Source organism: Isoptericola sp. GX10416, assembly GCF_056590155.1.
Map to the genome: position 1 here is coordinate 288,475 of NZ_JBWPVO010000001.1, position 55,584 is coordinate 344,058.

The following is a 55,584-nucleotide window of genomic DNA, read 5'->3' on the forward strand; positions in this document are numbered from 1 at the left end:
AGCCGCGTGACGACCTTCGCCGCGTGCGCCGCCGAGACGTGGAGCTCCTCGGCCAGCCCGCGGGTGGTGGCCGAGCTCTCGTCGTCGAGGACGGCAAGCCGCATGACGATGCGGAGTCCCAGGTCGGTGTACGCGGTGAGCTGCACACGGCAACGCTATCTAAAGTCGCACCCGATATGCGTCTTTAACGGGTGTGAAGGAGAGCACACCTGCGCAGCCGACGATCAGTCGTCGTCGTGCTCGGTGCCCAGGTGGCGCACCACGCCGTCCCACCCCGCGCGGAGGGCCTCGACGACGTCGGGCAACACCGTCGGGAAGATCTCGACCCGCTGGTCGCGCAGCTCAGCCACGCTCATCCAGCGCATCTCGTCGAGCACGTGACGCTCCTGAGCGGTCCAGCCGGCGTCCGTGGGCTCGTGGTCCGTGACGCGGGCGACGAAGAACACCTCGTCCTGGTGGCACGTCTCGGCGAAGAAGTGGAAGATCCCCGCGCGCGTCAGGACCGGGCCCTCCAGATCGTCCTCGGTCAGCCGCAGGCCGGCCTCCTCGCGCGCCTCGCGCACCGCCGCCGCGGCCTCGGACTCACCCGGTTCGATGCCGCCGCCGACGGTGAACCACCAGCTGCGCTCCGGCTCGTCGGCGTCGTGCCCGCGGACGAGGAGCGCGCGCCCCGCGGCGTCCAGGATGATGACACGAGCCGCACGGCGGTGCCGCCGTCCATCGTCACCGAGGACCCAGTCGGGTCCCAGCGAGGACGACGCGTTCGATCGGACCGGCATGGCGTCCAGCATAGGTGCCCAGCATCGCCAAGGTCGGGACCACCTGCAACAATCCGTGGTCGTGAACGACGTCGTGAGCACCGTTGTCCTGAGCACCGTGCGGGGGCTCGGGTGATCCACACCTTTCACCTCGCCGAGATGCCGGCCACCGTGACGGCACGCGCGCTGCTGCGCCCGCCGTCGGGCACGACCGCCCCCGGGCTCGACCACGCCGAGTGCCTGGCCCTCATGCGCCTGGGCGCGCCCGCCGTCTCCCTGGACCGGCTGCAGCTACGACGGATCGCGGTCTTCGCGCAGTGGCGCGACGCGGGTGCCGTGGACCGCTTCCTGTCCGACGACGTCCTCGGCCGCCACCTGGCGAGCGGCTGGCACGTGCGCCTGGAGTACCTGCGCCGCTGGTCCCGGCTGGCGGCCTTGCCCGGTCTGCCGGCCCGGGCGGGCGACTGGGACCAGGAGGAAACCGTGGTCGCGGTGACCGTCGCCCGGATGCGCCTGCTCGAGGTGCCGCGGTTCCTGCGGTGGGGCAGGCCCGTCGAACGCCAAGTGCGGGACCACCCCGCCACCACGCTCGCCCTGGCCGCGTTCCGACCGCCGAGCACGATCTCCACCTTCTCCGTGTGGCGTACCGTCCGCGAGATGGAGGAGATGGTGCACGGCCGCACCACCCTGCCCGGCGCGGAGCGGCACGCGGACGCCATGGTCGAACGCCGGCGTCGCGACTTCCACCACGAGTTCGCGACGTTCCGCTTCCGCCCGCTCTCGGAGCACGGCACGTGGGAAGGGCGCACGGGGATCGTCCCGCCGGGCTGACCCTTCTTCCCCGCGGATCCGCGGCCATGCCCCCCCGTCCGAGCTACGGAGACTGTCCACATCAGGGGGATTCGCGTCCCCACGGTCTTCCATAGGTTCTCCGGTAGCGGCGCCGACGCGTCGTGACACGCAGAGAGCTGGAGGGCATGACGTTGAGGACGACACGACGCACAGCGAGCACCGGAATCCCCCGGAGGATCACGAAGGCGGTGGTCGCGGCGGCGCTCACCGTCGCGGCGGCGGCAGCCTGTGCCGCCGCTCCGGACGCGGACGCGGGGGGCGGGACCGCACCGTCGGTCGCCACCGAGACGGCCGACGCACCGTCCATCACCTGGGGCCCGTGCCCTGCGCCGGCCGAGGGCGCCGGTCGCGACCCCCGGCTCACCTGCGGCACCGTGACGGTCCCGCTGGACTACCAGGACCCGGATGGCGAGACGATCGAGGTGGCTGTCTCCAAGCTGCCGGCGACGACGTCCAGCGACCGCCGCGGCGCCCTGCTCCTGAACCCGGGCGGCCCGGCGTTGCCCGGCCTGGACACCCCGGGCGTCGTGGCGCCGACCCTGCCGTCGTCGGTCCTGGAGGCCTACGACCTGATCGGCTTCGACCCCCGCGGGGTCGGGCACAGCACCCCGCAGAGCTGCGGCCTCGACGACCCGTCCCTCGCCGGCCTCTTCCCCTACCCGGCCGCGGACGGCTCGATCGACGCGAACGTCGACCACGCCCGCGCCGTCGCCGAACGGTGCGCGACGAACGCCGGGGAGCAGCTCCGATACTTCACCACCGCCAACACGGCCCGCGACATGGACCGCATCCGCGCGGCCCTCGGCGAGGAGAAGATCTCCTACTGGGGCCAGTCCTACGGCACGTACCTCGGCACCGTCTACCAGTCGCTGTTCCCGGACCGCGCCGACAAGATGGTCCTCGAGGGCAACGTCGACCCCACGAAGGTCTGGGCGCACGCGAAGGACAACTGGGGCAAGGCCATGTCGGAACGCTTTCCCGACGCGGCACGGGTCGCCGCGGCGCAGCACGCCACGCTCGGACTGGGCGGCACGGTCGACGAGGTGACCGAGAACTACCTCGCGCTCGCCGACCACCTCGATCGGAGCCCGGCACCGGTCCCCGACACCCCGCTGGTCCTGACGGGCCCGATGCTGCGCACGGTCACCTACAGCCTCCTGCTGCACGACGAGAACCTCCCGGTGCTCGTGCAGTTCTGGAAGGCCGCCGCCGGGCTGGCGGACGGCACGCTCACCGAGGCGGACGGTCAGCTGCTGCAGCAGGTGTTCAGCGCGCCACCGCCGACCCCGGGCGTGCCGGCCGACAACCAGGCCACCATGTTCCTGGCGCTGACCTGTGGCGACGCGCAGTGGTCGGACGACGTCGACGAGTACGCCCGCCGCACCTCCGAGGACCGGGCGGCCTGGCCGCTCACCGCGGGCATGCCCGCCAACGTCTGGGCATGCGCGTTCTGGCCGGAGCCGATCGAGGAGCCCGTCCGCGTCACCGACGAAGGACCGCGCAACACGCTGATCCTGCAGAACCGCCGGGACAACGCCACACCGTGGGAGGACGGTCGCGGGCTGTCCGTGGCCCTCGGCGAGCGAGCGGCCTTCGTCGGCGCGGACCACGGCGGGCACTACGTCTACGGCCAGGGCTCCACGTGCGTGGACGAGGCGACGGTGGCGTTCCTGACCACCGGCAGGCTGCCGGAGGAGGAGATCTACTGCACGGACGTCGACCCGTCGCAGTCACCGCAGCCAGGTAACTGACGACCGTGCCATCGCGGCCGGTGGCGAGCAGGTGGTGCGGGCACTCTGCCCGACCTGCTCGCTACCAGCCGCGCTCGGCGAGCCGCACCGGCTCGGGCTGCTCCTCGACGTTGATGCCGACCATGGCCTCGCCCAGACCGCGAGACACCTTGGCGATCACGTCCGGGTCGTCGTGGAACGTGGTGGCCTGCACGATCGCCTTGGCACGCGCGGCCGGGTCGCCCGACTTGAAGATGCCGGAGCCGACGAAGACGCCCTCGGCTCCGAGCTGCATCATCATCGCGGCGTCGGCCGGCGTGGCGATACCGCCCGCGGTGAAGAGCACGACAGGGAGCTTGCCCGTACGGGCGACCTCGGCCACGAGCTCGTACGGCGCCTGCAGCTCCTTGGCCGCGACGAACAGCTCGTCCTCGGGCAGCGAGGAGAGGCGCCGGAGCTGCTGACGGATCTGGCGCATGTGCGTGGTGGCGTTCGAGACGTCGCCGGTGCCGGCCTCACCCTTGGAACGGATCATCGCCGCGCCCTCGGTGATGCGGCGCAACGCCTCGCCGAGGTTCGTCGCACCGCAGACGAAGGGGACGGTGAACTCCCACTTGTCGATGTGGTGGGTGTAGTCGGCCGGTGACAGCACCTCGGACTCGTCGACGTAGTCCACACCGAGGGACTGCAGGACCTGCGCCTCGACGAAGTGTCCGATGCGGGCCTTCGCCATGACGGGGACCGACACCGCGTCCACGATGCCCTCGATCATGTCCGGGTCGCTCATCCGGGCGAGCCCGCCCTGGGCGCGGATGTCGGCCGGCACCCGCTCGAGCGCCATGACCGCGACCGCTCCGGCGTCCTCGGCGACCTTGGCCTGCTCCGGGGTGACGACGTCCATGATGACGCCGCCCTTGAGCATCTCGGCCATGCCTCGCTTGACGCGGGCGGTGCCCACCTCGCCGACGCCCGTCGTGCCGGCCGGGGTTCCGGTGGTCTCGGTCAACGCAACCTCACAGTGTTCTTGCGAGCACGCCCCTGGCGCGGTGCCGGGCATGCCGACGTGGTCCACGCCGTGCCACCCATCCTACGGGCGTGTCAGGAGAGGTCGATCCCGTCCGGCATCTGGTCGTCGAGCTCCACGGTCTGCGGCAACGGTGCCCGCCCGGCCAGCCGCAGCCACCGCACGCGACGCGGTCTGCGCGCCCGCTGCGCCTGGGCCACGGCCTCGTTGTGGAAGCGCCGGGCGAGCTGGGCGCGGTACCACGCCGCCCCGAGGTCGCCCACCAGCTCGGCGCCCGGCTCGGAGTCCCGCAGGCCCGCGACCGTCTCGGAGTCGTCGAGCACCGAGCGCAGCGTCACGGACAGCTCGGACTCGGCTCCCTCGCGATCGGCGGGCAGGCCCGTCAGGGCGAACGCCTCGGACGACGACGGCTCGCCCGCCGCGGTGGGGGCCGACCGTTCGGACGTCTCGGTCACCGCGAAGGCTGCGTCAGCGACGAGCACCGAGCTCGCCGGGTCCAGCAGGCCGGACGACGCCAGGTCCAGGGACGTGCGTACGCGACGGTCGAGCTGCGCCTGCAGGGCGAGGCGTGAGGCCACGACCTTGTGGTGCAGACGGTCCAGGCGCGAGGCGGAGACCCAGACGAACCACAGCGCCAGGCCGACGACGACCACGGCCAGCAGGGCTACCTCGGACCAGCTCATCGCTCACCCGCCACGTCCGCGCGGGGCCGCCGGCCCAGCAGCCAGGACGACCGCCCGGCCAGGAGGTCCTGGCGCACCGTCCCGTCGCCGAGCGCCTCGGTGGCGGCGACGGCCATCTCGTAGACGGCCAGCACCTGGTCGGTGACCGTCGTCCAGTCGAAGCGGCGGACGAACGTCGTGGCGCGCTCCCGGCGCGCCCGGGTGTCCGCACGGTCGGCCAGCGCCCCGACGACCGCCTCCGCGAGGGCGCCCGCGTCACCCGTGCGGAACAACCGGCCCGCGGTGCCGTCGTCGAGCACCCGGCGGAACGCCCCGAGGTCGCTGGCCACGACGCCGGTGCCCGCGCTCATCGCCTCGACCAGGACGATCCCGAAGCTCTCGCCGCCGGTCTGCGGAGCGACGTACAGGTCGGCGGACCGCAGCAGCGCCGCCTTGTCCGCGTCGCTGACACCGCCGAGCCACTCGAAGGCCGCTCCGTGCTCGCCGAGCACGGCCTGCGCCGCCGCCCTCCCGGCGTCCCCCTTGCCCGCGACGAGGAAGCGAGTCCCGGGTTCTCGGGCGAGGATCGCCGGCGCGGCCTCCGCGAGCACCTGCAGGCCCTTGCGAGGCTCGTCGAGGCGGCCCAGGAACGCCACGGTGGGCGCCTCCGGGGTCCCCCGCCACCGCTGCGCGTCGGGCGCGTCGGCGAAGCGGTCGACGTACACGCCGTTGGGGATGACGACGGCGTCCCCGCCCAGGTGCTCGACCAGCGTGCGCCGCGCGTCCTCCGACACCGCGATGCGGGCCGAGATCTTCTCCAGGGACTGGCGCAGCAGGGGGTGCGCCACCTGCAGCGCCCGCGAGCGCACCTGCGAGGTGTGGAACGTCGCCACGACGGGTCCTTCGGCGACCCAGAGCGCGAGCATCGACAGGGACGGCGTCATCGGTTCGTGCAGGTGCAGCACGTCGAACCGGCCGGCGTCGATCCAGCGGCGGACCCGGGCCGCGGCGCGCGGGCCGAACGCCAGCCGCGCGACGGAGCCGTTGTAACGGACCGGGACCGCACGCCCCGCCGGGGTGACGACGTCGGGCACCTCGGTGTCGTCGTCGGCCGGGGCCAGGACGGAGACCTCGTGACCCGCGTCGCGCAACGCCTCGGCGAGGTCGCGCACGTGGAACTGCACCCCGCCCGGGGCGTCGAACGAGTAGGGGCACACGATGCCCACCCGCAACGGCCGCATCACGCCTCCCCCGCCAGGGCTCGCGTGCGGGCGTACCGCTGCGGGTCGAGATCCTCGACGAACACCTTCTGCAGCATGTGCCAGTCAGCCGTGTGCTCGCCGATGAACCCGCCGAGCACGTCGACCCAGGCCTGGGTGAGCTGCTGGACCTGCTCACGCCGGTTCCCGGCGTCGGGCGGCCCGACGGGGGCGTGGAAGCGGATGACGATGCCCCACGCGGTCCCCGCACGACGGCGGCGCTCGCCGTCCAGCCGCTCGTGCCGGATGCCGACGGGGATCAACGGCACACGGGCGGCCACCGCGAGGGCGGCAGGCCCGGCGGCGACCCGTGCCCGGTGGCCGCACAGGTCGACCTCGATCCCGCGGGCGGTGAGGTCGCGGTCCGCCAGGAGCGGCACGAGCCGGGGACCGTCCTCGGCGCCGCGCACCAGGTCGCGGAAGACGCCGTCGTCGCCGAGCGGCAGCACGTCGATGCCGATGGAGCTCCGGAACCTCACGAACTCGTCGAACAACGCCTCCGGCCGTAGCCGTTCGGCCACCGTCAGCACGGGTGCGACGTTCAGCGACGCCCAGGCACCGGCGAGGTCCCAGTTGCCCAGGTGCCCCAGCGCCAGCGAGACCGCTCCGCCCCGGACGGTCACCGGCTCGAGGTTCTCGTACCCCTCGACCCGGACCCGGGCGTCGAGCTGTGCGCGGGTGGCGCCCTGGACGGTGAAGGCCTCGCGGAAGTAGCGCAGGTACCGGCGCATGCCCGTGCGGGACAGCCGACGGACGGCCCGGTCGTCCAGGTCCGGGCGCACGCGGGCGTAGTTGGCCTCCAGCCGGCGCACGCCCGCGCCGTGGCGGAGCCACGTGACGTCGGCGGCCAGGTCGAACAGAGCCCGCAGCAGCGGCTCCGGGACCTTCGGGGCGTGGCGCCAGGCGAACGTGTAGGCGGCAGCGAGGTCCATCACGCCTCCTCGGTGGTGGGCAGGAGCTGGTTCCGGACCGTCAGGACACGTTGGGCGACCGTCACCAGGCTGGCGAGCGCGAGCAGCCCGAGCACGACCACCAGGACGGCGACCGGCAGGCCCACCTGGACGAACGCGGTGGGCACCAGCGCCACGACGAGCCGGTCGGAGCGCTCGGCGATTCCGACGGCCGCCGTGGCACCGACCGACTCGGCCCGCGCACGGGCGTACGGCACGACCGACCCGAGCACCAGGCAGGCCAGGGCCACGATGGTCCCCGCCGTGCCCCACGGCTCGTCGGCGTGCAGCACGAACCACAGCGTGATGCCCGCGAAGACCGCGCCGTCGGAGACCCTGTCGAGCGTCGAGTCGAGGAACGCGCCCCAGGGACCGCTGCGACCGCTCGCCCGCGCCATGACGCCGTCGAGCGAGTCGGTCAGGACGAAGAGACCGATCAGGAGCGCGCCGAGCGTGAGGTGGCCCGCGGGCAACAAGGTCAGCGCGAGGACGGTGACGATCACGGTGCCGGTGACCGTCACCGCGTCCGGAGAGACCCCGCGACGGATCAGCAGGTTCGCCAGGGGGGTGAACAGGCGCTGCATCGTGGCCCGCAGGCGGCCGAACATGGGAGCTCCTCGTCTCGTCGTGCGTGCCGGCAGGCCGGCGTCGCCAGGCTAGCGCCCGGCGCCGGTCAGCGGGCGGGCCACGCCGCAGCGAGCCGCGCGCGGGTGTCCGCGAGCAGCTCGGGCAGCGCCTTCGTCCGCCCGACGACGGGCAGGAAGTTCGCGTCGCCGAGCCACCGCGGGACCACGTGCTGATGCAGGTGCGCGGCGATGCCGGCGCCGGCGGCCTCGCCCTGGTTCATCCCCAGGTTGAACCCGGCCGGCGCGTAGACCTCGCGCAGGACGCGCATCGCGGTCTTCGTCATGGCGGCGAGCTCCGACGTCTCGCCGTCCGTCAGGTCGGTGTAGTCCGAGACGTGCCGGTAGGGCAGGACCATCAGGTGGCCACCGTTGTACGGGTACAGGTTGAGCAGCGCGAAGCAGTCCGCCCCGCGGGCGACGACGAGGCCCTCCTCGTCCTCGCCCGCGGGAATCCGGCAGAACGGGCAGTGCTGCGGCGTGGAGTCAGCGGGCTTGTCCTGCCCGCCGATGTACACCATCCGGTGCGGCGTCCACAGCCGCGAGATGTCGTCCTGGGCCGGGCCGAACGAGTCCGCCGGGTCCAGCCTGGGCGCGCCGTCCTGCTCGCCCACCGTCACACCTGCTCGCGGTCGCGGACCGCCGTCACGACGCGTGCGACGGCGTCGGCCACGGGCACACCGTTCTCCTGCGTGCCGTCGCGGAACCGGAACGAGACCGCGCCCGCCTCGGCGTCCTCGCCGCCGGCGATGAGGACGAACGGCACCTTCTCCTTGGCGGCGTTGCGGATCTTCTTGCCGAACCGGTCGTCGGAGGTGTCCAGCTCAGCTCGGATGCCCTGCGCGCGCAGCTGCGCGACGACGTCGCCCAGGTAGTCGTCGAACGCGTCGGCGACGGGCACCGCCAGGACCTGGACCGGCGCGAGCCAGGCCGGGAAGGCACCCGCGTAGTGCTCGAGCAGCACCGCGAAGAACCGTTCGATGGACCCGAACAGCGCACGATGGATCATCACCGGGCGCTGCCGGGTCCCGTCCGCGGCCGTGTACTGCAGGTCGAACTTCTCCGGCAGGTTGAAGTCCAGCTGGATGGTCGACATCTGCCAGGTCCGGCCGATGGCGTCCCTCGCCTGGACGGAGATCTTGGGACCGTAGAACGCGGCACCGCCCGGGTCCGGCACGAGCTCCAGCCCCGACGCCGTGGCGACCTCCTCGAGCGTCCGGGTGGCCTCCTCCCAGCTGTCGTCGTCGCCGACCGTCTTCTCGGGGTCACGGGTCGACAGCTCGAGGTAGAAGTCGTCCAGGCCGTAGTCACGCAGCAGGTCGAGCACGAACGTCAGCAGCGAGGTGAGCTCGTCGCGCATCTGCTCGCGCGTGCAGTAGATGTGCGCGTCGTCCTGGGTGAAGCCACGGGCGCGCGTGAGTCCGTGCACGACACCGGACTTCTCGTACCGGTACACGGTGCCGAACTCGAACAGCCGCAAGGGCAGCTCGCGGTACGAGCGCCCCCGCGCGTCGAAGATCAGGTTGTGCATCGGGCAGTTCATGGGCTTGAGGTAGTAGTCCTGGCCCGGCTTGCGCACGTTGCCCTCGTCGTCGAGCTCCGCGTCGAGATGCATCGGCGGGTACATGCCGTCGGCGTACCAGTCGAGGTGCCCGGAGGTCTCGAACAGCTTCGACTTGGTGATGTGTGGGCTGTTGACGAACGAGTACCCGGACTCGACGTGCCGCTTGCGCGAGTACTCCTCCATCTCCATGCGCACCATCGCGCCCTTGGGGTGGAACACCGCCAGGCCCGAGCCGATCTCGTCCGGGAAGCTGAACAGGTCCAGCTCGCTGCCCAGGCGCCGGTGGTCACGGCGCTCCGCCTCGGCGAGCCGCTCGAGGTAGCCCTTGAGCTCGTCCTTGCTGGGCCACGCGGTGCCGTAGACGCGCTGCAGCTGCGGGTTCTTCTCGCTGCCGCGCCAGTAGGCGGCCGCCGAGCGCATGAGCTGCACCCCGTTGCCGATGAGCTTCGTCGAGGGCAGGTGCGGGCCCCGGCACAGGTCCGACCACACGACGGTCTCGCTCTCGCGTCCCGCCCCGCGGACGTTGTCGTAGATCGTCAGCTCGCCGGCGCCGACCTCCACGGAGGATCCGTCGTCGTCGGACGACGATCCCTTGAGGCCGATGAGCTCGAGCTTGTACGGCTCGGCGGCGAGCTCGGCGCGGGCCTCGTCCTCGGTGACGACCCGACGGCGGAACGTCTGGCCCTCCTTGATGATGCGGGTCATCGCCTTGTCGAGCTTCTTGAGGTCGTCGGGCGTGAACGGCTCCGCGACGTCGAAGTCGTAGTAGAAGCCGTCGGCGATGGGCGGGCCGATGCCCAGCTTCGCGTCGGGGTTCACCTGCTGCACGGCCTGGGCGAGCACGTGCGCGGCGCTGTGTCGCAGCACGGCGAGCCCGTCGGGCTCGGCGATCGTCACCGGCTCGACGACGGTGCCCGGGGCGAGCTCGCGCGACAGGTCCAGCAGCTCGCCGTCGACGCGCATCACCACGACGTCGCGGCGGTCGGCGAAGAGCTCGGTGCCCGTCGTCGTCGACTCCACCGTCACCGTGGTCGTGGGCTCGGCGGGGTGCGGTACGGCGTCGGACACGGTGGTGCTCCTTGCGGTGGTCGATGGTGGCGCCGCCCGGTGGCGACGCCCCCCGATCGTACCGACACGGCGCTCCGTCGTCGCACCGCTCCGCCCGGTCCGGGACAATGGCACGGTGGTTCCGCACGACACACCCGCCGACGCCCGCGACGCCCCCGACCTGGCAGCGCTCGACGCGCACGTGATCAGGTGCCACGCGTGCCCCCGGCTCGTGGCCTGGCGCGAGCAGGTGGCGTCCCAGCGGCGTGCCGCGTTCCGGGACGAGACCTACTGGGCCCGGCCGGTCCCGGGGTTCGGCGACGAGCACGCCGCCGTCGCGGTGGTCGGCCTGGCGCCGGCCGCGCACGGCGCCAACCGCACCGGGCGCATGTTCACGGGCGACCCCAGCGGTGACTTCCTGTTCGCCGCCCTGCACCGCACCGGGTTCGCGAACCAGCCCCGTGCGACCGGGCGCGACGACGGCATGCGGCTCACCGGGATGCGTCTGGTGGCGCCCGTGCGCTGCGCGCCACCCGACAACCGGCCCACGCCGGACGAGCGGCGCCGCTGCGCCCCGTACCTCGCCCGCGAGCTCGAGCTGCTCGCCCCGACCGTGCGCGTCGCCGTCGCGCTCGGCGCTGTCGGATGGAACGCGCTCCTGGCGACCCTCGGCGAGCAGGGCTGGGCGGTCCCCCGCCCGCGCCCGCGGTTCGCCCACGGTGCGCAGGTCACCCTCGCCCCGGCCGACGACGGCACGCCGGGGAGCTCGACACGCACCAGCCTGACGGTGCTCGGCTGCTACCACGTCTCGCCCCACAACACGTACACCGGCCGACTGACGGAGCCCATGCTCGACGACGTGCTGCGCACCGCGCGGACCCTGGCGGGGCTCGACGCGGTACCGTCCTGACATGACGCCCCGGGACCTCGCGGTCGACCGCTCTGACCCGCCGCTGCAGGCTGACGAGGCCACGACGCTGCGCACCTTTCTCGACTACCACCGCGACACCCTGCGGTGGAAGACGGCGAGCCTCGACGCAGCGCAGCTGGCCACACCGCTCGCCCCCAGCGACATGACCCTGGGCGGCCTCCTCAAACACCTGGCCTACGTCGAGTCGAACTGGTTCTCCGCCGTCATGACCGGTGGTGACGAGCTCGCCCCGTTCGACACGGTCGACTGGTCCGCCGACCGTGACTGGGACTGGCACAGCGCCGCCGACGACTCCCCCGCCGAGCTCCGCATCCTCTTCGACCGCGCCGTGGCCGCCTCGGACCAGGTCATCGACGGGGCGCTCGCGAGCGACGACGGACTCGACCTGCTCTCCGTGCGCACCGACGGACGCACCGGTGAGGCGTTCACGCTCCGCTGGGTCCTGGTGCACATGATCGAGGAGTACGCGCGGCACAACGGGCACGCCGACCTGCTGCGCGAGGCGGTCGACGGTCTCACCGGGGAGTAACACGCCCGCTCATGCGGCACGCGTCGGCTGCTTCGCGATGATCTGCTCCGAGACGAAGGCCACCACGACGGCGACGAGCACCACCGGTGCCATCGCGGCGGAGTGCGGTCCGAGCAGCAGGACGACCAGGACCGCGGAGGAGACCGGGAACGGCAGCACCGCCGCCGTCGCCGCCCCCATCCCGATCGCCATCGCCGGGACGGGACCGAGTCCCGGCAGGCCCGAGGCCAGCACGCCGGCCGCGGCGCCGAGCAGCACCGCGGGGAAGATCCCGCCGCCCCGCAGCGCACCGAGCGAGACCCCGTAGCCGATCGCCTTGAAGGCGAGCAGCGCGACCAGGGCCCCCGCCGACCACGCCGCCGGGTCCGCCGCGAGCGGCCCCAGCAGCCCCTGACCGGAGAGGGTGACCTCCTCGGGGGACCTGCCGGTCAGCAGCGCGTACGCTCCCGCACCCAGGCCGACGACCACCGCCGCACCGACCGCAGCCTGGAAAGGGCGGACGGTGGCACGCGCCTTGGTCCAGTGCCCCCACCGGTGCACCTGGCGGATGCCGAAGGCGATGACCACTGCCAGCGGCACCGCCCACAGCACGTCGGCGAGGTCGAGGCGCACCGGGGCGTCGAGGTCGGGCATCGCGAGCGACGGGATGCTCAGGCCGGTCCACGCACCCATACCCGTGAAGACGAGCGATCCGATGCCCGACGCGAGCAGGCAGGGCAGGACGACGCGAGCGAGCTTCGGCCCCGCCAGGCCGGCGGCCTCCAGGACGAAGACGGCCGCCACGAGCGGGCTGCCGAAGATGGCGGCGAGCGCGGCGGAGGCCCCGGCCGCCGTGATCAGCGCGCGGGCGGTCGGGTCGTCGAGCCTGGCCACCGGCCGCACGAAGATCAGGGCGAAGGCCGAACCGAGAGCCAGGAGCGGCGCCTCGGGTCCGAGGACCGCACCGAGCGGCAGGCCGCCGAGGGAGGCCAGCAGGATGCCCGGGACGTAGGAGGCCGGTACCGGCTCCAGGCCGAGCCCGTCGATCGGCACGTGCCCGCCGTGGCCGGGCAACGAGCGGATCGCGACACCGACCAGCACTCCGCCGAGCATCAACCAGGGCAAGGCCCACCACCACGGCACGCCGTCCAGGCCCACAGCGTCCGGCAGGACCTCCCAGACCGCGTGCTCGATCGCGTGCAGCAGGGCGAGGAACCCGAACGCCACCAACGAGACGGGCATCCCGATCGCCGCCGCGAGCAGGAGCAGACGCACATATCCGCGGGTCCGCACGGCCCGCTGCTCGCCGGAGACCGGGCCGTCGGGCTCGACGACGGGTCCGCGCTGCTCGGCGTCCGACATGTGGGGTCTCGGGTCAGCCGAGGATCTTGGCCTTGGCCGCGGCGAACTCCGCGTCCGTGAGCAGGCCCGCCGACCTCATCTCCCCGAGCTGCTGGAGCTGTGCCAGCGTGTCCGCGCCGGACGGAGCGGTTGGGGCCGGCTGCGCCTGCTGCTGCGCGAGCCGGGCCTGCTGCGCGTCGTAGGCCGCGGCACCGGCCTGCTGCTCCGCCTTCGCGCTCGCCCGGTTGTTCATCCCGCGGCTCACCGCGTTCGCCGTCCCGGCGACCACGGCGGTACGCGCCATGGTCCCGATCAGGCCGGGGCGTCCGATCCTCCTGGGCATCTGTCAGTCCTCCTCGGCGAGGGTGGCGGCCAGCTCCTCGATGGCCGCGGGCGGCACCGTGGTCATGTCGATCAGCGACCCGCCGGCGTCGCGCAGGGCCGAGGTGAGACCCGTGGCCCACGTGTGCTCGAAGACGAGCATCCCGACCGCTGCGCCGGGCGTCAGGTCGTCGGCGACCGCCGCGACGTCGTCCTCGGCGAGGAGCCCGCTCGGCTCCCCGACAAGGTCCGCCAGCTCGTCCGCGGCGTCCGCCGCCTCGAGCCACTCGACGGAACCGTCCTCGTTCTTGCGGATCGCCAGCATGTCCAGGACCTTGATCGTCCCGGCCTGGGAGAGCCGGACGAGCTCCGCGACGATCTCGCCCTTGAACTCGCTGTGCGGGAACTCCACCAGGAGGAGCTCCACCGGTGCGGCGGCGTTCATGTCCTGCCTCTCGGTCGGCGAGTCGGGCGCGACGAACGTCCAGGTCACCCGTCACGATCATCGAACCGCACCGAGAGGACCGCAACAGGAGGCAGCACCGGGCACGCCCTCGCGAGGGTCGTGTGAGGTGACTGTGAAGGCGGCCGCGTCGGGCGGCGCGCCTCGGGCAACCGCTCGCAGAATGGCAGGGTGCGTACGACCGACACCCCGATCTTCGATGCTCTCGCCCGCGAGTTCGAGGCCCAGCGCCCTCTGGTCCACGTGGCTTCCGCGCTGGGTGCCGACCCGCTCGGCGATCCGCTCTCGCGCACCCACGCCACGGAGGTCTCATGGTCCGGACAGCGGCGGGGCACGCTCCCCCGGCGCGCGCGTTCCCGCGCGGAGGGCTCGCCCGCCTGAGCCCGGGCTGCGGTCGGATGCCTGGAATCTCCAGCCGCCCCGCGACGTTGAGAAGAAAAGCACAAAGTCCATGTCCCGGTGCGGGCCGTCGGCCCCCGGGACCCACCCGAGGGGGTCTTATGCCACGCATCCGAATGCCCAAGCGCATCGAGTTCGAGAACGACGCCGGCCAGACCGTCCGTTATGTCCGGCGCGGCGACGGCGGCTACGTCTCGCCGCAGGCCGTGGTCGCACCCGACGTCGTCGTCGGCCGCGGGACGTACGTCGAGAGCGGCGCACGCGTCGACGCCGGCGCCCGGCTCGGTGAGGTGACCTGGGTCGACCATGACGCGGTCGTCGGGCGCGACGCCCGGATCGGCAGCAGCGTGCACCTGGGTCCCGGCTCGTTCGTCGGCGCCGGGGCGCGCGTCGCCGACCATGTCCAGCTCGGGCGAGACGTCCGCGTCGAGGCGTCCGCGACCGTCGAGGCGGAGGCGTCGGTGCCGGACGGGGAGGTCGTCCGACACCGCTACGCCCAGGCCGCCTGACCGCGGCGCCGCCCTCACCTCGGCAGCGTCGCCGCGCGCCCCCTTGCCGGACCGCGCCGCAACCGGCACGCTGGTGTGACGTGCCTCACGACGACGTGGGGTGCCGCGCTGAGGAGGTGCCGGATGACGTCCACCGAGCTTGCCGCTCTCCGCCGTGCGATCGAGCAGCTCCGCCACACCGTCGCTGGGGTGCACCACACCTTCGGTGACGCGCCCGCGGTGCGCCGGCTGCGCAACGACGTGGAGCGGTTGGAGATCGACGCCGGGGAGCTGGCATCCGCCCCGCCCCCGCGCGCGGACACCCTGACCGAGCACGTCGTCGTCCCGGACACTCCGCTGGACGAGTCGCTGTGGACCGGGGCCGACGACGAAGGGGTCGGCGGCTACCACGGCGACCGGCCGTGACGGCGACCGCCGGAGGGGTCGACGCCCCCGGGCGCGCCGAGGTCGGTGCGCGGACGCTGCGCACGGACCGGTGGTGGCTGGCTCCGGCGGCCACCGCCGTCGGCCTGCTGGCCTTCGTCGTGTACGGGGGCGTGCGGACGTTCCAGCAGCAGTACTTCTTCGCCGACGAGCGCTACCTCACGCCGTTCTACTCGCCGTGCGTGTCGCTCGGGTGCGCGTCGGAACCGGGAGCGGCGCACTTCGGGATGTTCCTGCCCGACCATCCCCTCATCCCCTACGCGGCCCTCAGCCTGCCGTTCCTGCTGGGTTTCCGGCTGACCTGCTACTACTACCGCAAGGCCTACTACCGGTCGTTCTGGCTCTCACCCCCGGCGTGCGCCGTGCCCGAGCCGCACGCGCAGTACTCGGGCGAGACCCGCTTCCCGCTGATCCTGCAGAACGTGCACCGGTACTTCTTCTACGTCGCCGTGCTGGTGTCGCTCGTCAACACCTACGACGCGCTCGTCGCGTTCCGGCATCCCACCGACGGGTTCGTGGTCGGCGTCGGCAATCTCGTGCTGCTGGTCAACGTCGCGCTGCTGTGGCTCTACACGGTGTCCTGCCACTCCTGCCGGCACGTGATGGGCGGGCGGCTCACGCACTTCTCGAAACACCCCGTGCGCTACCGGTTGTGGACCTGGATCTCGGTGCTCAACACCCGCCACATGCTGTTCGCGTGGGTGACGCTCGGCACGCTCGTGCTCACCGACCTGTACGTCGCGCTCGTCGCTGCCGGGACGATCACCGACTTCCGCATCCTCGGCGCCGGGGGCATGTGATGACCGAGACCGAGCACCACGACTACGACGTCCTCGTCATCGGGGCGGGCGGCGCCGGGCTGCGGGCCGCGATCGCGGCGCGGGAGCGCGGGATGCGCACCGCCGTCGTCTGCAAGTCCCTGTTCGGCAAGGCGCACACGGTCATGGCGGAGGGCGGGTGCGCCGCCGCCATGGGCAACGTCAACTCGAACGACTCGTGGCAGGTGCACTACCGCGACACGATGCGGGGCGGGAAGTTCCTCAACAGCTGGCGGATGGCGGAGCTGCACGCCCAGGAGGCGCCCGACCGCGTCTGGGAGCTCGAGACCTACGGCGCCCTGTTCGACCGCACGGACGACGGGCGGATCCACCAGCGCAACTTCGGCGGCCACACCTACCCCCGGCTCGCGCACGTCGGCGACCGGACCGGCCTGGAGCTGATCCGGAGCCTCCAGCAGCGCATCGTCGCGCTCCAGCAGGAGGACCACGCCGCCACCGGCGACTACGAGTCCCGGCTGCGCGTCTTCGCCGAGTGCACGGTCACCGAGCTCCTGACCGACGACGACGCGATCGCGGGTGCGTTCGGCTACCGGCGAGAGTCAGGCCGGTTCCTCGAGATCGCGGCGCCCGCGGTGGTCCTCGCCACCGGCGGGATCGGCAAGTCGTTCCAGGTGACGTCGAACTCGTGGGAGTACACCGGCGACGGGCACGCCCTCGCCCTGCGCGCCGGAGCCAACCTCGTCGACATGGAGTTCGTCCAGTTCCACCCGACGGGGATGGTCTGGCCGCCCAGCGTGAAGGGCATCCTCGTCACCGAGGGCGTGCGCGGCGACGGCGGCGTGCTGAAGAACTCCGAGGGTGAGCGGTTCATGTTCCGCTACGTCCCAGAGGTGTTCACCGGCCAGTACGCCCAGAGCGAGGAGGAGGCGGACCGCTGGTACGAGGACCAGGAGAACAACCGCCGCACCCCCGACCTGCTCCCCCGCGACGAGGTCGCGCGGGCGATCAACACGGAGGTCAAGGAGGGCCGGGGATCACCGCACGGCGGCGTCTACCTCGACATCGCGAGCCGCATGGAGTCCGAGGAGATCAAGCGCCGCCTGCCGTCGATGTACCACCAGTTCAAGGAGCTGGCCGACGTCGACATCACCGCCGAGGCGATGGAGGTCGGCCCCACCTGTCACTACGTGATGGGTGGGATCGAGGTCGACCCGGACACCGGGCGGTCCAGCGTGCCGGGGCTGTTCGCGGCCGGCGAGTGTGCCAGCGGCATGCACGGCTCGAACCGGCTCGGCGGCAACTCGTTGTCCGACCTGCTCGTCTTCGGCCGCAGGGCCGGTCTCGGCGCGGCCGACCACGTCGAGGCGCTCGACCGCCGGCCGGCAGTCAACGAGCAGGCGGTGGGCATGGCCGCCGCGAGGGCGCTCGAGCCGTTCGACGCGCCGCCCGGCACCACCGCCGAGAACCCCTACACCCTGCACACCGACCTGCAGCAGACGATGAACGACCTCGTGGGCATCATCCGCACGGACGCCGAGATGGTCTCGGCGCTCGAGCGCCTCGACGAGCTCCGCGACCGGGTGCGCGACGTCGTCGTCGAGGGCCACCGCCAGTACAACCCGGGCTGGCACCTCGCGTTGGACCTGCGGAACATGCTTCTGGTGGGCGAGGCCGTGGCGACGTCGGCCCTCCTGCGCACGGAGAGCCGCGGCGGTCACACCCGCGACGACTACCCCGACCTGGAACCCGCCTGGCGCCGCCGCGTCCTGGTGACCCATCTGCGCGACGACGCCGACGGCGGGACGCGCGGTCCGGTGGTGCCGCGCCTCGTGGTCGAGCCCGCCGAGCGAGCGGCGATGCGCGACGACCTCCTCGCACTCTTCGAGCTCGCGGAGCTCGAGAAGTACTACACGGCGGACGAGCTGGCGACGCATCCCGAGCGCTCGGGTGAGAGGGGCACGGCATGACGTACACGGGCCGGTTCCGCGTCTGGCGCGGAGACGCCGAGGGCGGCGCGCTGCACGACTACGAGGTGGAGGTCAACGAGGGTGAGGTGGTCCTCGACGTCCTGCACCGGCTGCAGGCGACGCAGACGCCGGACCTCGCGGTGCGCTGGAACTGCAAGGCGGGCAAGTGCGGGTCGTGCTCCGCGGAGATCGACGGCCGCCCTCGGCTGCTCTGCATGACGCGGATGTCCGTGTTCGCTCCGGACGACGTCGTGACGGTGACCCCGATGCGGACGTTCCCCGTCCTGCGGGACCTCGTGACGGACGTCTCGTTCAACTACGCGAAGGCTCGTGAGGTCCCGTCGTTCAGCCCGCCGGCCGATCTTGCACCCGGCGAGTACCGCATGCAGCAGGTCGACGTCGAGCGGTCCCAGGAGTTCCGCAAGTGCATCGAATGCTTCCTGTGCCAGGACGTGTGCCACGTGGTGCGCGACCACGAGGAGAACAAGGAGGCGTTCTCCGGGCCCCGGTTCCTGATCCGCATCGCCGAGCTGGAGATGCACCCGCTCGACGTCGCGGACCGCGTGGGCGCCGCCCAGGACGAGCACGGCCTCGGCCGGTGCAACATCACCAAGTGCTGCACCGAGGTGTGCCCCGAGGGCATCAAGATCACCGACAACGCGCTCATCCCCATGAAGGAGCGCGTCGCAGGTCGCCGGTACGACCCGCTCGTCTGGCTGGGTCGGACGATCTCGCGCCGCCGCTGAGGGTCACCAGCGGTTGTGGACCTCCTCGGCCCAGCCGACGAGGCCGGAGAACTCGACCGGTTCGCCGCCGCCCGGAGGCGTGAACGTCCCCGACCAACGGCCGAAGCACTGGTCGGTGACGGAGGACACCACGGCGAGGTTCGTCCGCGACACCTTGTCGTAGAACGGCTCGAACGTCGCGTCGAGCCCGCCGCCCGTCACCCGCCACGGACGGCGCCAGTCCGCGACGTCGTAGTCCCACGTGAGCTCGGCGGGGATGAAGTGCAGCCGCCCGTCGACGACGACGGCGTTCTCGGTGGACCCCGTCCCGGCCGTCCAGCGTCCACCGACCTGGATCCCGACCGTCCGCCCGCCGGAGCGCCCGGCCCCTGCACCCCAGTTCCAGCTGACGTCGTACGGCCACCGTCCGCGCCCGTGGTCGAGCACCGCCCACGACTCACCGTCGACCAACTCGTGGGTCTCGCCCGCCGTCGTGACCGTCCCCCGCGCCGGCCGCGCGACGTCCTTGACGGTGTACTGGAAGCGGGTGTCGCTCCACGGCACCACCACCGCGAGCCGCTCGTGGCCGTCGGGCAGCTCGGCGACGACGTCGAACGATGCGTCGCCGGTCCGCGCACGCAGCCGGGTGCCGCCCGGCACCTCGTCGAAGGCGATGTCCAGACCTCGTGCGCGAGCACGGACGGGGCCGGCACCGAACGTCCCCGGCAGACGGACCCCTCGCGGCGGGACGACCGTCACGGCAGCGCCGTAGGTCTCTTCCGTCGCACGGTCGAGCACCCACACCTCGTGCACGGCCGCGTAATCGATCGAAGACACCGTGGCGGCCAGGACGTGCGTCGGGGTGACGACGCCCCAGTACTCCCACCTCTTGTTGCGGCCGAGGAACCGCCGCCCGTCGCGGGCGATGCCGTCGGTGTCAACCAGCGGACGGCGTGCCCATCCGACCGCGCGACGGTCCAGCCGCCCGTCGGGCCGGGTCAGGGAGGTGCGCGCGGTGAGCTCGGGGAGCGTCATGACGCCCGATCATAGGCTGCGGCGGGCCGCCTGCAGGAGACATGCAGAAGGCCCTCGACCGGAGTCTCCGCCGGTCGAGGGCCTTCTGCACAGGGTGGGCGATACTGGGTTCGAACCAGTGACCTCTTCGGTGTGAACGAAGCGCGCTACCACTGCGCCAATCGCCCGAGTGCGAGGTCGATAGTAGTCACAGATCGGGCGCTGGTCCAAACCGGGACGGTGCGGCGTGGCCCACAGGCCGGGCGGCGTCGCCCCAGGTGAGATCGGGCGCGGGTCAGGGGTCGACGCGCTCGCGGCAGAGCTCCTCGAACAGCACGCGCGCCTCCGCCGAGACCTCCCCGACCGCGACCTCGACCCCGTCGAGCCAGGTCACCGGCTGGATGTTGCGTCCCGAGGACGTCAGCACGAGCTGCACGTCACCGGAGTCGACCTCGTCAAGGACCGCAAAGGGTAGTTCCCCCGCACGGGCTTCGCGCACGGGGAGCCCGTTCTCGGCGCCCCACTCGAGCAGCAGCTGCCGAGTGATGCCGGCCAGTGCCCCGGACTCGAGCAGCGGGGTCACGAGCTCTCCGCCCCGTTCGACGAACACGTTGGAGCCCGTCCCCTCGCAGAGGTCCCCCACGGTGTTGGGCAGGATGGTCTCGTCCGCGCCCTGCGCCTTGGCGTGGGCGAGGGCCACGACGTTCTCGGCGTACGACGTCGTCTTGAGTCCGGCGATCGCTGAGCGCTCGTTGCGCGGCCACGGAGAGCGCACCGAGCGCGACTCCGGTGCCATGACCGATTCCTGCGCGGCGACGACCACGGTCTGCGCGCCCTCCACACGGTTCGAGCCGAGCGGTCCCACGCCGGCCGTGACGGTGATGCGCAACCGGCCGTCGAACGCCCCGCCCGACCGCACCGCCTCCTGCAGGACGGCCGCGACGCCGTCGCGCACCTTCTGCTCGTCGGGCACTTCCAGACCCAGCCCGGCGGCGGACCGCGCGAGCCGTGCCAGATGCCGCGTGAGCGCGAACGCCCGCCCGTCGAGCACCGTGCACGTCTCGAAGACGCCGTCACCCACCGTGATGCCGTGGTCGACCGCGCTCATCGCGGCCTCCCCCGCACCGACCAACCGGCCTTCGGCCCAGATCACCAGACTCATAGGGTCAGTCTGCCCGACGACGGCGGTAGACCAGGTGCGTCCGTCACCGCGGGCAGTGTCGCCCCGACCGCCAGAGGTTGCTCTCGGGGGCGGTGACCGTCGCCGAGGCGAGCCCGACGAGGCGCTCCGCCTTGAGCTCGGTCTCGCGCCACTCGGCCACCGGGTCCGAGTCCCACGTGATCCCGGCGCCCGTACCGAACCGCAGGACGCCGTCGTCGCGCGGGCCACGCTCCCACCAGAAGGTACGGATGCCGACGGCGAGCTCTGCGCAGTCGCCGTCCACCCAGCCGACCGCGCCGCAGTACGGCCCCCGAGGCGCCGTCTCGAGCTCGTCGATGATCCGCAGCGCCGAAGACTTGGGAGCCCCGGAGACGGACCCTGGCGGGAAGGTGGCTCCCAGCACCTGGCCCCACCGGTCCTCCGCCGCCGCGACCTCGGGGGCCAGGGCGCCGCGGACCCGCGAGACGAGGTGCACGAGCCCGGGGTGCTCCTCCAGGCCCAGCAGGTCGGTGACGGCCACGGTTCCCGGCGTGCACACCCGTTGCAGGTCGTTGCGCACCAGGTCGGTGATCATCACGTTCTCGGCCCGGTCCTTGTCCGTAAGCCCGGCCGCTGTGCGGGCGGTGCCCTTGATCGGACCGGACGCGAGCGCTCCGCCGTCCAGGGACAGGTACAGCTCGGGCGAGGCCGAGACGACCCACACCGGTTCGACGCCGGAGCTCGCCGGCACGTGGACGCCCGCACCGTACGGTGCAGGGTTCCCGGCGGCGAGCCGGGCCGCGAGTGCCGCAGCGTCCGGCTCGACCGGTGTGCCGCCGTCGTGCACCAGCGGGAGCGGCGCCTGGAGCACCCGGCACACGTTGACCTGGTAGACGGTCCCCTCGCGGACGTGGTCGTGGACGCGACGCACGGCGGCCTGGTAGGCGTCCCGGTCCAGGGAGCTGCGCCAGCTCGTCGGCTCCGGGCCACGCCATGCGGTGCCCGACGGCGCGAGGTCGCCGGGCGGGACGCCGTCGGACACGTGGGCGAACCGCCAGGCCCGCGCGCGGCCGCCGCGCCCGAACGCCTCGAAGTCGACCACGATGAACCACGGCCCGGTCTCCGCGAGGCGGTGCGGCTCCTGGTCGAGGTCGACGCACTCGACGACGTCGCTGGCGAGGCGGCCGGCGAAGGAGGCCCAGGATCTCTGTTCGTCCACGCAGCGAACGCTATGCCAAGCACGCCCCGCGGGACGATTGGACGGAATCGGGCTAGGTCAACTAATGTTTCCCTCGCGCCGGAACGCCGGGGAGCGATCCCCTCTGTCCGGTCGTGCGGATGTAGCTCAGTTGGTAGAGCACCACCTTGCCAAGGTGGATGTCGCGGGTCCGAGTCCCGTCATCCGCTCGGAGGCCCACTCCCTGCCTCCTCGGCGACGAGGTAGCGGGAGAGCACGCTTTCTCAATGGTGGGTTGGCCGAGAGGCGAGGCAGCGGCCTGCAAAGCCGTATACACGGGTTCGAATCCCGTACCCACCTCGGGCGATTGGCGCAGCGGTAGCGCGCTTCCCTGACACGGAAGAGGTCACTGGTTCGATCCCAGTATCGCCCACCACCCACGAAGGCCCCGGACATCTGTCCGGGGCCTTCGTGCATCCTGAGCCCGCCCGGCGTAACGTCACGAGCATGTGCCGGAACATCACCACCCTGCGAGGCCTCGAGCCTGCGGCCACGGCCGAGGAGATCGAGGCCGCTGCTGCCCAGTTCGTCCGCAAGGTGACTGGCGTCGCGTCGAACGCGGCCCCGGCCTCGCGCGAGCCCTGCGAGGCCGCCGCCGCCGAGATCACCCAGATCGTCACCCGTCTGCTCGGCGAGCTGCCTGCCCGCCGGCAGCCACCGCAGACCGTCCCGCCCCTGCGGCGCCCGGAGGTGCAGGCGCGCCTCGCAGCGCAGCAGCCGGCCTGATCCGCACCCCGCGCCCGGCGATGGCCCCGGCCTGCCGAGGCGCAGGTCACACCCGTGGCGATTGGACCAGCACCCGAGGGTTCCAGTAATGTTCCTCAGGCGCCGGAACACCGGGGAGCGATCCCTGGAACACCTGTCCGGCCATGCGGATGTAGCTCAGTTGGTAGAGCACCACCTTGCCAAGGTGGATGTCGCGGGTCCGAGTCCCGTCATCCGCTCCACGGGCGATTGGCGCAGCGGGAGCGCGCTTCCCTGACACGGAAGAGGTCACTGGTTCGATCCCAGTATCGCCCACCACCCACGAAGGCCCCGGACATCCGTCCGGGGCCTTCGTCCGTCTCAGGTGGTGTCGACGACGCCCACGTGGCGGTGTGCCAGAATGCGGACGAACCTCGCGAAGGAGACGCCCGTGACCCGCTCGTCCTCGGACCGCCCGGCCCGTACCCGCCGCCGTCTCGTGCGCCTGGCGATCGTCGCCGTCGTGCTCCTCGTGACCGGGGTGTTCACGCTCGACGGCCTCGCACGCAGCACCGAGGGCACGCTGTCCTCCTTCCTGGCGGGCGTCACCGCACCGGAGGCCTCCCCCGGGTCCGCCCTGGCCGCGGTGGACGACCTCGCGGTCAAGGGCCGCGCGCCGAAGACCGGTTACGACCGCGACGAGTTCGGCCCCGCCTGGGCCGACGTCGACCGCAACGGGTGCGACACCCGCAACGACATCCTCGCGCGGGACCTCACCGAGGTGACCTACGAGGAGGGCACCCACGAGTGCATCGTCCTCACCGGCGACCTGGCTGACCCGTTCACGGGCGAGGCGATCGCCTTCCAGCGCGGGCAGAAGACGTCGACTGCCGTCCAGATCGACCACGTCGTCGCCCTCTCGGACGCTTGGCAGAAGGGCGCCCAGGCGCTGGGCGAGGACGAGCGCCGTGAGCTGGCGAACGACCCGCTGAACCTGCTCGCCGTCGACGGCCCGTCCAACGGCGCCAAGGGTGACGGCGACACCGCGACCTGGCTACCGCCGAACACGTCCTACCGTTGCGAGTACGTCGCGCGCCAGGTCGCGGTGAAGCTGCGCTACGAGCTGTGGGTCACCACCGCAGAGCAGGCGGCCATGACCGACGTCCTGTCGACCTGCCCGGACGAGACGCTGCCGACCGCCGGGTAGGCTCACCGCCGTGGACACCGAGCGCAGCGCCGAGAGCCCGTCGGCAGTCTCCGCAGCCATGCACCGCGCGAAGGTGCACGCCCGCGCCTCGCACGTGACGGTGGGCCAGGCGCGTCACCACGACGACGGGACCGTGGAGATCGACTGCTCGTGCGGCATGGTGCTGTGCAACGGCCCTCAGTGGTCGCTGGACGAGCACATCCGTCTGCACCGGGCCGAGGCGCGCTACCTGGCCGTCAGCGAGGTGGCCCCGGCGGGCATGCCCCGGCTCATCGCCGTCGGTGCGGACCGCCGGCCGCGCTGAGCGCTCGCTCAGAGCTCCTCGGGGTCGTCCCAGGAATGCCCGCTCGAGGCATCCTCGTGCAGATGCCGTTCCGCCTCGGACAGCGAGTGCGGCGCCTTGCTGGCGTCTCCGCCCGACCGAGGGTCGCCGTGCGGATCGGTGTGCGACCGGCGTCGGGGCGCGATCCGTGCCTGTGACGCGATCGACTCGTCGAGGAGGTGCCGGGCTCGGTCGGGGCTGCCCTCCGGGTGCTCTGTGCTCATTCACCAGGTCTACCAGCGGCCGTCTCCGTTCGCTGACGCTTGGCACACTTTTTTGGTCGAATTGCGAGTCCTGCACCGCACCGGCCCGCGACGTTCACCGGGCCGGCCCGAACCCAGCCCGACGCGCCCGCAGCCGGGTTCCGTGGAGCGACACGGACCGGGCTATGGTGTCGGGCGTGACCGCAGCCGATCCCACCGACGAGGCAGCGTTCGCCCCCGGCACCCGCGCACCGCAGCCACGGACCAGGGAACGCTGGCCCGGACGCAGGCCGTTCGTCTGGGCGCCTCGCGCACGCACCGTCGAGGTGCTCCTCCCCCAGGCGGACGGCGCCGCCGAGCGCCGTCCCATGCGCCTCGTCGGCGCGCACGAGCCCGGCTACTGGCGCGCGGACGACGAGCTGGCGCACGGGACGGACTACGCCTTCTCGATCGACGGCGGGCCGGCCCTCCCCGACCCCTGCAGCACCCTCCTGCCGCACGGCCTGCACGGACCGAGCCGCGTGCTGGACGAGACGTTCGCGTGGCAGGACGACGCGTGGCGCGGCGTCGACCTCCGGCGCGGGGTGCTGCTGCACCTCGACATCGCCTCCGTCACCGCTGAGGGCACGCTCGACGGCGCGGCGGCGCTGCTGCCCGCCATCGCAGCCCTCGGTGTCGACGGCGTCGAGCTCTCCCCGCTCACCGCCTTCGACCCTCGGACCGGTCCCGAGGCGGGGGTCCGCCTGTTCGCCGTGCACGAGCCCTACGGTGGCCCCCGTGCGCTGCAGCGATTCGTCGACACCGCGCACCGTGCCGGCCTGGCCGTGGTGCTCGACCTGCCGCACCGCTGGTCGGTCGCCGACGCGCTGGGCCTGCACGCGTTCGGCCCCTACGCGACCGGTGCGCGCATGGGGCCCCGCGGCGGCTCTGCACCCGCCCGCGACACCCCCCGCATCAACCTCGACGGGTCGGGCAGCCGGGGCTCCCGAGACTTCCTGATCGCCGACGCCCGGCGATGGCTCGAGGAATACCACGTCGACGGCCTGCTGCTCGACGTGGAGGCCCTCGTCGACCGTTCCGCGATGCCGTTCCTGAGCGAGCTCGCCGACGCCGTCCAGGCCGTCGCCGCGCAGTCCGGCCGGCCCCGGACGCTCTTCATGGACGGCCCCGGACGCAGCGACCGGCTCACCACCATCATCGAACACATCCTGTCGGGCGCGGGCGGGTCGGCGCCGCTGGCCGCCCTGAGCGACCTCGCCGAGGCGACGTTCCCGCCGGGTTCCACGGTCGCCCGGCCCCCGTCGACCTTCCGCCGCGCCCAGCGGGCGGCCGCACGGTCAGCCTCCGTGCTGGTCGGCGACCTCACCCGGCTCCCCGCGGCCGCGCGCGCGGTGCCCTGGCCCGACCCCCGAGCTGCGCTACCGCCCGCGGACCCCGACGACCAGGCCGCGCTGCTCGCGTTCGCCGCCCTCGCCGGCACCGGCCTCGTCCTCGACACCGAGCATGTCCCGGTACGACACCACGAACCCGACGACCAACGGCTCGTGAGCTGGACCCGGCGACTCCTGACGCTGCGCCCCTCGTCGCTCGCCGACCTCGCCGAGGAGGTCCGTCCGAGCCCCGCGCCCGGCGTGCTCGTCGTGCGACGCGGCCGCAGCGCACTCGTCCTCGTCACCGCACGCGAGCCCGTGGAGGTCGACCTCGAGCGACACCTCGACGAGCCCGCCGGCACCTGGCGGGTCGCCGCGTCCTGGGACCCCGACGGGACCCACCTGCTCGCCGGCACCCTGCAGGTCCCCGGCCGCACCGTCGTCGTCCTGCGCGCCGACCTCGAGCCTGCCGCCGAGGTGGACTGACCCGCCGACCTCGGCGGCGGCCGACTCATGCGCCGGCCAGGCGGCGACCCTCCTGCGCCAGCGCCCCGAGGCGGGACAGTGCGCGGAAGTACTTCTTGCGATAACCGCCGTCGAGCATCTCGTCGGTGAACAGTGCCCGCTGGGTGGCGCCGTCGACACCCGCCAGCAGCACCGGCACGTCCCGGTCGTAGAGTCGGTCGACCAGCACGACGAGCCGCAGGGCGACCTCCTGGCGCGTGACCGCCCGCACACCCGTCAGCGCCACGAGCTCCACCCCGTCGAGCAGCGCGCCGTACCGGCTGGGGTGCACCGTGGCCAGGTGTGCGAGCAGGTCGTCGAAGTCGTCCAGCACCGCACCCGGCCGCGTCCGCGCCGTGGACCGCACGGACTCCTCCGGCAAGGGGTCCGCGTCCGTGACCACCGAGCGGTGGCGGTAGTCCTCGCCGTCGACCCTGAGCACCTCGAAGCGCCCGGCGAGCGCCTGGATCTCCCGCAGGAAGTCCTCCGCCGCGAACCGGCCCTCCCCGAGCGCGTCCGGCAGCGTGTTCGACGTCGCGGCGAGCGCCACACCACGGTCGGCGAGCTCACGCAGCAAGCGCGACATCAGGACGGTGTCGCCCGGGTCGTCCAGCTCGAACTCGTCGATGCAGACCAGCCGCCGCGTCGCGAGCGCGTCGACGGTCGGCAGGAAGCCCAGCGCGCCGACCAGGTTGGTGTACTCCACGAACGTGCCGTAGGCCGCGCTGCCCTCACCGACCGCCTCGGTCACGGCGTGGGCCAGCGAGGTCAGCAGGTGGGTCTTGCCGACCCCGAACCCGCCGTCCATGTACACGGCGGGCGCCGCGCGCCGTCGGCCCAGCAGCGCCCGCAGACCGGTGGGCGCCGGTGCCGCGATCTCTGCGGCGACCTGCTCGAGCCGCGTGAGCGTGGCACCCTGGCTCGGGTGCCGCGGGTTCGCCCGGTAGGTGGCGAAGCGCGCGTCGTCGAAGTGTCGCGGCGGGACGAGGTCGGCCAGGAGACGCTGCGGGGACACCGTGGGGCGCACCGACACCAGGGAGCCGTACTCGTCCACGGTCGTGCGGGACGGGGCTCGAGAAGCGGCTCGGGAGGCCGAGGACTGGGCTGCGGTCACGATCCTCCAGCGTACGTGCGCGGCGTACGCTGGCCGCTGTGAGTTCTGACACCACGCCGTTGCGCGTCCTCGTGCCGACCCTCGAGGACCTGCCCCCCGACCCGCAGGAGCAGCGGCTGGCCGCGCTCTACGGGCTGCCCGAGCACCCGCACGTGCGCGTGAACATGGTCTCCAGCGTGGACGGCGGCGCCTGGGGCGACGACGGCCGCTCGGGCTCCATCAACGACGCCGCGGACTGGCGGCTCTTCCGGGTCCTGCGCGCGCTGGCCGACGTCGTCCTGGTGGGAGCGGGCACCGCGCGGGCCGAGTCCTACACCGCGCTCGACCGCCCTCGCGGGCTGGAGCACCTCTCCCCCGGCCCGCTCGAGCTCGCGCTCGTGACGCGCAGCGGTCGGGTGCCGGCCGGCGCCCTCGACGGCCCGCGGCTCCCCTGGGTGGTCACGGGTGCGGCGGGCGCCGCGACGGCGTCCGCGGCGGTCGGTGACGACCGCGTGGTCGTGGTCCCCGACGACGACGGCGCGATCGACCTGGAGGCCGGCCTCGCCACGCTCGCAGCCCACGGGCTGGGGCGCGTGCTGTGCGAGGGCGGCCCGCGTCTGCTGGGCTCGATGCTCACCGCGGGCCTGGTCGACGAGCTGTGCGTCACCACCACGCCGCATCTCGTCGGCGCCGGACCCGGCCGGATCATCGCCGGCCCGCCCACCGCGGACCCGGCTCTCGCCTCCGAGCGCGTGCCGGCCGACCAGCTCCGGCCGGCGCGGCTCGACCGTCTTCTCGTGGCGCCGTCGGGCACGCTCCTGGCGACCTGGGACCTGCGCCGTCGCACGTAGGCGCTGGGCACCGGCGCCCGGGGTGCCGTAGGTTGCTGGCATGCCTGACGTACCCTGGTCCATCGTGGTCCTCACCGAAGACGCGCTGACGTCGGCCGACGTCGCGCACATCACCTCGCTGCACGGCGACGACGAGGTCGCCTATCGCGTGCTGGTCCCCGCGGACACCGAGCACAACGTCGTGGCATCCTTCCTCGACCATCTCGGGATGCTCGAGCTGCGCGAGGCGTGGGACGACCTGACCGGCCGCGAGCCCGACCCCCAGCAGGCGACGTCCACGGCCTCGGAGCAGGTCGTGGAGTCCGTCGAGCTGCTGCGCGCGACGGGCGCGACGGCGCAGGGCGAGGTCACCGAGGACGACCCGCTGCCGACCCTGCGGGCCGCCGTCGAGGCCGGTGCCCAGGAGGTCGTCGTCGTGACCTACCCCCACGCCGTGGCGGACACGTTCCACACCGACTGGGCCTCCAAGGCTCGCGACGAGCTGCACGTGCCGGTGCTCCACCTCTACGCGGGCACGTCCGAGCTGGGCTGACCGAGCTGGGCTCCCGTTCAGCGCACCCGGTGACCGGCCCGGGTGATCGTCGCGCGCACGAGCTCGTCCATCGAGTCCAGGAACGGCGGTTCGTCGAGCAGCCCGTGGTCCACCGCGGCGACCGACAGCTCGGTGCAGCCGAGGACCACGACGCCGGCACCGCGACGGACCAGCCCTGCCGCGACGGCGCGGAGCTCGTCCGGGTCGGCAGGGTGCCCGGCCTTCACCTGGTCGTAGATGACCGCGTTGACCCGCGCCTGGTCGGCCTCGTCCGGCGTCACGACCTCGATGCCGTGCACGGCGAACGCGTCGTCGTAGACGCCGGAGGCTACCGTCCCGGCCGTGGCCAGCAGACCGACCTTCGTCAGCCCGGGGGCCCGTCGCCGCGCCGCCGCGACCGTGACGTCCACGATGGAGACGAACGGCACGGTGATCGCGTCGAGCACCTGCTGGGTGAAGTAGTGCGCGGTGTTGCACGGCATCACCAGGAAGCTCACGCCGAACCGCTCGAGGCGGCGCGCGTCGCGGGCCAGGACCGGGCCCGGGTCGATCGTCGAGCGCCCGACCACGAAGTCCGTGCGGTCCGGCACCGTGGCGTGGTTGAGCACGACGAGGTCGACGTGCTCCTGGTCCCGCTCAGCCTGGGTGAGCTGGACGACGCGCTGCAGGAAGTACGCCGTGGCGAGCGGACCGACGCCGCCGATCACACCGACCGGCGGCGTCTCGTCGTGCGGGGCAGGCCCGTCGGTCACGCCGCGCCCTTCCACGCCAGCCGTCGTGCCTCGGCCAGCGGGTAGTGGCGGGCGTACTTGCGCCACTGGTTGAGCTGGGCGATGCACAGGTAGGCGATACGGCGCGGGTCCGTCTCGGCCCGGTACCACAGCGGGTTGGTGGACCGGCCCCGCCGCGCGAGCTGCCGTGCCTCGGCCCGCACACCGGGGTCGAGCACGTAGCGCCGCAGCAGCGGTCCCGGCAGCACGGTGTACAGGCTCCGCGCCTCGAGCTCGCCCGTCGCCGAGAGCGGCACGTCCGGCCCGAGCACGGAGCGCGGGTCGGGGTCGAGCCCGCGCACGTGCTCGTGGACGGAGAACCTCACCGCGTGCGCCCCGGCGGCGGCGATGTAGAAGTTCGACCGGCCGAGGCGGGGGTTGAGCTCGAAGAAGACGTACCGACCGTCACGCGGGTCGTACTTCAGGTCGAAGTTGGCGAACCCGGTCCAGCCCACGTGCTCCAGCAGCCGCGTCGCCTGCTCGACGACGTCACGCTGGGTCTGGGTGATGATCCCGGCAGGGTTGCCGAGCGCTCCCGGGGTGTGCTCCTCGAGCAGCACGTGCCCGAACGCCGAGAACCGCACCTTGCCGCTCGCGTCGGAGTAGCAGGTGAGGATCCGCATGCCCGAGTCGTCACCGGGGATGTAGTCCTGGATGACGAACGACCCCGCGTAGCCGGCAGCGCCCACGCGGGCGAGCAGCTCGACCAGCTCGTCGCGGGAGTCGACGAGGAAGACCTTCTTCTTCCCCACGAACTCCACGTCGTGGTAGGCGGCCGTGCTGGCGGCCTTCGCGATGACCGGGAAGGTCAGGCCGGAGGTGTCGGGCTCGGCCCCGTCGGCCCCGCCGATCTTGTGGATGACCGTGGTCGGGTGGGCGATGCCGAGCTCGGCGCACACGTCGCCGAAGCCTTCCTTGTCGGTGAGCCGCAGCAGCAGCTCTTCTCCGACGTACGGCACCGTGTAACGGTCCTCCAGCCGGTCGCGGTTCTCCACCAGGGTGCGCACGAGCCAGTCCGCCGAGCCCATCACGACGAGGTCGGCGTCGGTGTGCTCGTCGGCGATCGCCCGCAGCCGGGCCACGATCGCGTCCGGGTCGTCGATGCGGGGCTCGGCGACGTGGTGCAGGATCCGCGAGTAGCGCACCAGCCCGGTGGACATCCCCGAGACGACGACGGGCTTGACGCCGTAGGCCTCGTGGAACGTGCGGGCCAGGGAGTACGCCCCGATGTCGCCGCCCAGGACGACGGGCTGCAGCCGCCGGTTCATCGGTTCCTCCGTCCACCGGTGGGCCGTGCGGCCGCGGCCCGCTGAGCGGCCGCGTAGTTGGCCTTCAACGCGCTCGTCGGGTAGTACCGCCGGTACTTGCGCACGTGGTTGACCAACGCCGTGAGGATGTACAGCCGGCGTCGCGGGCTCGCGTCGGCCGGGTACCGCAGCGGGTGCACGGTCCGGCCGGTGCGCATGAGGCCCACGACGCGGGCTCGCAGCCCGTCGTCGAGCACGTAGCGGCGCAGCATCCGGTGCGGCACGACGGCGTAGAGCACCTCGCGCTGGGCGGTCACACGCTCCCGACGCTGCCGGTGGATCACGTCGTCGACCAGCACCTCGGTCGGGTTCTGGCCGCCCGCGGTGACGTAGTAGTTGTTCCGCCCGATGCGGGGGTTCTGCTCGAAGAACTTGAAGACGCCGTCGCGCGGGTCGAGCTTGACGTCGAAGTTCGCGAAGCCACGCCACCCCGTGTGCTCGCAGATGCGCTGCGCCGCGTCGAGGATCTCGTCGATCGGCTCGACGATCATGGCCGACGGGTTCCCGCGTGCCGCAGGCGTCCGCTCCTCGAGCAGCACCTGCGCGGAGCAGCGCAGCGTGACCCGGCCGGACGTGTCGGAGTAGGTGGTGACGGACCGCATCTGCGTGTCGTCGCCCGGGATCATCTCCTGGACCAGGAAACGTCCGCGGAAGCCTGCCCCGCGCAACGCCGTCCAGAGCTCCTCGAGCTCACCGGGCGAGGCGATCTCGTAGATCTTCTTCTTCCCGGGGAACCGCGCCTCGTGGTAGTCGGCGCTGGATGCCGGCTTGGCGATCACGGGGTAGTCGAACGCGACCGGCTCGGGACGCCAGGCGTCGTCGGCGGCCGTGGCGAAGTCCTGGATCACGGTGGCGGGCGTCGGGATGCCGAGCTCGGTGCACACCGCGGAGAACTCGGCCTTGTCGCAGATCCGGTCGATGAGGTCGACGTCGGCGTAGGGCAGGACGTACCCGGCGGTCTCGAGGACCGTGCGGTGATGGGCGAGGATCCGCACCACCCAGTCCATGTTGGACTGCAGCAGCAACGGCTCACGATGGCCGGCGGCCCGCCGGTCGGTCGCCACGCGCTCGAGGGTCGCGACGATCTCGTCCGGCGCGGTGCCGGACAGCACCGTGTCGATGAGCTGCGAGTGCGCGATGGGGCCGGGCTCGGCGAACGCGACCACCGTGGTGCGCAGCCCGAACTGCTCGTGGAAGGAACGGGTCAGGCCGTACACGCCGATGTCCGACCCGACGATCACGGGATGGAACCCGGGGCCCGCGACGGCCCCGGGTCCCGCGAGGGAGCTGGTCACGAGGGTGTCAGGCCTCCTGCTCGGTGCGGTCGGCGGACCACTGCGTGTGGAAGGTCCCGTCCCGGTCCGTGCGACGGTAGGTGTGCGCGCCGAAGAAGTCGCGCTGCGCCTGGATCAGCGCCGCCGGCAGGCGCTCGGCCCGCACGCCGTCGTAGTACGCCAGCGACGAGCTGAACGCCGGTGTCGGCACACCGTTCTGCGCGGCGCCTGCGACGACGCGGCGCCACGCCGCGAGACCGTTGCCGACCGCGTTCGTGAAGTACTCGTCGGCGAGCAGCAGCGGGAGGTCCGCGTCACGCTCGTAGGCCTCGGTGATCCGGTTGAGGAACCGGGCGCGGATAATGCAGCCACCGCGCCAGATGCGGGCCATCGCACCGCGGTCGATGTCCCAGCGGTTCTCGGCCGACGCCGCCGCGATCTGGTCGAAGCCCTGGGAGTAGGCCACCACCTTGGAGGCGTAGAGGGCGAGACGCACGTCCTCCACGAAGCGGGCACGGGACTCGTCGTCCGCGCCGACCTCCCAGGCCTGGGTGTGGGCCGGCAGCGCGGCCCGACCGGCCGCGCGCTGCGGCACCGAGCCGGACAGGGCACGGGCGAACGTGGCCTCGGCGATGCCGGTGATCGGCACGCCCAGGTCCAGCCCGTTCTGCACGGTCCAGCGGCCGGTGCCCTTCTGCTCGGCCTGGTCGAGCACGATGTCGACGAACGCGGAGCCGGTCTCGGCGTCGACGTGCTTCAGGACGTCGGCCGTGATCTCGATGAGGAACGACTCGAGGTCGCCCGTGTTCCACTCAGCGAAGATGTCGCCGATCTCCGCCGCGGACGCACCGAGCCCTTGCTTGAGCAGGTCGTAGGCCTCGGCGATCAGCTGCATGTCGGCGTACTCGATGCCGTTGTGCACCATCTTGACGAAGTGGCCGGCACCGTTCGGGCCCACGTAGGTGCAGCACGGCGTGCCGTCGACCTTCGCGGAGATGGCCTCGAGGATCGGTCCGAGCGACTCGTAGGACTCGCGCGTCCCGCCGGGCATGATCGAGGGCCCGAGCAGCGCGCCCTCCTCACCGCCCGACACGCCGGTGCCGACGAAGTGCAGGCCGCGGGCGCTCAGCGCCTCCTCACGGCGGATGGTGTCCGGGAAGTGGGCGTTGCCGGCGTCGACGACGATGTCGCCCTCCTCCAGCAGCGGCAGCAGCTCGTCGATGACGGCGTCGGTCGCGGCGCCGGCCTTGACCATGATGACGACCTTGCGCGGCCGCTCGAGCGACGCGACGAAGTCGGCCATGGTCTCCGACGGCACGAAGTCACCCTCGTCGCCCGCCTCCTCGACCAGCGACCGGGTCTTGCCGTAGCTGCGGTTGTGCACGGCCACGGCGTAGCCGTGCCGGGCAAAGTTGCGCGCGAGGTTGCGGCCCATCACCGCGAGTCCGGTGACGCCGATCTGGGCACGTGCTGTCATCGATTCCTGCTTCCTCGTGAAGATCGTGTCCGGGCGTCTCGTCGTGGCACACCCGGGAGGCCGCGAACAGCCTAGTCGTCCCTGTGACGCGACACGCCCACCCGCCGGGATCCGGACACCGCCGGTCGTCGTACGGTGGTCCGGTGAGCGGAACCCGGCGTGACGTGCCCGAACGGTTCGCGGCCGCCCTCGAGTCGTTGCGCGGTCGGCGGCTGCGGCCGGAGGTCCGGCTGGTCGAGGTCCCCGGGCCCCAACGGGTGGCCCCGTTCGCTCTCGCGCTCGAGGGCGAGGTCCTCGTGGACGACGACGAGATCGCCACCGGCCGGTTCGTCGGTCTGCACGACCCCGACGGCCAGGAGGCGTGGCGAGGCGACTTCCGCGTCGTGACCCTGGTGCGCACCCGCCTCGAGGCCGAGCTCGCCACCGAGGAGATGCTCGGCGACGTCGCCTGGACCTGGGTGACGGAGAACCTGGGGACCGCCGGCGTGGGTGCCGTCGCCGCGGGCGGCACGGTCACCCGGGTCCTGTCGCAGAGCTACGGCGCGCTGGCCGCCACGCCCGCCGCCGTCGACCTCGAGATCCGCGCGTCGTGGACCCCGACGGACACCGACCTCGGGGCGCACCTCGAGGTCTGGGCGGACCTGATGTCCACGGCGGGGGGCCTGCCTCCGCTGCCGGACGGCGTGACGGCCCTGGACGTGCGGCGCCGTACGGTAGGCCCATGAGCTCTGCGGTCACCCCCGACGCCATCGACCCGGCCGAGATCGCGCCGCTGACGGAGCCGGCCGACGGCGTGGGGCGGGTCGTGGACGCCCCGGCGGCGCTGGAACGGGTCGCCAGCGCTTTTGCGGCCGGGTCCGGACCGGTCGCCGCGGACGCCGAGCGAGCCTCGGGCTACCGCTACGGCCAGGCGACGTACCTGGTCCAGGTCCGCCGCCAGGGCGCCGGCACAGCGTTGATCGACCCGGTCCCGCTGCGGGACCTGTCCGTGCTGAGTGCCGCCGTCGGGGACGTCGAGTGGGTGCTGCACGCCGCCTCGCAGGACCTGCCCGGTCTCGCCGAGCACGGCCTGCGCCCGGCCCGGGTCTTCGACACCGAGCTCGCCGCGCGGCTGCTGGGGATGCCGCGCGTGGGCCTGGCCGCCGTCGTGGCGGACACCCTGGGTCTAGGGCTGGCCAAGGAGCACTCCGCCGTCGACTGGTCCACCCGACCGCTGCCGGAGGACTGGCTGCGGTATGCCGCCCTGGACGTGGAGGTTCTCGTCGAGGTGCGCGACGTCCTGGCGGCCCGCCTCGAGGAGGCGGGCAAGGCCGCGTGGGCGGCGCAGGAGTTCGAGCACGTGCGCACCCTGCCGCCGCCGGCACCTCGCGTGGAGCCCTGGCGTCGCACCTCGGGCACCCACACGGTCAAGGGCCGCCGTCAGCTCGCCGTCGTCCGCAGCCTCTGGGAGGCGCGGGAGGCCAACGCCCGGCAGCGCGATGTCTCCCCCGGGCGGGTGCTGCCGGACCGCGCGATCATCGCGGCCGCCCGCGCCCTGCCGCGCAGCGTGCCCCAGCTCGTCGCGCTGCCGGAGTTCGCGACGAAGGGGGCCAGGCGCCGGGCCCCGGCCTGGCAGCAGGCGATCGACGCCGCGCTCGCCCTCGACGAGGCGGAGCTGCCCACGACGCGGGGCCCGCGCACCGACGCACCGCCGCCCCCGCGCGCCTGGGCAGACCGAGACCCGGTCGCAGCACAGCGACTCACCGCGGCGCGCGAGATCGTGTCGCAGCTCTCCGAGGAGCTCACGGTCCCCGCGGAGAACCTCCTGCAGCCGGACGCGCTGCGCCGCGTCTGCTGGACGCCGCCCGCACGTTCCGGCCCGGAGGAGATCGCCGAGTTCCTGCGTGCTCGCCAGGCCCGCGAGTGGCAGATCGAGCTGGTCGCCGAGCGTCTGGCCAGGGCCTTCGCCAGCACCTGAGCAGGCGCCGCCCGGTTCGGTCGAGCGCTGATACTGCGTATCAGATGGGCTATGCTGTTCCTGGTACTCGCGGTAGCGTGTACCCGAGCCCCGGGGCGATCCCCCGAGGTCCCGAGCGACGATGCTCCCGGCACCGTCGGAACCGACCCCCGCAACGGACGGAGCTGCCATGACCGTGGCCCCCCAGGCCCCCGGCACCACCCGCGACCCAGCCCGACGAGCCTTGCGCGACGTCGTCTTCGTCGAGGGCGTGCGCACCCCCTTCGGCAAGGCCCGGGCAGACGGTCTCCTCGCGGAGACCCGCGCCGACGACCTCGTCGTCAAGGCTCTGCGCGAGCTGCTGCGCCGCCACCCCGAGCTGCCGGTCGAGCGCATCGACGAGGTCGCGATCGCCGCGACCACCCAGCAGGGCGACCAGGGCCTCACCCTCGGTCGCACGGTCGGCCTCCTCGCCGGCCTGCCCCACTCCGTGCCCGGCTACGCCATCGACCGCATGTGCGCCGGCGCCATGACCGCGGTGACGACCACCGCGTCCAGCATCGCCGTCGGCGCGTCCGACGTCGTCGTCGCCGGCGGCGTGGAGCACATGGGCCGCCACCCCATGGGGCTCGACGCCGACCCGAACCCCCGCTTCCTCTCCGAGAAGCTGGTCGACCCGGAAGCCCTCAACATGGGGGTCACGGCGGAGAACCTGCACGACAAGTTCCCCCACCTGACCAAGGAGCGCGCCGACGCGTACGCCGTCGGCAGCCAGACGCGCTACGCGAAGGCCGTCGCGAACGGCGACATCGGGCCGGAGGTCGTCCCGGTCGCCGCGCGCTCGGCCGAGCTCGGCTGGGGCCTGGCCACGGCCGACGAGCTGCCCCGCCCGGACACCACGATGGAGGGCATCGCCCACCTCAAGACGCCGTTCCGCCCCGGCGGACGCGTCACCCCGGCCACCTCCTCGCCGCTCACCGACGGCGCCACCGTGTCGCTGCTCGCCGCGGGCGAGACCGCCGACGAGCTCGGCCTGCCCGCCGCCATGCGCCTCGTCTCCTACGCGTTCGCCGGCGTCCCGGCCGAGATCATGGGCTACGGTCCGGTGCCGGCCACCGACAAGGCGCTCGCCCAGGCCGGCCTGACCATCGACGACATCGGCCTGTTCGAGATCAACGAGGCCTTCGCCGTCCAGGTGCTCAGCTTCCTCGACCACTACGGCATCGCCGACGACGACGAGCGCGTCAACCGCTACGGCGGAGCGATCGCCGTGGGGCACCCGCTGGCCAGCTCGGGCGTCCGGCTGATGACCCAGCTCGCCCGGCAGTTCGCCCAGCACCCCGAGGTCCGCTACGGCATCACCACCATGTGCGTCGGTCTGGGCCAGGGCGGCACCGTCGTCTGGGAGAACCCGCACCACGCCGACTACTCGGGCCATGTCCCGGCCACCACGGAGGGCTGAACACGATGACCGAGAACACGACCGCACCCCGCGCCGAGCGCGTCACCCACTCCCTCGTCCGCGACGTCACGTTGCCCGACGGCGGCGGCACGCTCGCGCTCGTCACGCTCGACAACGGGCTCGACCACACCAAGCCGAACACTCTCGGGCCCGAGGGTCTCGCCGAGCTCACCGCGGCGCTGACGGCCCTGCAGCAGCGCGCCGCGGCCGGCGAGATCGCGGGCGTCGGCATCACGGGCAAGCCGTACTTCCTGGCCGCGGGTGCCGACCTGCTCGGCGTCGGCGCCGTGACGTCGCGCGAGCAGGCCCTCGAGCTCGGCCGCTCCGGGCACGACGCCTACGAGCTGCTGCACACCATGGGCGTGCCGACGTTCGCGTTCGTCAACGGCCTGGCCCTCGGCGGCGGCCTCGAGGTCGCCCTCAACTGCGACTACCGCACCGTCGCGTCCGACGCCGCGGCGCTCGGCCTGCCCGAGACCGGCCTCGGGCTGGTCCCCGGCTGGGGCGGGGCCTACCTCGTCCCCCGTCTGGTCGGCATCGAGAAGGCCGTCGACGTGCTGCTCACCCGGCCGGCGGCGAACAAGCCGTTCAAGCCCGCCGAGGCACTGAAGATCGGTCTCGTGGACGAGCTGTTCGAGGCCGCCGACTTCCTCGAGCAGTCCATCGACTGGGCCGCCCGCGTGCTGCGCGGCAAGGTGACGCCCGCCCGGCGCGACCTCGACCCGCAGCCCGTGTGGGACGCCGTCGTGCAGGGCACCCGCGAGCGCCTCGACGCGCTCGTCGCCGGGTCGCGGCCCGCGCCGTACCGTGCGCTGGACCTGCTCGCCGGGGCACGTAGCGCCTCGCGCGCGGAAGGGTTCGCCGCCGAGGACGAGGCGTTGGCCGACCTCGTCATGACCGACGAGATGCGGGCGAGCGTCTACGCGTTCCAGCTCACGTCGGCCGGGAAGCGGCCGGTCGGCGCTCCGGACACGAAGCTCGCCCGGCCCGTCACCCGTGTCGGCATCGTGGGTGCCGGGCTCATGGCCGCCCAGATCGCGCTGCTGGTCTCCCAGCGCCTCGGCGTGCCCGTCGTGATGCGTGACCTCGACTCCGAGCGCGTCGCCAAGGGCCTCGGGTTCGTCCGCGACACCGTCGACAAGCTGGTCGGCCGTGGCCGGATGAAGCCGGAGGTGGGCATGCGGATCGTCGCGAGCGTCACCGGCACCACCGACATCCACGACTTCGCGAACTGCGACGTGGTGGTGGAGGCCGTCACCGAGGTGATGAGCCTGAAGAAGAAGGTGTTCGCGGAGCTCGAGGAGATCGTCGGCGAGGACACCGTGCTGGCGACGAACACCTCGGCGCTGTCGATCACGGAGATGGCCTCCGACCTGCGCCATCCCGAGCGGGTCGTCGGCATCCACTTCTTCAACCCGGTGGCGCAGATGCCGCTGGTGGAGGTGGTGAACGCGGAGCGCACCTCCGACGAGGCACTGGCGACGGCCTTCGCGATCACGAAGAAGCTGCGCAAGACGGCGGTGCTGGTCAAGGACCGTCCCGGGTTCGTGGTCAACCGGCTGCTCGTGCTCGTCATGGGCAAGGTCGTCGAGGCGGTCGAGAACGGCACGTCGGTCGAGGCTGCCGACGCCGCGCTCGCACCGCTCGGCTTCCCGATGCCGACGTTCGAGCTGTTCGACCTGGTGGGCCCCGCCGTCGGGCTGCACGTGCTGACGTCGTTGCGCGAAGACCTCGGCGACCGGTTCCCGCGCTCGCCCGGACTGGAGAAGCTCGTCGCCGACGGCACGCGCGTGGTGCTGGACGCCCCGGCTCCCGGGATGCACAAGCCCGTCGACCCGGCGATCCAGCCGGTGTTCGGCGAGGCGCTCGAGGTGGGCACGCAGGGCCGCGCGGGCACGCCGGTGCTCGACGCCGCCGGTGTCCTGGACTCCGTGCTGACCGCCCTGACCGTCGAGATCGGCCACATGCTCGAGGAGCAGGTCGTGGCGGACGCCTCGCAGATCGACCTGTGCATGATCCTCGGGGCGGGGTGGGGCTTCCACACCGGCGGCATCACGCCGTACCTGGACCGCACGGGCTACAGCGAGCGCGTCCTCGGCCGACGGATCCTGCCCGACGGCGTCGCGAACGTCCCCGGGAGCGTCGCCTGACACTCCTCACCCCGGGGAGCACGACCGGTGGCCGGTCCCGTAGGGGGCCGGCCACCGGCGTCTCCGCAGGCCTCGACGGCGAAGCTGCCCCGTCAGCGCCGGTGCGCCGGCGAGGCCGCGAGCGCGACGACGTCACGCGTGGTGCCGGCGACCACGTCCGGCCGGGCGCCGCCCGACCAGACCCGACCGTGGGACACCCACCCCGTGCGCGTCCCGGCAGCACGACCGACCGCGACGTCGGCGTGGGCCGCGTCGCCGATCATCCAGACGTCCCGGCGGTCGACGTCGGCGGCCCCGAGGCGCTCGAGGGCGATCTCGACGATCCGCGGGTCGGGCTTGGCCACGCCCTCCTCGCCCGAGACGACGACCGCGTCGACGTGCGGCCCCACGTCGCACCGGGCGATCTTGCCGCGCTGCTGCGCCGGGTCGCCGTTCGTGACGATGCCGACGGCGTGCCCGGCGCCGCGCAGCACGTCCAGCGCGCCCAGCACGGCCGGATAGGCCTGGACGTGCTCGCGGATGCCTGCGCGGAACAGCTCGATGGTCGCCGGTACGTCGTCGGGCAGGCCGAGCCGGTCGATGACGACCCGGGCGAGGTCCGCCTTGCGCGAGAAGCCGCCGTCGTCGGCGGCGACGATCGCGGCGAGGTCCGCGTCGGTGCCCCCGTGGTCCGCCACAGCCTTGCCCGCCCAGGTGGCGAACGCGGCGTCGCGGTTCACGAGGGTGTTGTCGAGGTCGAAGAGCCAGATCACGCCTGTACGTTACCGACCCGTGTCGTGGCACGGCGCGGGTGGCCGGAGTATGGTCGGAGGAAGGCGGCGCGTTCCGCCTCACCTCCGCCACCGGCGCTCGCGCCGCCGGGACCATCGTGCGAGGCACGACGGTGGAGGCAAAGGGGGACCTCGAGTGCTCGACGCGTCGGCCAGGACACCGTGTTCCGGTGCGGCACCACGGGCGCGAGCCGCGGGTGACGCACCCCGAGCACAGGAGTCCTCATGACCTCCCACGAGTCGTTCAAGCGCCGCGTCCGCGAGCGCATGTCCCGCACCGGCGAGCGCTACGCCGCCGCACGCCGGTCCCTGCTCCCGGAACCACCGCCGTCGGGCGAGGTCGGGCCGGGCTGGGTCAGCCGGCCGGAGGTGTCCGACGCGACGATCAAGGAGAACACCGGCGCGCAGGACCCGGCCCGGCACGGCGTGCTCACGGTGTCCACCGACCCGGTGGGACAGCGCACCCGGATGACGCTCACGCACGAACGGCTGGCGTCGCCCACGGCGGCGGAGCACTGGCGTGAGTACTGGGGCGAGTGGCTGGCGGCGCTGGCGACGTCCGACGTCCCCGCTGGCTGACGCGGCGGCGCCCGGCCCTACGGCACCTCCGTGCCGGGGCCGGGCGGCACGTCGTCGTCCTCGCCGAGCGCGTGGAGCACCCACGGCACGAGCGCTTTCGCGGTGCGCCGGTACCCGAGCGCGCTCGGATGGAAGCGGTCGAGGCTGAACGCCTCCTGCGGGTGGTCGACGAAGAACGGCCCGACGACGTCCGCCAGCGAGACGGGGTACGCACCCGCCCCGCGCACCGCCACGACCTGCGCCGCGGCGAGCTGCCGGGAGGCACGCGCACCGAGGGCGCGCAGCGGCTGCGGGACCGGGCGCAGCGCACCCAGATCGGGGCAGGTCCCCACGACGACGGCGCAGCCGAGACCGTGCAGCCTGTCGACGGCCGCGACGAGGTGCCCGACCGACTCCGCGACCGGCACCCGGTGGGTGACGTCGTTGCCACCCACCACGACCACGGCGGCGTGCGGCCGGTAGCCGCGTTCCAGGCTGTCGAGCTGGGCGGCCAGCATCGACGACTCGGCACCGACCACCGCAGTGACCCGCAGCCTGACGGGGCGCTGCAGGCGCTTCGCGAGGCCACGCGCGATCCGCGCACCCAGGGTGTCCTTGCGACGCTCGGCGCCAAGCCCCGCGGCGACCGAGTCACCGAGCACCAGCAGGTCGAGCGGCGGGCCGCCGTACCTCGTGCACCAGACGCGGTCGGCGTCCAGCGCCTCCTCGCCGAGGGCCTTGCCGATCCGCCGCCGGGCGAGCGCTGCCTGACGGCGCAGGAGCTCGGTGGCCGCGACGACCACCGCGGCGGCACCGAGAACAACCGTCAGGGCCGCCACGAGAGCCGGTCCCGCGCGATGCGAAAGGTTCATGCTCTCGTTGAAGCAGACCCGTCTGAACAACGGGTGGCGGGACGGTGTCGTGCCGACGTCGGGCCTGCGTCACCGCGCGTCGACCGCCGCGACACCCCATCATGCTCACATGACGAAGCCACGGACGATGGGTGTCGAGGAGGAGTTCCTGCTGGTGGGCCCGGACGGCTCACCGGTGGCCAAGGCCCAGGAGGCGCTCGATGCCTCCGGTCACGACAACCACGACGGCGGCACAGGGGCGCTCGAGCCGGAGTTCATGGAGGAGCAGCTCGAGACGGCCACCCATCCGCGCGCGTCGCTGTCGGACCTGGCCGCCGAGATCCGTGCCGGTCGCGCCCGTGCGCAGGAAGCCGTGGACCGCGTGGACGCCCGCGTGGCCGCTCTGGCCACTTCGCCCGTCCCGTTCACGGGGACCACGGTGTCCAGGCTGCGGTACCAGAAGGCGCGCCACGTCTTCGGGATGACGGCGCGCGAGCAGCTCACCAGCGGCTGCCACGTGCACGTCGGGGTCGAGGACGACACCGAAGGGGTGGCCGTGATCGACCGGATCGGCCCCTGGCTCGCCACGGTGCTGGCGCTGAGCACCAACTCGCCGTTCTGGCAGGGCTCGGACACCGACTACGCGAGCTACCGCTCCCAGGTCTGGACACGGTGGCCGACGGCGGGGCCGACGCGGGCGTTCGGCTCCCCGGAGGAGTACCACGCCGCCGTCGCGGCGCTCGTCGCCACCGACACGGTGCTCGACCAGAACATGGTGTTCTTCGACGCGAGGCTCTCCCCCACCTACCCGACGGTGGAGGTGCGGGTGATGGACGTCTGCCTCGATCCCGACACCACGACGCTCGTCGCCGCCCTGGTCCGTGGGCTGGTCGAGACCGCCGCACGGGAGGCGGCCGAGGGCGTGACGGCGCCGAGCGCGCCGCCGGAGCTGCTGCGCACCGCCGCGTGGCGGGCCGGCCGCTCGGGACTGGAGGGCGACCTCGTCTCGCCACGCACCTGGCGGCCGGCCGGAGCCCACGACGTCGTCGGGCAGCTCGTCGACCACGTCCGCGAGGCTCTGCGGGACGCGGACGACCTCGATGCCGTGACCGAGCTGCTCGGCAAGGTCTGGTCGACCGGTGGCGGCGCGGCGCAGCAGCGCGCCTGGTTCGCCGAGGCCGGCGACCTCCACGGCGTCGTCGAGCGGGCGGTGGAGATCACCCACTCCTGACCCGCGAGCGTCAGTCGCGCGCCAGCGCGGCCAGAGCGTCGCGCACCACGTCCTCGGCACGCAGCCGCTGCGCCGTGACGATCTGGTCCGGGCTGGCGTGGTCGAGGAACGTCACCGGCAGTCCTCGGTGGACGAACGGGGTGCGCACCCCCTGCTCGGCGGCGCGCTGGGCGAGCATCGCCCCGACGCCGCCGTCGACGACCCCGTCCTCGACGGTGACGACCAGGTCGTGCTCCCCGGCCATCTTGACCAGATGCTCCGGCACGGGCAGCACCCACGTCGGCGCGACGACGTCCACCTGGAGCCCGTGCGCGGCGAGCGAGTCACCCGCGGCGATCGCCGAGCCGACCATCGAGCCCACCCCGACGACGAGGACCTTGCGGCCCGCGGGAGCACCGGCGCCGGGGGTGTGGCGCGCGACGACGTCGACGCCTTCCAGCTCCTCGACGGTCTCGAGCGGGTCGCCGAGCGCGCCCTTGGGGTAGCGCACGACGGTCGGGGCGTCATCGACGTCGACGGCGGTGCGCAGCGCCGAGCGCAGCGTCGCCTCGTCGCGCGGGGCCGCCAGGCGCAGCCCGGGCACGATGCGCAGCATGGCCATGTCCCACATGCCGTTGTGGCTGGCGCCGTCGTCGCCGGTGATGCCGGCCCGGTCCAGCACGAACGTGACGCCCGCCCGGTGCAGGGCGACGTCCATGAGGACCTGGTCGAACGCACGGTTGAGGAACGTGGCGTAGACCGCCACGACGGGGTGCAGCCCCGCGAAAGCCATGCCCGCGGCGGACGTGACGGCGTGCTGCTCGGCGATGCCGACGTCGAAGGTGCGGCGCGGGAACTCGCTCGCGAAGGGTGCCAGGCCGACGGGGTGCAGCATCGCGGCCGTCAGGCACACGACGTCGCTGCGGCGACGGCCGATCTCGACGATCTCGTCGGCGAACACCTGGGTCCACCCGAACCGCGACGGCGCGACGGGCAGGCCGGTCTCGGGGTGGATCTTGCCGACGGCGTGGAAGCGGTCGGCGACGTCCTCCTCGGCCGGGGTGTAGCCGCGACCCTTCTCGGTGATGACGTGCACGATCACCGGTCCGCCGAACGCCTTGGCGCGGCGCAGCGCGGCCTCGGTCGCAGCGGTGTCGTGACCGTCGACCGGGCCGATGTACTTCAGCCCGAGGTCCTCGAACATGCCCTGCGGCGCGACGACGTCCTTGAGGCCCTTCTTCAGCCCGTGCAGCCACTCGTAGGCGAACCGGCCGGGGGCACCGGTGCGGTGCAGGGTGCGCTTTCCCCAGCCGAGGAACGCCTCGTACCCCCGGGTGACCCGCAGCGTGTCCAGATGGTTGGCGACGCCGCCGATGGTCGGCGAGTACGAGCGGCCGTTGTCGTTGACGACGATCACGAGCCGCCGGTCGGCGTCGGCGGCGATGTTGTTGATCGCCTCCCACGCCATGCCGCCGGTGAGGGCACCGTCTCCGATGACGGCGACGACGTGGCGGTCGTCCCGCCGCGCGACGGTGTTGGCCTTCGCGATGCCGTCGGCCCACGACAGCGCCGTCGAGGCGTGCGAGTTCTCCACGACGTCGTGCTCGGACTCCGCGCGGCTCGGGTAGCCGGACAGCCCGTCACGCTTGCGCAGCCCCGAGAAGTCCTGGCGGCCGGTGAGCAGCTTGTGCACGTAGGACTGGTGGCCCGTGTCGAACACGAACGTGTCGCGCGGCGACGCGAAGGTGCGGTGCATCGCGATGGTCAGCTCGACGACGCCCAGGTTCGGTCCGAGGTGCCCACCGGTGCGCGAGACGTTCTCCACGAGGAAGTCGCGGATCTCGGTCGCGAGCTGCCGCGTCTGCGCGGGGCTCAGTCGTCGCACGTCTGCGGGCGTCTCGATCGTGCTCAGCAGCCCCATGCGTTCCTCCCACTGGTCATCCGACAACTCTAAGCGCTGTTCGTGACGTCGCTGTGCGGTCCCGGCGAGAACCGCGCAACGGCTGTGGGTGCACGACGCGCCGTGACGGCGTCGGGTCCGACGGCGTGTCGTGCACCCACAGCGGGGAGGGAGGGGGTCGCACGATAGGTTCGGCAGTGGCCGGCGGGAAGACCTGACCGTCGGCGAGCGTTCGAGGGTCGGAAGGAACTCTCCCTCGACACAACCCTCAAAGAGGCACCCGTGCGCTTCCTCGACGGCCAGCGGCCGACCACCGACCTGACCTACGGCGACGTCTTCATGGTCCCGTCGCGTTCCGACGTGACGAGCCGGTTCGACGTCGACCTGTCGACCGACGACGGCACCGGGACCACGATCCCGATCGTCGTCGCCAACATGACGGCCGTGTCCGGGCGCCGCATGACCGAGACGATCGCGCGACGCGGCGGGATCGCGATCCTGCCGCAGGACGTGCCGGTCGAGGTGGTGGCGGACGTCGTGGCGGACACCAAGTCCAAGGACCCGGTGATCGAGACGCCGGTGACGGTGGCCCCCACGGAGACGGTCGCGACGGTCCTGAGCCTGCTGGGCAAGCGTTCGCACGGCGCCGCCGTGGTGGTCGACGACGGCCGCCCCGTCGGCGTCGTCACGGAGGCGGACTGCCTCGCCGTCGACCGGTTCGCCCGCGTGGGCACGCTCGTCGCGGACGGCCTCGTCACGCTCGACGCCGCCCAGGTCGAGGCCGACGGCCTCGAGGCGACGTTCGAGCGGCTGCACGCCGAGAAGGTGCGGCTCGCCCCCGTGGTGCGCGACGGCGTCCTGGTCGGCGTGCTGACCCGCAAGGGAGCGGTGCGCTCCACGGTCTACTCCCCCGCCCTCGACGCGGCGGGACGCCTGCGGGTGGGCGCCGCCGTCGGCATCAACGGCGACGTCGCGGCCAAGACGCGCGAGGTGCTCGCCGCCGGCGTGGACGTGCTCGTCGTCGACACCGCGCACGGTCACCAGGACAAGATGCTCGCCGCACTGCGCGAGGTCACCGCCGTGCGGGCCGACTTCCCGCACGTCCCCGTCGTGGCCGGCAACGTCGTCACGGCCGACGGCGTGCGCGACCTCGTCGACGCGGGTGCCGACATCCTCAAGGTGGGCGTCGGCCCCGGTGCGATGTGCACCACGCGCATGCAGACCGCCGTCGGGCGCCCGCAGTTCTCCGCGGTCCTCGAGTGCGCCGAGGCGGCGCGCGGGCTCGGCAAGCACGTGTGGGCCGACGGCGGCGTGCGGCACCCGCGCGACGTCGCGCTCGCGCTGGCCGCTGGCGCCTCCCAGGTGATGATCGGCTCCTGGTTCGCCGGGACGTACGAGTCGCCCGGCGACCTCCACGAGGACGGCTCGGGGCGGCAGTACAAGGACTCGTTCGGCATGGCCTCCGCGCGCGCCGTCGCAGCGCGCACCGCGGGCGCGGGCACCGCGTTCGGACGGGCCCGCAAGGCGCTGTACGAGGAGGGCATCTCGACCGGGAAGATGTACCTCGACCCGGAGCGTCCGGGCGTGGAGGACCTGCTCGACGAGATCACCTCCGGGCTGCGTTCGAGCTGCACGTACGCGGGGGCCCGCACGCTCGCGGAGTTCGCCGAGCGCGCCGTGGTGGGCGTGCAGTCGGCCGCCGGCTACGCCGAGGGCATGCCCCTGGCCACCTCCTGGTGAGCTCGTGAGCGCACCGACCGCCCGCGAACAGCTCGCCGCGCTGGCCGACGCCGGCACGTTCGCGGGCCCGTGGCGGCACGCCCGCGGCGAGATCGACCTCTCGGCCGCGCGGCCGGCCGCCGTGCTGGTGCTGTTCGGCGTGCTGGACGCGCTCGCCGCCGACCACGACGCGCAGGCGCTCGCCGTGCACCGCGACCTGGACGTGCTCCTGCTGTCGCGGGCCGCGACGCTGCGCTCCCACGCGGGCCAGGTGGCGTTCCCCGGCGGGCGTGTCGAGCCGGACGAGGGCGTCGTCGAGGCGGCGCTGCGCGAGGCCACCGAGGAGACCGGGGTGGACACCGCGGGCGTCGAGGTCCTCGGCACGCTGGAGTCCCTGCCGATGCCCGTGAGCAACCACGTCGTCACCCCGGTCCTCGCCTGGTGGGCGCGGCAGTCCGCCGTGGGCGTCGTCGACCCGGCCGAGTCCGCGCACGTCTTCCGCGCCCCGGTGGCCGACCTCCTCGATCCCGGCAGCCGCGTCACCACCGTGCTGCGCCGCGGCGGGCAGGTCTGGCGCGGTCCCGGCTTCCTGGTGGACGACGGCGGCACGGAGCACCTGGTCTGGGGGTTCACGGCGGGCATCCTCGACGCGCTGTTCGACCAGCTGGGCTGGACCGAGGAGTGGGACCGGGCGCACGAGCTGGAGCTCGACCTGTGAGCACGCCGTGAGAGCCGACCTGGACGTCACCGTCGACCTGGTGCGCGGCCTGCTCGCCGAGCAGCACCCGGACCTCGCCGACCGCCTGCTGCGCGTCGTGGCCAACGGCTGGGACAACGTCATGCTGCGGCTCGGGCACGACCTGGCGGTCCGGGTGCCGCAGCGGGAGGTCGCCGCCCACCTCGTCGAGCACGAGCAGCAGTGGCTGGGTGTGCTGGCCCCGCGCCTGCCGGTCGCGGTGCCGGTCGCCGTCCGCGTCGGCCGCCCGAGCCCGGCCCTCGGCTACCCGTGGTCGTGGTCCGTGGTGCCGTGGGTCGCCGGCGTCCGCGCGGCGGACGTCCCGGTCGGTCGGCGGCGCCGGATCGCCGGGGAGCTCGCCGCCTTCCATCGGGCGCTGCACCTCCCCGCGCCGTCGGACGCCCCGGTCAACCCGTTCCGCGGGGCACCGATCACCACGCGGGACACGGCCGTGCGCGGCCGCGTCGAGCGCGGCATCGTGCCCGACGGCGAGGAGGCCCTCGCGCTGTGGTCCCGCCTGGTCGCGGCACCGGCGTGGGACGGGCCGCCGGTGTGGATCCACGGTGACCCGCACCCGGGCAACCTCGTGGTGACCGGCGACGGGCCGGACGCCGAGGGCGGCGCGCTCGCCGCCGTCGTCGACTTCGGCGACATGACGGCCGGCGACCCCGCCACCGACCTGGCCGCCGCCTGGCTCGTGCTCGACGCGCCGGGCCGGGCCACGTACCGCGACGCGCTCTCGGACCGCTACCCGGCCGACGATCCCGTGTGGCTGCGTGCCCGCGGCTGGGCCCTGACGATGTCGACGTCGATGTTCGAGTCCGGCCCGGAGAACGCCTGGGTGCGCCGCATGGGCGTCGAGGCCCTGCACCGCGTGCTCGCCGACGCCTGACGGCGCAGACTGGCGTGATGGCCGACCCGGCGCAGGTCCCCCCGGACGTCCGCGAGCTCGTCGACGCCGTCGAGCACCCGGTGCGCCGGCGCGACGCCGAGACCCTCCTGGACCTCATGTCCCGGGCGACCGGGGAGACGCCGCACCGTGACGGCAGCATCGTCGGGTTCGGGCGGTACCGCTACGAGTACGTCTCGGGCCGGTCCGGCGACGCCGTGGCCGCGGGGTTCGCGCCGCGCAAGGCCCGCACGGTGGTCTATCTCATGGACGGGATCGACGCCCATCGTGAGGACCTCGAGCGGCTGGGGCCCCACCAGCACGGCGTGGGCTGCCTCTACCTCAAGGACCTCGAGCGGGTCGACCTGGCCGTGCTGGAACGGATCGTGGCGGACTCCTACCGCACGCTGACGGCCGGTACCTACGGCCTGCGTGCCCGCGAGGGCGGCACCTGAGCCCTCATGGCTTGCCACCCCTAGATCTACGAGGGTTTAATACCTAGTAGATCGAGGGATGGAGACCCATGCACATCGACAAGGACCTCGTCGCGGCCTCCGCGACACCGCTCGTGCTCGGCATCCTGGCCGACGGCGAGTCGTACGGCTACGCGATCGCCAAGCGCGTCGCCGAGCTCTCCGGCGGCCACATGGAGTGGACCGACGGCATGCTGTACCCGCTGCTGCACCGCCTGGAGCGCAACGGCCTCATCGAGGCGAGCTGGGGCCGCTCCCCCGCCGGACGGCGCCGCAAGCACTACGCGATCACCCCCGCCGGACGCGAGACGCTCGCCGAGCGGCAGGCGCAGTGGCGGGTCGTGAGCGACGCGCTCACGCAGGCCTGGGAGGCCGTCGCCCGTCCGCTGCCGGGCGGTCCGGCCACCGCTGGGGGGTTCGCCTGATGGAGACCGAGTCCTCCTTGGAGACCCAGATCGCGCGATGGCGCGACTACGTGCACCGCCACCGCACCATCGCCCCGGCCGACGTCGACGAGATGGAGGACCACCTGCGCGGACGCATCGCCGACCTCACGGCCACCGGCCTCGACGACGACGAGGCGTTCCTCGTCGCCGTCAAGCGCCTCGGCCGCCTGGACTCCGTCTCCCGCGAGTTCGCCCGCGAGCACTCCGAGCGGCTCTGGAAGCAGCTCGTGCTCCTGCCCGGGGCCCCCGACGACGGCGCCTCCCCGGCCGCCCGCCGCGAGCTCGCCGTCGTGCTCGCCCTGGCCGTCGGCGCCGGACTGGCGGTGAAGCTCGGTGCGACCTTCTGGGTCGAGACGGTCCTCCTGCGCAACGTCGGGCTGCTCGTGGCGCCGTTCCTGGCCGGATACCTCGCCTGGAAGCGGCGCCTGACCGGGCGCACCCTCGGCGCCCTGGGCGCGGCGTTCGTCGCCCTCGGCATCGTGCTCAACGTGTACCCGTTCGACCCCGCCGGCTCGACGGTCGCCCTGGCCGCCGTCCACGCACCGGTGGTGCTGTGGGCGCTCGTGGGTCTGGCGTACGCCGGCGGCCGCTGGCGGTCCGCCGACCGCCGCATGGACTTCGTGCGGTTCACCGGCGAGCTGGCCATCTACTTCGCGCTCATCGCGCTGGGCAGCGCCGTCCTCGTCGGGCTCTGCTTCGGCCTCCTCGGCCTGGCCGGCATCGACCTCGAACCGGTCCTCGAGCGGTGGCTGATGCCGTTCGGCGTGCCCGGCGCCCTGCTCGTCGCCGCCTGGCTGGTCGAGGCGAAGCAGGAGGTGGTCGAGAACATCGCCCCCGTGCTGACGCGCGTGTTCACACCGCTGACGACGGCGATGCTCGCGGTCTCGTTCGTCGCGCTCGTCGCGGCGGGCGGACTGACCACCGTCGACCGTGAGCTGCTGATCCTGCTCGACGCGGTGCTGATGCTGGTGCTCGCGCTGCTGCTGTACTCGATCTCGGCGCGGGATCCGCTCGCACGTCCGGGGCTCTTCGACGCGTTGCAGCTCGCCATGGTGGTGGCGGCGCTCGCGGTCGACGCCGTGGCCGTCACTGCCATGCTCGCCCGCATCGCGGAGTTCGGCGCGAGCCCCAACAAGGTGGCCGCCCTCGGTCTCAACCTGCTCCTGGCCGTCCACCTGGTGCAGTCGGGACGGCTCACGCTCGGGTTCTGCCGCCGACGCCGCGGGTTCGCCGCGCTGGAACGCTGGCAGACGAGCTACCTACCGGTGTACGCGGTCTGGGCCGCCGTCGTCGTGGTGCTGTTCCCGCCCCTCTTCGGCTTCAGCTGAGCGCGGCGGCGTCGGCGCCACGCGCCACGAGTGCCGCCCGGATCGCCCGGTGCGCGCGGGCGTAGACGCCGTCGTCGCCCAGGAGCAGCGACCGGTCGTTCGCGGCGCCGAGCAGGGCGTCGATCTCGAAGGCGACCTGCTCGGCGTCGGCGTCCGGCCCCAGCTGACCGGCCGCCGTCCCGAGCTCGACATGGTGGCGCAGGTAGGCGTCCCACTGCTCCTGCACCGCCACGACGGCATCACGCAGAGGCCCGGCCGCGCGGCCGTCGAGCTCGACCTCGGCCGCGCGGAAGAAGCAGCCCCCGGTGAACACGCGGGATCGCGAGTAGACCGTCCAGGACCCCACGAGCGCCCACAGCCGGGGCACGCCCGGCTCGGCCTCCCGTGCGGGGGCGATCACCTCCTCGACGAACGTCGCGCGCGCATGGTCGACAACGGCGAGCTGCAGCCCTTCCTTGGAGCCGAACAGTCCCGCGATGCCGCTCTTGTTGACCGGGGCTGCCGTGGCCAGGGAGCCGAAGGTCAGGCCGCCCAGCCCGTCGACCGAGGCGACCTGCACGGCGTGGTCGAGCACGGCTCGTCGGGAGCGGTCGCCTCGTGCCCGGCGCCCGTCCGTCGCGGCGGAATCCTGGATCGACGTCATGGGACTGATCGTACGACCGTTCGTTCAGTGTTACTGTGCGAACGGTCGTACATCTTCTTCTTCGTCCTCTGGAGGACCCGTGCCGCTCACCCCCGCTCCCGTCCGCACCGGCTTCCGGATCCTCGGCACGGTCGCCCCGCCGCTCAGCGTCGACCTCGCCCTGCGCGCCATGCGCCGCGTCGGACCGGCGGCACGCATCCGACCCGCGGACCAGATGACGCACGACGCCGCCCGCCGCGGCACCGTTCGCGTCGACGGCGAGGACGTCACCACCTACACCTGGGGCGACCCCTCCGCCCCGTCGGTGCTCCTCGTCCACGGCTGGCAGCTGCGCGCCTCGCGGTTCGCCCGACTGGTCGAGGCGTTCGAGGCTGCGGGCCTGCGGCCCGTGGCGTTCGACGGCGTCGCGCACGGCGAGTCCACCGGGCACCGCACCCAGGCCGTCCAGCACGCTCGCGTGCTCCGCGCGGTCCAGGAGCAGTCCGGCCCAGCCGCCGCCGTCGTCGGGCACTCCCTCGGCGGGATGGCGGCAGGCCTCGCGCTGCGCGACGGTCTGGCTGCCGACCGGTGGGTGGCGATCGCGGCCCCAACCGGCTTCGAGTCGGTCATCGGCTCGTTCGTCCGCCAGTCCGGGCTCCCTGCGGGCGTGCACGACCGGCTCGCCGACCGAGCGGCGCGCACGATGTTCCCCGAGGTCGTCGCGCCCCGCACCGAGCTCGACCTGACCCGCCACCCGGTGCCTGCCGGCGTCCCCACGCTGTTCGTGCAGAGCACCACCGACTCGATGAACGATCCGGACAACGCCCGCCAGCTCCACGCGGCGCACCCCGGCAGCGAGCTCCTGCTGGCGCCGGGTCTCGGCCACAACCGCGTCCTCGACGATCCCGACGTCCTCCGCGCGGTGGTCAGGCACGCCACCGAGACGGGTGCCGCGCAGACAGCTTCACCTGCCTGGACAAGCTCCCACACTGCGTGAAGCTGCTTTCTGTTACGCATCTTTTGGTTGACAGTCCGCGGAAGTCCTCCTAATGTCGCAATCGTGCTGTGGCGCGCGTCACCGCCGTCCCTGCACCGCACCGCCAACGCCGGCGGAACGTCGCACGCGAAGGGAAGACGACGATGTCGAACCACCCCCCTGGCCGCCGCAAGCTGCGCACGGCGCCCGCCACGGCCACCGGGCTCGCGCTCGCCCTCTCGGTGGCGGGCGGTGCCGCTGCCGCCCCGCCGGACGACGCGGGGCGCACGGTGCCGGCCAGCAAGATCTCCATCCAGATGTACAGCCTCATCCCCTGGGTGGCGCAGGACGGACTCGACTCTGTCCTCGGCGAGCTGGCCGGCATGGGCTACCGGAACATCGAGCCCTACGCCGGCAACTTCTCGGGGTACACGGCCAAGGAGTTCCGCGCACTCGTCAAGAAACACGGCCTCAAGGTGTCCGCGTCGCACAACAGCACGGACGAGTCCACCTGGGACGAGACGCTGGACTACTCCAAGACCATCGGCCAGCACTACGTCGGTTCCGGTGGTTTCGCCTCCCCCGGCATCGGCAGCTACGAGGACACCCTCGCGACCGCCGCGACGCTGGACCGCCTCGGGGAGGCCGCCTCGAAGCGCGGGCTGCACAAGATCTTCGGCCACAACCATCAGCAGGAGTTCACCACCGTCTACACCGACCCCGCCACGGGCGAGGAGAAGTCGGCGTGGGAGATCATCGCCGACAACACCGACCCCCGGTACGTGACGTTCGAGGTGGACATCTTGTGGGCGTACGACGCCGGCGTGGACGTCGTGGAGCTCCTCGAGGAGTACGGCGACCGCATCGAGCTGCTGCACGTCAAGGACGGGTCCCTCAACGGTGACGCCCGGGCGACCTTCGCCGACGTGGGCGAGGGCGAGCTCGACTGGGAGCCCATCCTCCAGGCGGCCCACGGCAAGGTGCGGTACTACACCGTCGAGTACGACCTCGCTCCGGACGGACGCGACTTCGCGCAGGACAGCTTCGACTACCTCAGCACCCTCACCTACTGATCTCTCGGGCCGGCCGGGCCGGGCCGCCCGGCCTGCCCGAGATCCCCCGGGCCGGAACGAACGGCGCCCCGCCGCTCCTCGAGGGAGCGACGGGGCGCCGTTCGTCGCCTCAGGCCTCCGGCTCAGGCGGCGACGAGGTCGCGCAGCACGTACTGCAGGATCCCGCCGTTGCGGTAGTAGTCCGCCTCGCCCGGGGTGTCGATGCGCACGACGGCGTCGAACTCGACGACCGACCCGTCGTCCTTGGTGGCCTTGACGGCGACCGTCTCCGGGGTGGAACCGTCGTTCAACGCCGCGATCCCGGTGATGTCGAACGTCTCGGTGCCGTCCAGGCCGAGCGACTCGGCGGACTGCCCGGCCGGGAACTGCAGCGGCAGGACGCCCATGCCGATGAGGTTCGACCGGTGGATCCGCTCGAACGACTCGGTGATGACCGCCTTGACGCCGAGCAGCGCGGTGCCCTTGGCCGCCCAGTCGCGCGACGACCCGGAGCCGTACTCCTTGCCGCCCAGCACCACCAGCGGGGTGCCCTGCGCGGCGTAGTCCTGGGCCGCGTCGTAGATGGTGTCCTGCTCGCCCTTGACGAAGTTGAAGGTGAAGCCACCCTCGACGCCGTCCAGGAGCTGGTTCTTCAGGCGGATGTTCGCGAACGTGCCGCGGATCATGACCTCGTGGTTCCCGCGACGGGATCCGTAGGAGTTGAAGTCGCGGCGTCCCACCCCGTGCTCGGCGAGGTAGGTGCCCGCCGGGCTGTCGGCCTTGATCGCACCGGCCGGCGAGATGTGGTCGGTGGTGACGGAGTCGCCCAGCTTGGCCAGCACGCGAGCGCCCGCGATGTCCGCGACGGGCTCCGGCGTGGCGCCCATGCCCTCGAAGTACGGGGGCTTGCGCACGTACGTGGACTCCGTGTCCCAGGCGAAGGTGTCGCCCTCCGGGGTGTCGAGGGCACGCCACCGGTCGTCACCGGCGAAGACGTCCGCGTAGTCCTTGGTGAACATGTCGCGGGAGATCGACGTGGCGATGGTCTCCTCGACCTCGGCCGGCGTGGGCCAGATGTCACGCAGGAAGATCGGCTTGCCGTCCTCGTCGCGGCCCAGCGGGTCGTGCTCGAAGTCGAACTCCATCGTGCCGGCCAGGGCGTAGGCGATGACCAGCGGCGGCGACGCCAGGTAGTTCATCTTGACGTCCGGGTTGATGCGTCCCTCGAAGTTGCGGTTGCCGGACAGCACCGAGACGACGGCGAGGTCGTGCTCCTGGACGGCCTCGGAGATCTTCTCGTCCAGCGGGCCCGAGTTGCCGATGCAGGTGGCGCAGCCGTAACCGACCAGGTGGAAGCCGAGCTTCTCCAGGTACGGCCACATGCCGGCCTTCTCGTAGTAGTTCGTCACGACCTGGGAGCCCGGCGCCATGGAGGTCTTGACCCACGGCTTCGCCTCGAGTCCGGCCTCGACGGCCTTCTTGGCCAGGAGCGCCGCAGCGAGCATCACCGACGGGTTGGAGGTGTTGGTGCACGAGGTGATCGAAGCGATCGCGACGGCACCGTGGAACAGCTCGAACTCCTTGCCCTCGGAGTCCGTCACGGGCACGGTGCGGCGCACCTGCGCGTGGGTCGACGGCGAGTCGGAGGCCGGGAAGGACTCCTTCTCGGCCTCGTCGACGGCGTCGATGACGTCGGACGCGTAGGCGGGCAGGTCGCGGGCGAACGCCGCCTTGGCGTGCGACAGCTCGATGCGGTCCTGCGGGCGCTTCGGGCCGGCGATCGACGGCACGACGGTCGACAGGTCCAGCTCCATGTACTCCGAGAACGTCGGCTCGACGTAGTCGTCCGACGTCGGGTCGAGCCAGAGGCCCTGCTCCTTGGCGTACGCCTCGACGAGCGCCAGCTGCTCGTCGGACCGGCCGGTCAGGCGCAGGTAGTCGATCGTCACCTCGTCGATCGGGAAGATCGCAGCCGTGGAACCGAACTCCGGCGACATGTTGCCGATGGTGGCGCGGTTCGCCAGCGGGACCTGGCCGACCCCGGAGCCGTAGAACTCGACGAACTTGCCGACGGCGCCGTGCTGGCGCAGCATCTGCGTGATCGTCAGCACGACGTCCGTGGCGGTGACGCCCGCGGGGATCTCGCCGGTGAGCTTGAAGCCGACGACGCGCGGGATGAGCATCGAGACGGGCTGGCCGAGCATGGCCGCCTCGGCCTCGATGCCACCGACGCCCCAGCCGAGCACGCCGAGGCCGTTGACCATCGTCGTGTGCGAGTCGGTGCCGACGCAGGTGTCCGGGTAGGCCCGGAGCACGCCGTCCACCTCACGCGTCATCACCGTGCGCGCCAGGTACTCGATGTTGACCTGGTGGACGATGCCGGTGCCGGGCGGGACGACCTTGAAGTCGTCGAACGCCGTCTGGCCCCAGCGCAGGAACTGGTAGCGCTCGTGGTTGCGCTCGTACTCGATCTCGACGTTGCGCTCGAACGCGTCGGCGCGGCCTGCGACGTCGATCTGCACCGAGTGGTCGATGACCATCTCTGCCGGTGCCAGGGGGTTGATGCGGGTGGGGTCCCCACCGAGCTCGGCGACGGCCTCGCGCATCGTGGCGAGGTCGACGACGCAGGGCACGCCGGTGAAGTCCTGCATGATCACGCGTGCGGGCGTGAACTGGATCTCGGTG

Annotated in this window: 56 protein-coding genes and 6 tRNA genes (2 of these 62 cut by a window edge); 35 read left to right on the forward strand and 27 right to left on the reverse strand. The window is 72.8% G+C overall.

Features of this window, described 5'->3' with window-relative positions; translation table 11 throughout:
- A protein-coding gene (locus tag ACWAT2_RS01400; RefSeq protein WP_402371688.1) for an RrF2 family transcriptional regulator crosses the window boundary here: on the reverse strand, nt 1–146 show its 5' end (the start). 298 nt of this gene lie to the left of the window's left edge; the window shows 146 of its 444 coding nt (coding positions 1–146); it begins with the start codon at nt 144–146; the stop codon falls past the left edge of the window.
- Between the two features lie 78 nt (nt 147–224).
- Nucleotides 225–779, reverse strand: coding sequence for an NUDIX hydrolase (locus ACWAT2_RS01405; RefSeq protein ID WP_402371686.1), 555 nt, complete (start codon nt 777–779; stop codon nt 225–227).
- A gap of 111 nt (nt 780–890) precedes the next feature.
- Here ACWAT2_RS01405 and ACWAT2_RS01410 point away from each other — a divergent pair, with 111 nt between their 5' ends.
- Entirely contained in the window at nt 891–1,589 is a 699-nt protein-coding gene (locus ACWAT2_RS01410; protein ID WP_402371684.1) for a hypothetical protein, read from the forward strand.
- Nucleotides 1,590–1,735: 146 nt separating this feature from the next.
- On the forward strand, nt 1,736–3,361 hold the full coding sequence (locus ACWAT2_RS01415; protein WP_402371683.1) for an alpha/beta hydrolase: 1,626 nt from the start codon (nt 1,736–1,738) through the stop codon (nt 3,359–3,361).
- Between the two features lie 61 nt (nt 3,362–3,422).
- On the opposite strand, the gene pdxS is transcribed toward ACWAT2_RS01415, so the two are convergent.
- From pdxS to thrS, 7 genes are all read right to left on the reverse strand, one after another.
- On the reverse strand, nt 3,423–4,346 hold the full coding sequence (gene pdxS, locus ACWAT2_RS01420; protein WP_402371681.1) for a pyridoxal 5'-phosphate synthase lyase subunit PdxS: 924 nt from the start codon (nt 4,344–4,346) through the stop codon (nt 3,423–3,425).
- Nucleotides 4,347–4,438: 92 nt separating this feature from the next.
- Entirely contained in the window at nt 4,439–5,047 is a 609-nt protein-coding gene (locus ACWAT2_RS01425; protein WP_402371680.1) for a hypothetical protein, read from the reverse strand.
- Nucleotides 5,044–6,258 (reverse strand): glycosyltransferase family 4 protein, encoded by a 1,215-nt coding sequence (locus ACWAT2_RS01430; RefSeq protein WP_402372082.1) that lies wholly within the window; start codon nt 6,256–6,258, stop codon nt 5,044–5,046. Before ACWAT2_RS01430 ends, ACWAT2_RS01425 begins: the two co-directional genes overlap by 4 nt.
- Nucleotides 6,259–6,266: 8 nt before the next feature.
- Nucleotides 6,267–7,217, reverse strand: a complete 951-nt coding sequence (locus ACWAT2_RS01435) for a phosphatidylinositol mannoside acyltransferase (protein ID WP_402371678.1) — start codon at nt 7,215–7,217, stop codon at nt 6,267–6,269.
- The gene (gene pgsA / locus ACWAT2_RS01440; protein WP_402371676.1) at nt 7,217–7,843 is read right to left on the reverse strand and encodes a phosphatidylinositol phosphate synthase; all 627 of its coding nucleotides are present in this window, start codon (nt 7,841–7,843) and stop codon (nt 7,217–7,219) included. The genes ACWAT2_RS01435 and pgsA overlap by 1 nt, the downstream gene beginning before the upstream one ends.
- A gap of 65 nt (nt 7,844–7,908) precedes the next feature.
- The gene (locus ACWAT2_RS01445; RefSeq protein ID WP_402371674.1) at nt 7,909–8,472 is read right to left on the reverse strand and encodes an HIT family protein; all 564 of its coding nucleotides are present in this window, start codon (nt 8,470–8,472) and stop codon (nt 7,909–7,911) included.
- Between the two features lie 2 nt (nt 8,473–8,474).
- Nucleotides 8,475–10,490, reverse strand: a complete 2,016-nt coding sequence (gene thrS / locus ACWAT2_RS01450; protein WP_402371673.1) for a threonine--tRNA ligase — start codon at nt 10,488–10,490, stop codon at nt 8,475–8,477.
- A gap of 115 nt (nt 10,491–10,605) precedes the next feature.
- Between thrS and ACWAT2_RS01455 the strand changes: the two genes are divergently transcribed.
- Together ACWAT2_RS01455 and ACWAT2_RS01460 are read left to right on the forward strand one after the other, a co-directional pair.
- The gene (locus ACWAT2_RS01455; protein WP_402371671.1) at nt 10,606–11,379 is read left to right on the forward strand and encodes a uracil-DNA glycosylase; all 774 of its coding nucleotides are present in this window, start codon (nt 10,606–10,608) and stop codon (nt 11,377–11,379) included.
- 1 nt (nt 11,380) lies between these two features.
- Nucleotides 11,381–11,929, forward strand: coding sequence for a DinB family protein (locus ACWAT2_RS01460; protein WP_402371669.1), 549 nt, complete (start codon nt 11,381–11,383; stop codon nt 11,927–11,929).
- Between the two features lie 9 nt (nt 11,930–11,938).
- Here ACWAT2_RS01460 and ACWAT2_RS01465 read toward each other — a convergent pair whose 3' ends face one another.
- The 3 genes from ACWAT2_RS01465 to ACWAT2_RS01475 are packed head-to-tail and all read right to left on the reverse strand — an operon-like array spanning nt 11,939 to nt 14,063.
- Nucleotides 11,939–13,270, reverse strand: coding sequence for a chloride channel protein (locus ACWAT2_RS01465; protein WP_402371668.1), 1,332 nt, complete (start codon nt 13,268–13,270; stop codon nt 11,939–11,941).
- Between the two features lie 13 nt (nt 13,271–13,283).
- Nucleotides 13,284–13,592: an SHOCT domain-containing protein gene (locus ACWAT2_RS01470; protein WP_402371666.1), complete on the reverse strand. Its 309-nt coding sequence runs from the start codon at nt 13,590–13,592 to the stop codon at nt 13,284–13,286.
- A gap of 3 nt (nt 13,593–13,595) precedes the next feature.
- Nucleotides 13,596–14,063: a DUF1269 domain-containing protein gene (locus tag ACWAT2_RS01475; RefSeq protein ID WP_402371664.1), complete on the reverse strand. Its 468-nt coding sequence runs from the start codon at nt 14,061–14,063 to the stop codon at nt 13,596–13,598.
- A gap of 141 nt (nt 14,064–14,204) precedes the next feature.
- Between ACWAT2_RS01475 and ACWAT2_RS01480 the strand changes: the two genes are divergently transcribed.
- The 6 genes from ACWAT2_RS01480 (at nt 14,205) to ACWAT2_RS01505 (ending at nt 18,856) form a co-directional block, all read left to right on the forward strand.
- Nucleotides 14,205–14,414 carry a hypothetical protein gene (locus tag ACWAT2_RS01480; RefSeq protein WP_402371663.1) on the forward strand — a complete coding sequence of 70 codons (210 nt, stop codon included), beginning with the start codon at nt 14,205–14,207 and terminating at the stop codon, nt 14,412–14,414.
- Between the two features lie 134 nt (nt 14,415–14,548).
- Nucleotides 14,549–14,941 (forward strand): LbetaH domain-containing protein, encoded by a 393-nt coding sequence (locus tag ACWAT2_RS01485; RefSeq protein ID WP_480048374.1) that lies wholly within the window; start codon nt 14,549–14,551, stop codon nt 14,939–14,941.
- A gap of 123 nt (nt 14,942–15,064) precedes the next feature.
- Entirely contained in the window at nt 15,065–15,346 is a 282-nt protein-coding gene (locus ACWAT2_RS01490) for a hypothetical protein (RefSeq protein WP_402371661.1), read from the forward strand.
- Nucleotides 15,343–16,164, forward strand: coding sequence for a hypothetical protein (locus ACWAT2_RS01495; protein ID WP_402371659.1), 822 nt, complete (start codon nt 15,343–15,345; stop codon nt 16,162–16,164). The genes ACWAT2_RS01490 and ACWAT2_RS01495 overlap by 4 nt, the downstream gene beginning before the upstream one ends.
- The gene (locus ACWAT2_RS01500) at nt 16,164–18,110 is read left to right on the forward strand and encodes a fumarate reductase/succinate dehydrogenase flavoprotein subunit (RefSeq protein WP_402371657.1); all 1,947 of its coding nucleotides are present in this window, start codon (nt 16,164–16,166) and stop codon (nt 18,108–18,110) included. Before ACWAT2_RS01495 ends, ACWAT2_RS01500 begins: the two co-directional genes overlap by 1 nt.
- Entirely contained in the window at nt 18,107–18,856 is a 750-nt protein-coding gene (locus ACWAT2_RS01505; RefSeq protein ID WP_402371656.1) for a succinate dehydrogenase/fumarate reductase iron-sulfur subunit, read from the forward strand. The genes ACWAT2_RS01500 and ACWAT2_RS01505 overlap by 4 nt, the downstream gene beginning before the upstream one ends.
- Nucleotides 18,857–18,859: 3 nt before the next feature.
- Here ACWAT2_RS01505 and ACWAT2_RS01510 read toward each other — a convergent pair whose 3' ends face one another.
- The 4 genes from ACWAT2_RS01510 to ACWAT2_RS01525 form a co-directional block, all read right to left on the reverse strand.
- Nucleotides 18,860–19,870 (reverse strand): DUF2804 domain-containing protein, encoded by a 1,011-nt coding sequence (locus tag ACWAT2_RS01510; protein WP_402371655.1) that lies wholly within the window; start codon nt 19,868–19,870, stop codon nt 18,860–18,862.
- 95 nt (nt 19,871–19,965) lie between these two features.
- Nucleotides 19,966–20,037: transfer RNA gene (locus ACWAT2_RS01515), tRNA-Val, on the reverse strand.
- Between the two features lie 107 nt (nt 20,038–20,144).
- Nucleotides 20,145–21,011 (reverse strand): aminotransferase class IV, encoded by an 867-nt coding sequence (locus ACWAT2_RS01520; protein WP_402371654.1) that lies wholly within the window; start codon nt 21,009–21,011, stop codon nt 20,145–20,147.
- 43 nt (nt 21,012–21,054) lie between these two features.
- Complete coding sequence (locus tag ACWAT2_RS01525) at nt 21,055–22,209, reverse strand: chorismate-binding protein (protein WP_402371653.1); 1,155 nt, start codon at nt 22,207–22,209, stop codon at nt 21,055–21,057.
- A 115-nt stretch (nt 22,210–22,324) separates the two neighbouring features.
- On the opposite strand from ACWAT2_RS01525, the gene ACWAT2_RS01530 reads away from it, so the two are divergent.
- From ACWAT2_RS01530 to ACWAT2_RS01565, 8 genes are all read left to right on the forward strand, one after another.
- A tRNA-Gly gene (locus ACWAT2_RS01530) sits at nt 22,325–22,397 on the forward strand.
- Between the two features lie 59 nt (nt 22,398–22,456).
- A tRNA-Cys gene (locus ACWAT2_RS01535) sits at nt 22,457–22,527 on the forward strand.
- Nucleotide 22,528: 1 nt separating this feature from the next.
- Nucleotides 22,529–22,603: transfer RNA gene (locus ACWAT2_RS01540), tRNA-Val, on the forward strand.
- A 71-nt stretch (nt 22,604–22,674) separates the two neighbouring features.
- Complete coding sequence (locus ACWAT2_RS01545; protein WP_402371652.1) at nt 22,675–22,953, forward strand: DUF2277 family protein; 279 nt, start codon at nt 22,675–22,677, stop codon at nt 22,951–22,953.
- 145 nt (nt 22,954–23,098) lie between these two features.
- Nucleotides 23,099–23,174 (forward strand) — tRNA-Gly (locus tag ACWAT2_RS01550).
- Nucleotide 23,175: 1 nt separating this feature from the next.
- Nucleotides 23,176–23,250: transfer RNA gene (locus ACWAT2_RS01555), tRNA-Val, on the forward strand.
- A 112-nt stretch (nt 23,251–23,362) separates the two neighbouring features.
- The gene (locus ACWAT2_RS01560) at nt 23,363–24,118 is read left to right on the forward strand and encodes an HNH endonuclease family protein (RefSeq protein WP_402371651.1); all 756 of its coding nucleotides are present in this window, start codon (nt 23,363–23,365) and stop codon (nt 24,116–24,118) included.
- A 10-nt stretch (nt 24,119–24,128) separates the two neighbouring features.
- On the forward strand, nt 24,129–24,422 hold the full coding sequence (locus ACWAT2_RS01565; RefSeq protein WP_402371650.1) for a hypothetical protein: 294 nt from the start codon (nt 24,129–24,131) through the stop codon (nt 24,420–24,422).
- Between the two features lie 8 nt (nt 24,423–24,430).
- On the opposite strand, the gene ACWAT2_RS01570 is transcribed toward ACWAT2_RS01565, so the two are convergent.
- Nucleotides 24,431–24,664: a hypothetical protein gene (locus ACWAT2_RS01570; protein WP_402371649.1), complete on the reverse strand. Its 234-nt coding sequence runs from the start codon at nt 24,662–24,664 to the stop codon at nt 24,431–24,433.
- Nucleotides 24,665–24,840: 176 nt separating this feature from the next.
- On the opposite strand from ACWAT2_RS01570, the gene ACWAT2_RS01575 reads away from it, so the two are divergent.
- Nucleotides 24,841–26,499 (forward strand): alpha-amylase family protein, encoded by a 1,659-nt coding sequence (locus ACWAT2_RS01575; protein ID WP_402371648.1) that lies wholly within the window; start codon nt 24,841–24,843, stop codon nt 26,497–26,499.
- Between the two features lie 25 nt (nt 26,500–26,524).
- Here the strand turns inward: ACWAT2_RS01575 and zapE are convergent, their stop codons facing one another.
- Nucleotides 26,525–27,631, reverse strand: a complete 1,107-nt coding sequence (gene zapE / locus ACWAT2_RS01580; RefSeq protein ID WP_402371647.1) for a cell division protein ZapE — start codon at nt 27,629–27,631, stop codon at nt 26,525–26,527.
- A gap of 38 nt (nt 27,632–27,669) precedes the next feature.
- Between zapE and ACWAT2_RS01585 the strand changes: the two genes are divergently transcribed.
- Together ACWAT2_RS01585 and ACWAT2_RS01590 are read left to right on the forward strand one after the other, a co-directional pair.
- Complete coding sequence (locus tag ACWAT2_RS01585) at nt 27,670–28,461, forward strand: dihydrofolate reductase family protein (RefSeq protein ID WP_402371645.1); 792 nt, start codon at nt 27,670–27,672, stop codon at nt 28,459–28,461.
- 40 nt (nt 28,462–28,501) lie between these two features.
- The gene (locus ACWAT2_RS01590; protein WP_402371644.1) at nt 28,502–28,993 is read left to right on the forward strand and encodes a hypothetical protein; all 492 of its coding nucleotides are present in this window, start codon (nt 28,502–28,504) and stop codon (nt 28,991–28,993) included.
- 17 nt (nt 28,994–29,010) lie between these two features.
- Here the strand turns inward: ACWAT2_RS01590 and cuyB are convergent, their stop codons facing one another.
- Genes cuyB through gndA form a run of 4 tightly spaced genes read right to left on the reverse strand, consistent with a single transcriptional unit; the run spans nt 29,011 to nt 33,821 of the window.
- Nucleotides 29,011–29,745, reverse strand: a complete 735-nt coding sequence (cuyB, locus tag ACWAT2_RS01595; protein WP_402371643.1) for a cysteate racemase — start codon at nt 29,743–29,745, stop codon at nt 29,011–29,013.
- Nucleotides 29,742–31,031 (reverse strand): carboxylate--amine ligase, encoded by a 1,290-nt coding sequence (locus tag ACWAT2_RS01600; RefSeq protein ID WP_402371641.1) that lies wholly within the window; start codon nt 31,029–31,031, stop codon nt 29,742–29,744. The genes cuyB and ACWAT2_RS01600 overlap by 4 nt, the downstream gene beginning before the upstream one ends.
- On the reverse strand, nt 31,028–32,365 hold the full coding sequence (locus ACWAT2_RS01605) for a carboxylate--amine ligase (RefSeq protein WP_402371640.1): 1,338 nt from the start codon (nt 32,363–32,365) through the stop codon (nt 31,028–31,030). The genes ACWAT2_RS01600 and ACWAT2_RS01605 overlap by 4 nt, the downstream gene beginning before the upstream one ends.
- Before the next feature lie 7 nt (nt 32,366–32,372).
- Nucleotides 32,373–33,821, reverse strand: a complete 1,449-nt coding sequence (gene gndA / locus ACWAT2_RS01610; RefSeq protein ID WP_402371639.1) for an NADP-dependent phosphogluconate dehydrogenase — start codon at nt 33,819–33,821, stop codon at nt 32,373–32,375.
- A 143-nt stretch (nt 33,822–33,964) separates the two neighbouring features.
- On the opposite strand from gndA, the gene ACWAT2_RS01615 reads away from it, so the two are divergent.
- From ACWAT2_RS01615 to ACWAT2_RS01630, 4 genes are all read left to right on the forward strand, one after another.
- Nucleotides 33,965–34,546 (forward strand): DUF3000 domain-containing protein, encoded by a 582-nt coding sequence (locus tag ACWAT2_RS01615; protein ID WP_402371637.1) that lies wholly within the window; start codon nt 33,965–33,967, stop codon nt 34,544–34,546.
- The gene (locus ACWAT2_RS01620) at nt 34,543–35,778 is read left to right on the forward strand and encodes an HRDC domain-containing protein (RefSeq protein ID WP_402371635.1); all 1,236 of its coding nucleotides are present in this window, start codon (nt 34,543–34,545) and stop codon (nt 35,776–35,778) included. Before ACWAT2_RS01615 ends, ACWAT2_RS01620 begins: the two co-directional genes overlap by 4 nt.
- Before the next feature lie 169 nt (nt 35,779–35,947).
- Entirely contained in the window at nt 35,948–37,219 is a 1,272-nt protein-coding gene (locus ACWAT2_RS01625; protein WP_402371634.1) for a thiolase family protein, read from the forward strand.
- Between the two features lie 5 nt (nt 37,220–37,224).
- Nucleotides 37,225–39,369 (forward strand): 3-hydroxyacyl-CoA dehydrogenase NAD-binding domain-containing protein, encoded by a 2,145-nt coding sequence (locus ACWAT2_RS01630; protein WP_402371632.1) that lies wholly within the window; start codon nt 37,225–37,227, stop codon nt 39,367–39,369.
- Nucleotides 39,370–39,461: 92 nt separating this feature from the next.
- On the opposite strand, the gene ACWAT2_RS01635 is transcribed toward ACWAT2_RS01630, so the two are convergent.
- A complete protein-coding gene (locus ACWAT2_RS01635) occupies nt 39,462–40,121 on the reverse strand; it encodes an HAD family hydrolase (protein WP_402371630.1) in 660 nt (219 codons plus the stop codon).
- 243 nt (nt 40,122–40,364) lie between these two features.
- On the opposite strand from ACWAT2_RS01635, the gene ACWAT2_RS01640 reads away from it, so the two are divergent.
- The gene (locus ACWAT2_RS01640; RefSeq protein ID WP_402371628.1) at nt 40,365–40,718 is read left to right on the forward strand and encodes a hypothetical protein; all 354 of its coding nucleotides are present in this window, start codon (nt 40,365–40,367) and stop codon (nt 40,716–40,718) included.
- 17 nt (nt 40,719–40,735) lie between these two features.
- On the opposite strand, the gene ACWAT2_RS01645 is transcribed toward ACWAT2_RS01640, so the two are convergent.
- Nucleotides 40,736–41,569: an SGNH/GDSL hydrolase family protein gene (locus tag ACWAT2_RS01645; protein ID WP_402371627.1), complete on the reverse strand. Its 834-nt coding sequence runs from the start codon at nt 41,567–41,569 to the stop codon at nt 40,736–40,738.
- Between the two features lie 109 nt (nt 41,570–41,678).
- On the opposite strand from ACWAT2_RS01645, the gene ACWAT2_RS01650 reads away from it, so the two are divergent.
- Entirely contained in the window at nt 41,679–42,779 is a 1,101-nt protein-coding gene (locus ACWAT2_RS01650; RefSeq protein ID WP_402371625.1) for a carboxylate-amine ligase, read from the forward strand.
- 10 nt (nt 42,780–42,789) lie between these two features.
- Here ACWAT2_RS01650 and dxs read toward each other — a convergent pair whose 3' ends face one another.
- Nucleotides 42,790–44,679 (reverse strand): 1-deoxy-D-xylulose-5-phosphate synthase, encoded by a 1,890-nt coding sequence (gene dxs, locus ACWAT2_RS01655; RefSeq protein WP_402371624.1) that lies wholly within the window; start codon nt 44,677–44,679, stop codon nt 42,790–42,792.
- 261 nt (nt 44,680–44,940) lie between these two features.
- On the opposite strand from dxs, the gene guaB1 reads away from it, so the two are divergent.
- From guaB1 to ACWAT2_RS01685, 6 genes are all read left to right on the forward strand, one after another.
- Entirely contained in the window at nt 44,941–46,398 is a 1,458-nt protein-coding gene (gene guaB1, locus ACWAT2_RS01660) for a GMP reductase (protein ID WP_402371623.1), read from the forward strand.
- Nucleotides 46,399–46,402: 4 nt separating this feature from the next.
- The gene (locus ACWAT2_RS01665; RefSeq protein ID WP_402371621.1) at nt 46,403–47,095 is read left to right on the forward strand and encodes an NUDIX hydrolase; all 693 of its coding nucleotides are present in this window, start codon (nt 46,403–46,405) and stop codon (nt 47,093–47,095) included.
- Between the two features lie 7 nt (nt 47,096–47,102).
- A complete protein-coding gene (locus ACWAT2_RS01670) occupies nt 47,103–48,005 on the forward strand; it encodes an aminoglycoside phosphotransferase family protein (protein ID WP_402371620.1) in 903 nt (300 codons plus the stop codon).
- A 17-nt stretch (nt 48,006–48,022) separates the two neighbouring features.
- Nucleotides 48,023–48,457, forward strand: a complete 435-nt coding sequence (locus tag ACWAT2_RS01675) for a DUF1801 domain-containing protein (RefSeq protein WP_402371619.1) — start codon at nt 48,023–48,025, stop codon at nt 48,455–48,457.
- Between the two features lie 68 nt (nt 48,458–48,525).
- Complete coding sequence (locus ACWAT2_RS01680; protein WP_402371618.1) at nt 48,526–48,900, forward strand: PadR family transcriptional regulator; 375 nt, start codon at nt 48,526–48,528, stop codon at nt 48,898–48,900.
- Complete coding sequence (locus ACWAT2_RS01685; RefSeq protein ID WP_402371617.1) at nt 48,900–50,249, forward strand: permease prefix domain 1-containing protein; 1,350 nt, start codon at nt 48,900–48,902, stop codon at nt 50,247–50,249. The genes ACWAT2_RS01680 and ACWAT2_RS01685 overlap by 1 nt, the downstream gene beginning before the upstream one ends.
- Here ACWAT2_RS01685 and ACWAT2_RS01690 read toward each other — a convergent pair.
- A complete protein-coding gene (locus ACWAT2_RS01690) occupies nt 50,242–50,892 on the reverse strand; it encodes a TetR/AcrR family transcriptional regulator (protein ID WP_402371615.1) in 651 nt (216 codons plus the stop codon). The two genes, ACWAT2_RS01685 and ACWAT2_RS01690, sit on opposite strands and share 8 nt — an antisense overlap.
- Before the next feature lie 79 nt (nt 50,893–50,971).
- Between ACWAT2_RS01690 and ACWAT2_RS01695 the strand changes: the two genes are divergently transcribed.
- Together ACWAT2_RS01695 and ACWAT2_RS01700 are read left to right on the forward strand one after the other, a co-directional pair.
- Nucleotides 50,972–51,868: an alpha/beta fold hydrolase gene (locus ACWAT2_RS01695; protein WP_402371613.1), complete on the forward strand. Its 897-nt coding sequence runs from the start codon at nt 50,972–50,974 to the stop codon at nt 51,866–51,868.
- A 143-nt stretch (nt 51,869–52,011) separates the two neighbouring features.
- Nucleotides 52,012–52,920, forward strand: a complete 909-nt coding sequence (locus ACWAT2_RS01700) for a sugar phosphate isomerase/epimerase family protein (RefSeq protein ID WP_402371612.1) — start codon at nt 52,012–52,014, stop codon at nt 52,918–52,920.
- Between the two features lie 122 nt (nt 52,921–53,042).
- On the opposite strand, the gene acnA is transcribed toward ACWAT2_RS01700, so the two are convergent.
- A protein-coding gene (acnA, locus tag ACWAT2_RS01705; RefSeq protein WP_402371610.1) for an aconitate hydratase AcnA crosses the window boundary here: on the reverse strand, nt 53,043–55,584 show its 3' portion. Its footprint extends 215 nt past the window's final position; only the last 2,542 of its 2,757 coding nucleotides appear in the window; the start codon falls outside the window, past its right edge; the stop codon is at nt 53,043–53,045.

Coding starts and splice junctions, on each gene's coding strand:
- dxs (WP_402371624.1), bottom strand. CDS start 44,679: ATGGGGCTGCTGAGCACGATCGAGACGCCCGCAGACGTGCGACGACTG.
- ACWAT2_RS01545 (WP_402371652.1), top strand. CDS start 22,675: ATGTGCCGGAACATCACCACCCTGCGAGGCCTCGAGCCTGCGGCCACG.
- ACWAT2_RS01630 (WP_402371632.1), top strand. CDS start 37,225: ATGACCGAGAACACGACCGCACCCCGCGCCGAGCGCGTCACCCACTCC.
- ACWAT2_RS01690 (WP_402371615.1), bottom strand. CDS start 50,892: ATGACGTCGATCCAGGATTCCGCCGCGACGGACGGGCGCCGGGCACGA.
- ACWAT2_RS01470 (WP_402371666.1), bottom strand. CDS start 13,592: ATGCCCAGGAGGATCGGACGCCCCGGCCTGATCGGGACCATGGCGCGT.
- ACWAT2_RS01625 (WP_402371634.1), top strand. CDS start 35,948: ATGACCGTGGCCCCCCAGGCCCCCGGCACCACCCGCGACCCAGCCCGA.
- ACWAT2_RS01460 (WP_402371669.1), top strand. CDS start 11,381: ATGACGCCCCGGGACCTCGCGGTCGACCGCTCTGACCCGCCGCTGCAG.
- gndA (WP_402371639.1), bottom strand. CDS start 33,821: ATGACAGCACGTGCCCAGATCGGCGTCACCGGACTCGCGGTGATGGGC.
- ACWAT2_RS01425 (WP_402371680.1), bottom strand. CDS start 5,047: ATGAGCTGGTCCGAGGTAGCCCTGCTGGCCGTGGTCGTCGTCGGCCTG.
- ACWAT2_RS01620 (WP_402371635.1), top strand. CDS start 34,543: ATGAGCTCTGCGGTCACCCCCGACGCCATCGACCCGGCCGAGATCGCG.
- ACWAT2_RS01510 (WP_402371655.1), bottom strand. CDS start 19,870: ATGACGCTCCCCGAGCTCACCGCGCGCACCTCCCTGACCCGGCCCGAC.
- ACWAT2_RS01490 (WP_402371661.1), top strand. CDS start 15,065: ATGACGTCCACCGAGCTTGCCGCTCTCCGCCGTGCGATCGAGCAGCTC.
- ACWAT2_RS01405 (WP_402371686.1), bottom strand. CDS start 779: ATGCCGGTCCGATCGAACGCGTCGTCCTCGCTGGGACCCGACTGGGTC.
- ACWAT2_RS01570 (WP_402371649.1), bottom strand. CDS start 24,664: ATGAGCACAGAGCACCCGGAGGGCAGCCCCGACCGAGCCCGGCACCTC.
- ACWAT2_RS01500 (WP_402371657.1), top strand. CDS start 16,164: ATGACCGAGACCGAGCACCACGACTACGACGTCCTCGTCATCGGGGCG.
- ACWAT2_RS01485 (WP_480048374.1), top strand. CDS start 14,549: ATGCCCAAGCGCATCGAGTTCGAGAACGACGCCGGCCAGACCGTCCGT.
- ACWAT2_RS01590 (WP_402371644.1), top strand. CDS start 28,502: ATGCCTGACGTACCCTGGTCCATCGTGGTCCTCACCGAAGACGCGCTG.
- ACWAT2_RS01650 (WP_402371625.1), top strand. CDS start 41,679: ATGACGAAGCCACGGACGATGGGTGTCGAGGAGGAGTTCCTGCTGGTG.
- ACWAT2_RS01680 (WP_402371618.1), top strand. CDS start 48,526: ATGCACATCGACAAGGACCTCGTCGCGGCCTCCGCGACACCGCTCGTG.
- ACWAT2_RS01435 (WP_402371678.1), bottom strand. CDS start 7,217: ATGGACCTCGCTGCCGCCTACACGTTCGCCTGGCGCCACGCCCCGAAG.
- ACWAT2_RS01640 (WP_402371628.1), top strand. CDS start 40,365: ATGACCTCCCACGAGTCGTTCAAGCGCCGCGTCCGCGAGCGCATGTCC.
- ACWAT2_RS01685 (WP_402371617.1), top strand. CDS start 48,900: ATGGAGACCGAGTCCTCCTTGGAGACCCAGATCGCGCGATGGCGCGAC.
- ACWAT2_RS01600 (WP_402371641.1), bottom strand. CDS start 31,031: ATGAACCGGCGGCTGCAGCCCGTCGTCCTGGGCGGCGACATCGGGGCG.
- ACWAT2_RS01415 (WP_402371683.1), top strand. CDS start 1,736: ATGACGTTGAGGACGACACGACGCACAGCGAGCACCGGAATCCCCCGG.
- ACWAT2_RS01675 (WP_402371619.1), top strand. CDS start 48,023: ATGGCCGACCCGGCGCAGGTCCCCCCGGACGTCCGCGAGCTCGTCGAC.
- ACWAT2_RS01505 (WP_402371656.1), top strand. CDS start 18,107: ATGACGTACACGGGCCGGTTCCGCGTCTGGCGCGGAGACGCCGAGGGC.
- ACWAT2_RS01700 (WP_402371612.1), top strand. CDS start 52,012: ATGTCGAACCACCCCCCTGGCCGCCGCAAGCTGCGCACGGCGCCCGCC.
- pgsA (WP_402371676.1), bottom strand. CDS start 7,843: ATGTTCGGCCGCCTGCGGGCCACGATGCAGCGCCTGTTCACCCCCCTG.
- ACWAT2_RS01465 (WP_402371668.1), bottom strand. CDS start 13,270: ATGTCGGACGCCGAGCAGCGCGGACCCGTCGTCGAGCCCGACGGCCCG.
- ACWAT2_RS01645 (WP_402371627.1), bottom strand. CDS start 41,569: ATGAACCTTTCGCATCGCGCGGGACCGGCTCTCGTGGCGGCCCTGACG.
- ACWAT2_RS01520 (WP_402371654.1), bottom strand. CDS start 21,011: ATGAGTCTGGTGATCTGGGCCGAAGGCCGGTTGGTCGGTGCGGGGGAG.